We start from the raw sequence: 55,161 nt of genomic DNA, 5'->3' as shown, positions 1-55,161 counted from the left end.
CATGCCGCGCTCGACCATGCGCGGGTCCATGAAGTCATTGAGCGCATCGAAGATCGGCCGCAGATAAGGATCGACCTTCTCGCGCATATCGCCGGGGAGAAACCCGAGCCGTTCGCCGGCCTCGACCGCGGGCCGCGACAGGATCAGCCGTTCGACGATCCCCTGTTCGAGCAGCGAAACGGCATAGCCCACCGCGAGCCAGGTCTTGCCTGTCCCAGCCGGACCTTCGGCAAAGCAGAGTTCCTGGCGCTTCAGGCTGCGGATATAGAGATCCTGCGCCGCGTTGCGGGCGCGCACGATGCCGCGCCGGCGCGTGCTGATCTGTTCGAAATGCGTGCGTGGAATATCCGCATTGGGAAACAGCGAGCCTTGCAGCGCGCGTTCCTCGATGGCGCCATCCACATCGCCCGGGCCGACGGCCTGGCCGAGCTTGACGCGGTCGTAAAGGGTTTCGAGAACCTGCCGCGCCTGCTCGCAAGCTTCCGGCGGCCCCTTGATTGTCACCTGATTGCCGAGCGCATTGGCGACGACGCCGAGTTTGCGTTCGACCTTGGCGAGGTTTTGATCATAAAGGCCAAACAGAACCGAGGCGTGTTTGTTGTCGTCGAAGGCGAGGGTCACTTGTGCCGGCGGTTCGGGTGCCAGAGGCACGGGCGAAGAGTCGCTGCGCAGCGACATCGAACGGTCAGATGGTCTCAAAGCCTCTCTGCCTCCCTAGGTATCAAGCGCCCAAATAACGAATTCGGTCCCACGCCGGTGATTTCGACAGGCGCGACCCGGCCGATCATCGTATCGGACGCATCGACCTGGACCGGCTGCAAGTAAGGCGAGCGGCCCGCAATCTGACCTGCATGTCGTCCGGTCTTCTCGAACAGGACAGCAAGAGTTCTGCCAACAAGGCTTTGGTTGAACGCACGCCGCTGCGTCTCGACCAGATCCTGCAGCTCGATGAGCCGCGCGGCCTTCACGTCTTCCGGAACTTGCGCATCCATGTCGGCGCCGGGCGTGCCGAGACGCGGCGAATATTTGAAGAAGAACGTGCTGGCAAAGCCGATCTCGCGAATGAGATCGAGCGTCGCGGCAAAATCTGCGTCGCTTTCGCCGGGAAAGCCGACGATGAAATCCGACGACAATGCAATATCCGGACGCGCTACGCGCAGCCGCCGCACGATCTCACGATAAGATTCGCGATTGTGCTTGCGGTTCATCGCAGTGAGGATCGTGTCCGAGCCTGATTGTACCGGCAGATGCAAAAACGGCATCAAGGCTGGCAGATCGCGATGCGCGGCGATGAGATCATCATCCATGTCGTTCGGATGGCTTGTCGTATAGCGCAGCCGCGCGATGCCCGGTACTTCTGCAAGCCGGGCGCAAAGCTTCGCGAGCGACCATGTGCGTCCGTCCGGACCTTCGCCGTGATAGGCGTTAACGTTCTGGCCGAGCAGCGTGATCTCGCGCACGCCGGCGTCAGCTAAATCCTCGATTTCGGCGACGATCTTCTCGACCGGGCGGGAAACTTCGGTGCCGCGCGTGTAAGGCACGACGCAGAAGGTACAGAACTTGTCGCAGCCTTCCTGCACCGTGACGAACGCGGTGACGCCGCGCGCCTGCGTGATGCGGCGGGGTGCCTTCACCAGGAAATCGAATTTGTCTTCGACCGGGAACTCCGTGTCGATTACCGGCGCAGTTTCGGCGCGACGTAGCAGATCGGGCAGGCGATGATAGTTCTGCGGCCCGACGACGAGATCGACGGCCTTCTGCCGGCGTAGGATTTCGCTGCCTTCGGCCTGGGCGACGCAGCCGGCGACGACAATCTGCGTCGCGAGACCGTCGGCGCGACGCGCGAGTTTGACTTCGCGCACTTTGCCAAGTTCGGAAAAAGTCTTTTCCGAAGCCCGTTCGCGGATGTGACAGGTGTTCAGAATGACGAGGTCCGCGTCGTCCAAGCTTTGGGTTTCGTCGAAGCCCGCAGGCGCCAGCAAATCGCTCATCTTCTGCGCATCGTAAGCATTCATCTGACAGCCATATGACTTGATGAACAGCTTGCGGCGCGGCGCTGTGCTTTGCGGCGTTTCGGCCGCGGTCGCATCGGCAGGCAAATCGAGAATTTCGGTCATGGTCCTCGCTGGCAACCGCCTTTCGCGGCGCCGATTGCTCCTTTTAGCCTGAATCCGGCTTGCCCGCCACGGCAGTAGCCTCAAATCCTGCTGGGAATTAAGGCTTTATTGCTTCGCATCGGTGGTCCGAAAACCGCTTCACACTTTTCGGGCCGATGCTCTAGCCAAGATCCCTGCGTAAAACCAAAGCAGTGGCCCGGCTGCCATCGGCGGCGCGGTAATAGGCTTTGCGTTCGCCGACCTGGCGAAACCCAAAACTTTCGTAAAGCCGGATGGCGGCTTTATTGCCGGCTTCGACCTCTAAAAACAAGGATTTAACGCGTAACGCCGCCAGCGTCGGCAAATGCACCGCCAGAAGTGCCGCGCCGAGGCCTTTGCCGCGGGCCTTGGGCGTCACGGCAATGGTCAAAATCTCTGCCTGATCCGCCGCCTGCCGGGACAGGACGAACCCCGACGGCTCGCGGTTCGGCCGCCAAAAACTGGATGGGAAACTCACCGCATGGGCGATGACGTCGCGACCGGCAAGCAGGCTTTCGAATTCCTCGGCGCTCCAGGGATGCGGAAAGGACTGCGCGTGGATGTGGGCGCAGAGCTTGCCGAATCGGGGGCCGAGGCGGCGAACCGCCGGCGTGGCGGCATGGCCAAACCAGGGGCGCATCAGGCAGGCATGAGCGGCAGGTGGCCCTGATCCTGAGGTTTGGCGTCTGGCGGCTTCAGATAAAGCGGTTTGGGCGGCGCCCCACGCGGATCGGCGAGGAGCCCAAGCCGGGCGACATAGCTGATGTCGGGCGCGCCGGTTTCGCCGACGACTTCCGCCGCGAGCCGTGTCGCCCAGGCTTCGATGGCCAGCATCGGCGCGCCGGAGCCTGCCATGCGAACCGGTCCGGTGCCGAGGAGCCGCACGGCCTCGCGTACACTCGCGACCCGCGGCGCCACCAGCGCCCGCCCGTCAGGTCCGAATACGGCGAAATAGACGCTGCCATGTTTTGCGTCGATGGCCGGGACGATGAGGCCCGGCTCGCCCGCGAGAATCAGTGGCGCCGCCAGAGCCGCGAGGGTCGAAACCCCGACGACGGGCACGCGGCAGGCGATGCCGATCGCCCGCGCAGCGGCGATGCCGACGCGCAGGCCGGTGAAGGAGCCGGGGCCAACCGTGACGCCGACACGGTCAAGTGCATTGAAGCCACCCGAGTCCGATACCACGCGATCGAGCAGCGGCATCAAAGCCTCGGCCTGGCCGCGTTGCATCACGATCGTCTCGAACACGAAATTATCGACGGCGCTGTCGTCGTAAACGCAGGCAGAAACGGCATCGAGCGCCGTATCGATCGCGAGGATGCGTGTCATTCGGCCGCGTTCAATCTCCAAAGTCTCGCATCGGATTGATCCGACGTCTAGACCGCCTCAACCATTTGTACCGACGGGACGTAATGGCGCAACAGATTCTCGATGCCGTGGCGCAGCGTCGCTGTCGAAGATGGGCAGCCCGAGCATGAGCCCTTCATCGCCAGATAGACCGTGCCGTCGCGGAAACCGCGGAATTTGATGTCGCCGCCGTCACCCGCAACCGAAGGGCGCACGCGCGTCTCGATCAATTCCTTGATCGTTTCGACCGTCTCGGAATCCTCAGTGGCGAAGAATTCATCCGGCTCGTCATCCGGATCACCGGAAACGCCTTCGGCGAGCAGCGGCGCGCCGGAGGTGAAATGCTCCATGACGACGCCGAGGATCGCCGGCTTGAGCTGCGGCCACTCGCTCGCGTTCTTGGTGACGGTGATGAAGTCGCTGCCGAAATAGACGCCGGCGACGCCGGGAATTTCGAACAGGGCTTCGGCCAGCGGCGATTGCGCCGCGCCAGACGCGTCCGGGATGTCGAGCGTGCCGTCGGGCATCACGGCACGGCCGGGCAGGAATTTCAATGTCGCCGGATTCGGCGTGAGTTCGGTTTCGATAAACATGCTTTTTTGCTCCCAATGTCCGGTTCAAGGCCGGACGTGGCATCAACACCTTATATGGGCGAGGAATTTTGCTTGGGCAAGCCGTGAATTGGGAGGCCAGAACCCTGCAATATTACCGAGCTCCTGCTTCCTTTGGAAACGGCCTATAGGCTTTCGCCAAGCTTGATTACGATTGCCTGCCGATCTGGAGAATCATTTAGAATCAAAGTACAGCGGGAATGAAACCTGGCCGACGGAATAGAAGATGAGCGGAAGGATCTTTCTCCATTTCAATCCACCGGAGCAGGCCGTTCTGCCACCGTCCGGATTCAGGGGGCCTCCAGAGTCCGAGGTCACCCGGCGGGCTGAAATCCTGAAATTGATCCCGAAAGCCTCCATCGGCGCGGAGCTGGGCGTCTTTTGCGGTAATTTGTCTGCCGCTCTCATTGCACAAGCCCGCCCGACGCGACTCCATCTGATCGATCCTTGGTGGAAGGCCAATGGTGATTTTTACGCGGACTGGGGGACTTATACTGATTTCGGCAGGCTCGGGACCGCGCAGGCTTATGCACTAACAATCGACAATCTCGTGCGCGGTCTCGGCGAAGGCGATGTGCATATTCACAACGAATTCTCAACCGACTGGCTGAATTCGATTCCGGATAATTACCTCGATTGGGCTTATATCGACAGCAGTCATGCATTCGAACAGACGTTACAGGAACTCTATCTGCTGGAAAGAAAGGTGAAGAAAACCGGGATTGTTTTCGGCGATGACTTCTATCCCAACGAAAATCACCAGCACCATGGCGTCTATCAAGCCGTCCAGAAATTCACCCGGGAAGCAGCTTATGATCTCGTCTACGCGGACGCCAATATGCAATGGGCTATAAAGCCCGCTCCACACAACGCGCCGTACGGGACGTCGCGTTTGACGACGATTTGAGTCACGCAACCTGATTTTTGCAAGAGAGATCGCAAAAAAGATCTGCAAATTGCGTAAGCGATCCCTAGGGCCGATTGGCGGAAGAAAATGGTGGGCCGGGCAGGACTTGAACCTGCAACCAGACCGTTATGAGCGGCCGGCTCTAACCAATTGAGCTACCGGCCCGGCAGCATAAGGCAAGGCTGCGGGCATTACACCGAACCGGGCGGCACGCGCAAGCAAGCGCTCAACGAAGGATTTCGATCAACAGAACCCAGGCGATCATCACGCCGGAAATAAGACTCAAAATGGCACCGGCGGCGATCCAGTAAAGCCCGCTTGCCTGGCCGATCAGCAGGAGGATGCCGGCGATCAAGATCGCAAGGCCCGGCGCCCCGTTCATGATTGCGCGAATGATGGTCCGCCGCGGCGGCATTGGCTCGATCTTCCATGAGCGGACCTGGATGAACAGCGGCACGAGCAGCATGGTGAGAGCGATCAGGAAAGTTTCGAGGCCGAAGACAAATATCGGCTGATGCGGGATCAGCGCCGCGCTGGTGAGGACGAGGACGCTGCTGAGCAGGATCAATGCGGAGCCAGCCAATCCCGGCAGTGTTTTGAAGGCAAGAATGCGCTCGAGATTGATTGAGATCGCAACGGCAACAAGGCCGGTGAGGGCCGCCGACGCGCCGACCTCCGCGACGAAAAAATTGCTCCAATCGGCCGTCTGAATTTCGTTCACGCGCGCCGTCTTTATTTTTCCGTCAGCTTCAATTCGATGCGGCGGTTCTTGGCGTAGGCGTCATCGCTGTCGCCCGGATCGATCGGCTGGAATTCGCCGAAGCCCGCGGCGACGAGCCGATCGGCCGGCACGCCCTTGCTGACGAGATATTCCACGACGGCGATGGCGCGTGATGCCGACAGATCCCAGTTCGAATGGAATTCGGTCGATTGGATTGGCCGTCTGTCGGTGTGCCCGTCGACGCGCAAAACCCACGGAATTTCAGGCGGGATTTCCTTATTCAGCTCGACGACGGCGTCGGCAAGCTTGTCGAGATCGGTCCTGCCTTCGGGATTGAGCTCGGCTTTGCCGGAGTCGAACAGGACTTCCGATTGGAAGACGAAACGATCTCCGACGGTGCGGATATCCGGCCGATCGCCAAGAATTTGACGTAAGCGCCCGAAGAAGTCGGAGCGATAGCGCGCGAGCTCCTGCACCTTCTGGGCGAGCGCGATGTTGAGCCGCGAGCCGAGGTCGGCGATCTTCGCCTGCGATTCCTTATCGCGAGATTCCGAGGCCGCGAGCGCATCCTCGATCGCCGCGAGTTGGCGGCGCAACGCGCCAATCTGTTGATTGAGAATTTCGACTTGCGCTAAGGCCTGGGCCGAGACGTCCTTTTCGGCCTTCAGAGCCTGTTCGGCGGCGGTGACACGCGCATCGGCGCTGCCATTCCCGGCGCTGGCCGCAGCGATCTCGCCTTGCAGCGCGGCGCTTTTCTTCCGTTCGCTGTCCAGGGTCGCGCTCAGCACATTGATCTGGTTGTCGGCGTCGGACTTGTTCATCTGCGACAAGGCAAGTTGCGCCGTCAGTTCGGCGATCTGCTTGTTGAGCTTGGTCAGCACCGTATCCTTGCCCGAGACTTCGCGAGCGAGAAAAAACTGCGCCAGCATGAAGACGGACAGCAGGAAGGTGATGACGAGCAGCATCGTCGTCAGGGCATCGACGAAGCCGGGCCAATAATCGACCGGCCGCTGCGGGCGCCGGGCGCGCGCCAGCGGCATCAGCCGTGCTCCGCTTCGCGGGCGATCTGTTTGAGAACCTTCTTCATCTCTTCGTTCTGCGTCGCTTGCGCCTCGACCCAATCACGAATCATCTGCTGCTCGTTGCGCATGTGCTGCACAAGGCTTTGGATGCCGTCGGCAAGATTGGCCATGGCGATCGATGTGGCGCGGACATGAGTCTGGTCTGCCGTCGCGGCGATCTTCTCGATCGCGCTTCGCAGGTCGCGCGGCACACTGCCGTCGCCGGACGCCGGTTCGATCGGCAGATCGACCGCGGTCTTGGCCGTCAAATTATCTTCGAGCTCGTTATAGAAGCGGTTTTGCGCCTGCCCGGCCTGCAGGTCGAGAAAGCCCAGCACGAGCGAGCCGGCGAGGCCGAAGAGCGACGAGGTGAACGAAATGCTCATGCCCGAAAGCGGCCGGGCGAGGTTGCTCTTGAGATTGTCGAACATCACAGCGGCATCGCCGTTCGACTGCATGGAATTGAGAATGTCGCCGATCGAGCCAACTGTGGTTAAGAGGCCCCAGAACGTGCCGAGCAGGCCGAGGAAGATCAGCAGGCCGGTGAGATACCGCGACGTGTCGCGCGCCTCGTCGAGCCGTGTGCCGATCGAATCGAGCACGGCGCGCAAGGTCAGCGTCGGCAGCGCCACTTCGCTCACCGGGCGGCCGCCAATGAGCATCGCGATCGGCCCCAGCAGAATCGGCTGGCGCACCTCGTTTTCGAGCCCGCGCGGCAGCGCATTCACCCAGCGCACCTCGCGGAACAGCCGGATGACCTGCCGCAACGCCAGCACGATACCGATGAAGAGGACGAAGAAGATCAGGCTATTGAGGCCCGGATTGCGCGAAAAGGCGAGGGCGATCTGTTTGTAGAGGATCAACGCGGCAAAGCCGACGAGGATCAGAAAGACCACCATGCGAACGAGATAGATGCGCGGGGACGATAATTTATAAGGGTCAATCTCGACCGCCATTGACTGCGCTCCGCCTTCGCTTCCCCGCCAAATCTTGGCCCGTGTTTACCACAGATCGCGCACGAGCGGGATGGCCAAAAAATGGCCGGGCCTGCGCCGTTATTTGGCGGCGCGGATCAGCGTCAGCAATTGCGAATGGATCGCCTCGTTTCCGGCGCAGATCGAGCCCGTCGTCAGCATGTCCGGATTGCCGTCGGCATCGGTGACATAGCCGCCGGCTTCCTTGATGATCAAAATGCCGGCTGCAATGTCCCAGGGTTGCAGTTCGCGCTCCCAGAACCCGTCGTAAGAGCCTTGCGCGACATAACAGAGGTCGATCGCTGCGGCGCCGAGGCGGCGCAGATTGGAGGCCCGCGCCATGACGGCGGCAAATTCGGCGCGGAAGCCGACGTGGCCTTTCTTGCCCGGATGCGGCACGCCGCAACCGATCAAGGCATCGCCGAAATTGCGTCGCGCCGCGACGCGCAGGCGGCGATTGTTGTGATAGGCGCCCTGGCCTTTTTCGGCGATATACATGTCCTCGGTCGCAGGATTGTAGACGAGGCCAGCGACGATCTGGCCTTCACGCGCCAGACCAATCGAGATCGCGAAGATCGGCAGGCCGTGCAGAAAATTCGTCGTGCCGTCGAGCGGGTCGATATACCAGGTGTGCGACTTGTCGGTGCCTTCGACGATGCCGGATTCTTCGAGCACGAAACCATAGCCCGGCCGTGCCTTGGAGAGTTCCTCGAACAGGGTTTTCTCGGATTTCCGGTCTGCCGCGGTGACGAAATCGCCTGGGCCTTTCACCGAGACTTGCAGATTTTCGACTTCGCCGAAATCGCGCTTCAGCCCGCGCCCCGCCTTCAATGCGGCGGCGGTCATGACATTCATCAGGGCGGAACGGATCATTATTTACTCTGCAGCGGGTGTGGGATGAGACAGCATCTGCCCGTTCGCAGCCTTGGACGTCAAGCTAAACCCCACCCATCTTGCAGATGAGTTTCCATTCGGCGTCCGTCACCGGCTGCACGGAAAGCCGCGAATTGTTGACCAGCACCATGTCTTTCAGATGCGGCTCGGCCTTGATCGCCTCTAACGTCACCGGATGTTTCAGCGGCTTGTCGGCACGGACATCGACCATGCCGAACTTTCCGCTCTCGTCGCTCGGATCGGGATAATAGGGCTTGATGATCGTTACGATGCCGACGATCTCCTTGCCTTCGTTCGAATGATAGAAGAAGGCGTGCTCGCCGACCTTCATCGCCATCAGATGCAGCTTGGCGCTGTGGTTGCGCACGCCATTCCAGAACGTGCCTTTGGCGCCAGCTTCAACCTGTTGCTGCCAGGACCAGCTTGTCGGTTCGCTCTTCAACAGCCAATGCGCCATCTGTCACCTTTCGTCTGAACGCGCGCCGATGAATTCCGCCTTGCGCGGGCGTGCCAGCAGCGCCTCGATCGCTGCATCGATGCTGATGCGCTCGGCAAGCACCGCATCGACGGCTTCGCAAATCGGCATGTCGATATTCTTTTGATGTGCGAGATCGACCAGCACGCCGCTGGTGAAGACGCCTTCCGTCAGCTTGCCGTCGCTGGTTGCCGTCGCGACATCGGCGCCGCGTCCAAGCGCAAGGCCGAGCGCGAAATTGCGTGATTGGCCCGAGCTGCACGTAAGTACCAAGTCGCCGAGGCCGGAGAGGCCGGCAAGCGTCGCGATATCGGCGCCGAAGGCCCGGCCGAAGCGCGAAAGTTCGGCGAAGCCGCGTGCGATCAACGCCGCACCCGCACTGGCGCCGAGGCCGCGACCTGCGGCGATGCCGCTTGCGATGGCGAGGACGTTTTTCGCCGCACCGCCGATTTCGACGCCACGAATATCGCGTGAATGATAAAGCCGGAACCACGGCGCCGCGAGCGTCGCGGCAAGCGCCTCGGCGGTGGCGTCATCGGCTGCGGCAAGCGTCACCGCCGTCGGCAAGGTTTTCGCGACATCTTCGGCGAAGCTTGGCCCGGAGAGCACGGCCTGCGGATGCGCTGGCAGGACTTCCGCCATTACGTCGCTGAGAAACAGGCCGGTCGCGCGTTCGATTCCCTTCGCGCAGACGATCAACGGAACGCCCGGCGCGACGATCTCGATCAGCGCATTTGCCGTCTCGCGAACCGCCTGCGCCGGAACGGCGAGAAGAATCACGTCGGCATTCGCGACATCTTCAAGCGACGCCGTCGGCACGATATTGAACGCGAGCGGCACCCCCGGCAGGCGCCGCGCATTGACGCCGGTCGCGGCCATTTCAGCAACATGGGTCGCATCATGCGCCCAAAGGTGAACCTTGGCCGCATTGCGGGCAGCGAGATTGGCGAGCGCCGTGCCCCAGGCGCCTGCGCCCAGCACGGCGATATGCGTCCGTTCCGGCATTCAGGCCTTGCCGTGATGGAGAGTTTCGGCGTCGCTATCGAGCGGCCAGCGCGGCCGCGCGGCGAAGGTCATGTCGTCGCTGAGCCCGAGCCGCAGGCGTTCGATTCCCGCCCACGCGATCATCGCGCCATTGTCGGTGCAAAGCGCGACCGGCGGCACGATGAGCCGCAGGCCGCTCTCGCCGCAAAAGCGCATCAGCGCGCGGCGGATCGCCGAATTGGCAGCGACGCCTCCGGCGACGACCATCGCCTGACACGGCCCGACGCGCTCGCCGAAGACGCGGATGCCGGCGCGCAGCCGGTCCACCAGCGTATCGACCACGGCGGCCTGGAACGAGGCGCAGAGATCGGCGACGGCGGCAGGATTGAGCGGCGCGATTTTCTCGGCTTCGAGCCGCACGGCGGTTTTCAGTCCCGAGAAAGAAAAATCGGGTTTCGGTCGACCGAGCATCGGGCGCGGGAAGTCGAAACGCGTCGGGTCGCCTTTCAGAGCTTCGCGCTCCACCTGCGGGCCGCCGGGATAGGGCAGGCCGAGCATTTTCGCGACCTTGTCGAAAGCTTCGCCGACAGCGTCGTCAACCGTCGCGCCGAGCCGCAGATAATCGCCGACGCCACGCACCGCGACGAGCTGGGTGTGGCCGCCCGAGACGAGCAGCAGCAGATAGGGAAAATCCAGACCGCCGGCGAGCCGCGCGGTGAGCGCGTGGGCTTCGAGATGGTTGACGGCGACGAAGGGTTTGCGCGCGGCCAACGCCAATGCTTTTCCCGTCGTGAGCCCGATGATCACGCCACCGATGAGGCCGGGGCCGGCGGCGGCAGCAATTCCGTCGAGGTCGGCAAGCTCGAGCTTGGCATCTTCAAGTGCCCGCACAATCAACCGGTCGAGCACTTCGATATGGGCGCGCGCCGCGATCTCCGGAACGACGCCGCCATAGGCCTGATGTTCGGCGATCTGGCTGAACACCTCGTTCGAGAGGATTTCGCCGCCGCCCTCCGGTCTAAGGGCGACGACGGCGGCTGCCGTCTCGTCGCAGGTGGTTTCGATCCCGAGAAAACGCATGAATGATCTCAATAGCTTGGAGAAACAGCCGATGCCACCGCCTCGCCGCAAAGGGATAGTATCGATCTCGTCCAACCTAAAGCCCTCAGGCTGGTTTAGGGCTGGCTTTTGGTGCAAAAGACACCCCGTCCTTCACATCTACCCCAAAATACGAGGAAATTGACAATTCCCGATTCTCTTGCGGCAGGCGCCCCCCCGGCGCGACTGAGAATAGGTACGCGCGGCAGTCCTCTGGCGCTGACGCAGGCCAACCAGGTCAAGCAAAGCCTCGCGGCGGCGCTGGGCGCCCAGGCGCCTCTGATGGAAATCATCGTCATCCGCACGACCGGCGATCAGATTCAGGATCGCGCGCTCGGCGAATCGGGCGGCAAAGGGCTCTTCACCAAAGAGCTGGATAGCGCGCTTATGCATGGCGACATCGACATCGCCGTCCATTCCGCCAAAGATTTGCCGACCTATTTGCCGCAAGGCATCGACATTGCCGGCTATCTGCCCCGCGAAGATGCGCGCGATGCCTGGATTTCCAACAAGGCGAAGGACCCACGTGCGTTGCCGTCGGGCAGCGTCGTCGGCACGGCGTCGTTGCGGCGGAGCGCGATGCTTCTACGGCTGCGGTCCGATCTCGCGATTACGCTTTTGCGCGGCAATGTCGAAACGCGGCTTGCCAAGATCGAGCGCGGAGAGATCGACGCGACGATCCTGGCGCTTGCAGGGCTGAAGCGTCTGAACCTGACCGACAAGGCGACGGCATTGCTCGACACGCATGATTTCGTTCCTGCCGTCGGGCAGGGCGCAATCGCCATTACGGCTCGCAGCGGCGATGCGACGGTCGCGGCCGCCCTCAAACCGATTCTCGATGCAGAGACGGCCGTTGCGCTTGCCTGCGAACGCGCGTTGCTTCAGGTTCTCGACGGCTCCTGCCGCACGCCAATCGGCGGTCACGCCTGGCTCGAAAACGACGTGCTGCATCTGCGCGCGATCATCTTGCGGCCGGATGGCTCACAGCATTTCGCGACGCAGGTTCAAGGCTCGCTCGCTGATCCGCAGCATCTTGGCGAGAGCGCAGCTCGCGAGCTTCTCGCACAAGCACCGCCCGGCTTTTTGGCTCTATGACGGGACTGGCGACCCATGCAAGTTCTCATCACCCGGCCTGCTGAGCAAGCTCATGAGACAGCCGCTGTGCTGTCCGTCCTTGGGCACGAGGCATTGTTGTCGCCGGTCGTTGAAGTCGTCCCAACGGATAATCTGTGGCCGCGCGGAACGATCGATCTTGTCGTGGCGACGAGCGCCCGCGCTTTTGAGGCTTTGCTGGCGCAGCCGGATTTCCCGACGGCCGAAGCGCGCCGGCTGATACCGCTCTATCTCGTCGGCGAGAAGACGTGTGAGGCCGCGCGTCTCACGGGCTTTGCGGGTCCTGCTGTGATGGCCGACACGGCGAAGGACCTGGCGCCGAAGCTCATCGCGCAATTGCGTTCATACACGCGGGCGCTCTATCTCGCCGGGCGCGAGCGCAAGCCGAAGCTTGAAAGAATGTGCGTCGATGCAGGTTTCACACTCGACGTTCTCGAAACCTACGCGGCAGCCGCCGCCTCACGCCTGAGCGATGCGGCGCTTGCGGCCCTGGACGAGGGCACGGTCAGCGCAGTTTTGCATTATTCTCAACGCAGCACGGCTATTTTTCTGGAATTGCTCGAAGCCGAGGGTTTCGATCCTGCCGCCCTGCACCACATTGCGATTTCCGAGGACGCGGCAATTCCGTTGCGCGAACTCAATCTGCCGCATATCGACGTGGCGGCGCAGCCGGACGAGGATTCAATGCTCGCTCTACTGCCCGCCGGCGAGCGCGACTGAACAAATATCTTACAAGCCCGCTGGTATGTGGGATGACGTATCGGTGATAGATGTTTCCCAATATCGCGTGATAAAAGCCGCGCGGAATTACCATTTATTCCCGGTCGTCAGTGCATAATACGAATGGTAAGAATGTCAGTTCAGAGGGAAGAAGCGTTGCAGAACGAGGCCGGAGTGCTGACGCAGACGTCTGCGAGCCCTCCCGCGCTCGAAGTCCAGAACGTCACGCATTTTTACGGCAAACGCAAAGCTCTCGACGATGTGTCGTTCAATGTTGCGCCGGGCACGTTCACGGTGCTCCTCGGATTGAACGGCGCCGGCAAGAGCACGCTCTTTTCGCTGATCACCCGGCTTTACGTCACGCGCACCGGCACGATCAAAATCTTCGGCTATGACGTCGACCGCCAAAGCGGTGAAGCTTTGCGCCGGCTCGGCGTCGTATTCCAGGCGCGCACGCTCGATCTCGAACTGAGTGTTACGCAAAATCTGATCTACCACGCCGCGCTGCATGGCATCGGCCCATTCGAAGCCAAGCGCCGCATGGCCGAAGTCCTGACGCGCGCCGGGCTTTCCGATCGCGCCAAGGAAAAAGTGCGCAATCTTTCCGGCGGCTTGATCCGCCGCGTCGAAATCGCGCGTGCCTTTCTGCATCAGCCGCAATTGCTGCTGCTCGACGAGCCGACGGTCGGTCTCGACATCAAGGCCCGGGCCGACATCATCTCGCAGGTCCGCAGTCTCATCAATGTCGAGGGCGTCGGCGTTTTGTGGACCACGCACCTGATCGACGAAATCGCGCTGACCGATTCCGTCGTCGTGCTGCATCAAGGCAAAGTGCTCGATCAAGGCATCGCAAGCGACATTATCGCGCGCACCTGCAGCACGGATATGCGCAGCGCCTTCGTCAAGATCACGGGTGCCGACATCAGCCAGGGAGTTGCGCCGTGACAAGTGTGACGACGCAGCCGCGGCGCGGTTTCACGTTCGCACAATATCTGATCTGCATGGGCGGCATCATCTGGCGTGAAGCGTTGCGCTTCGTTCATCAACGCGGGCGCTTTGTCTCAGCGCTGGTGCGGCCGCTTGTCTGGCTCTTCATTTTCGCCGCCGGTTTTCGTTCGGTGCTCGGCGTCTCGATCATTCCGCCATACCAGACCTATATTCTCTACGACGTCTATATCACGCCTGGTTTGATGGCGATGATCCAGCTCTTCAACGGCATGCAATCGTCGCTGTCGATGGTCTACGATCGCGAGACTGGCAACATGCGCACGCTGCTCGTGAGCCCGTTGCCGCGCTGGTATCTCTTGACCTCGAAACTGCTCGCAGGCACGGCGGTCTCGATCCTTCAGGTCTATGCGTATCTGCTCATCGCCTATTTCTGGGGGATCGAGCCGGATTCGCTCTGGGGCTATGTGGCGGTGCTGCCGGCGCTGCTGCTCTCCGGCCTGATGCTCGGTGCGCTCGGCATGGCGCTTTCGTCGATGGTGCGCCAACTCGAGAACTTCGCCGGCGTGATGAATTTCGTCATCTTCCCGATGTTCTTCGCCTCGAGCGCGCTCTATCCGATCTGGAAGGTGCAGGAAGGCTCGCCCTGGCTCGCGACGGTCTGCCAGTTCAACCCGTTTACCTACGCGGTCGAGCTGATCCGCTTCGCGTTTTATCTGCAAGTCGATTGGTTGTCGCTCGGCGTCGTCGCCGGCTGTCTGGTGGTCTTCCTGGGCGCGGCGATCCTGGCTTACGATCCCTCGCGCGGGATGCTCATCCGCCGCGGCGGAGCTGCCGAATGAGCGCGGCCCCAAAACAAAAACGCTCCGGCAAGGACCGGAGCGTTTGGCATCTTGTGCAGCGTATCGCGGCTTTACTTGGAGCCGTCCGCCTTGAACTGAGAAATATAGGCCCAGATGTTATCGCGCTGGCTGTGCTTGGTGAGGCCAGCGAAGATCATCTTCACGCCCGGAATGTCGGCCTGCGGATTGGTGATGTATTTCTTGAACGAATCTTCGCCCCACGTGACGCCGGACTTCTTCATTGCGTCGGAATAATCGTAACCGGCTACCGTACCGGCCTTGCGGCCGTTGAGGCCGTTCAACTCAGGACCGACGAAATTCTTCGCGCCGGGGCCGATCTGATGGCAAAGATTGCACGTGTGGCCGAAAAGCTGTTCGCCGGCTGCGACATCACCCGCGGCATAGGCGGGATGCGCCAAGCCAGCCATCGCAAACAATCCGGCCGCAGCAAAGACGATAATGTTCTGCTTCATCGTTTCCTTCCCCTAGTCCAGGCGCCTCTCGCCAGCGGGCGCCAATTTAGAGCGCTTCCAACAAATGTGGTAGCCCGATCTGTCGCGGGATGGCAATGCGCAACTTAATTGTGAATGAGCGAGTGACACAACGATGAACGATCTTTCCCGCGTTTGGTTCGCCGGCTCGAACCATTCTCTTCGCTCCTTCCGTAAGATTGCGGCTTTTTGCCTCGGTTTTCTGCTCGCTGGCGTCGGCGTCGCGCAGGCTGCTGACACTCTGCGGATCGCGGCACAAAAGGCAGGTACTTTTTCCTGGGAACTGGACGTCATCAAAGATCACGGCCTCGACAAAAAGGCCGGTATCGATCTGGATGTCACGGAACTTGCGACGACCGAAGCCGGCAAGGTCGCGATCATGGGCGGCTCGGCCGACGTGATCCTCTCCGATTGGCTGTGGGTGTCGCGCGAGCGCAGCCTTGGCGGCAAACTCAAATTCTATCCCTATTCGAGCACGCTCGGCGCTGTGATGGTGCCGCCGGGTTCGCCGATCAAGACGCTCGCCGATCTCAAGGACAAGAAGCTCGGCGTTGCCGGTGGGCCGCTCGACAAGAGCTGGCTGCTGCTTCAGGCCTATGCTAAAAATTCCGATGTCGATCTCGACTCGGATGCGACAATTCTCTACGGGGCGCCGCCGCTGCTTTTGCAGGAAAGCCTGCAGCGCAAGGACGATGCGACGCTCAATTTCTGGAATTTCTGTGCGGCGCTTGAAACCAAGGGCTTTAAGCGACTGATCGGTATTGAGGATGTCGAAAAGGCGCTCGGCGCCAGCGGCCGGGTTGCCATGGTCGGCTATGTGTTCGACGAGACTTATGCCGCGAGCCATGCGGACCTTTTGCGTCGCTTCTTTGCGATGACGGCGCAGGCGCAGGATATTCTGGCGCATTCGACGGAGGATTGGAAAAAGATCGGCGAAAAGATCGGCGTCACCGATCCCGCGGCGCTTGAGATCTACCGCAAGCGTTATCTGGAGGGCGCCGCGCATCGTTCGGTCGCGGATGAAGAGGCGGACGCGCGCAAGCTTTATCTGGTGCTCGCCGGGATTGGCGGCGCCAAGCTTGTCGGCCCGGCTGCGGACCTTGACGCCGGGACGTTCTATAAAGACGCAGCGGGCAAATGACGTGCTGCTGAGGCTTCTGTCGCTTCTCGTGCTGATTGGGTTGTGGCAGGCGGCCTCGATGGTAGCCGACACGCGGCTTTTGCCGCCGCCGCTCACTGTTCTCGCCGTTATGGGTCGCGAAGCGCATACGCACGCGCTTTATTTCAACCTCGCCACGACGCTCGCGCGCGTTATCGCTGCCTTCACGCTTGCGATGGTACTTGGCACGATTTTCGGCATCTTGATGGGGCGGAACAGGACGTTCGACCGGCTCGGCGATCCATGGCTCGTCATTCTCCTGAACCTTCCGGCGCTGGTGATCATCGTCCTCGCCTATGTCTGGCTGGGATTGACCGATGTTGCCGCGGTGCTTGCGGTGGCGTTGAATAAATTTCCCAATACGGTGGTGACCATTCGCGAGGGCGCCCGCGCGCTCGACCCAGGCCTCGAAGAAATGGCGACGGTCTTTGCGATGCCTTGGCAGACACGCATCCGGCATGTCGTGCTGCCGCAACTTGCGCCCTATATCGCGGCGGCGACGCGCGCCGGCCTCTCTCTCGTCTGGAAGATCGTGCTCGTCGTCGAGCTGATGGGCCGCTCGAACGGCGTCGGCTTCGAGATCGGCAGCGCCTTCCAGCTTTTCGATGTCGCGCTATTGCTTGCCTATGCGCTGCCCTTCGTCGCGATCATGCTGGCGATTGAAACTTTCCTCGTGCAACCTCTCGAGAATCATGTCTCTCGCTGGCGACTCAAAGCAGCTTGAAGTCTTCATCAAGCGCAAGGCTTTCCGCGCCGCGACGGGCGAGGTGCGCGAAGTGCTGCGCGATTTCACGCTGACGCTCGATGTCGGCAAAATCTACGCACTTGTCGGCCCTTCGGGTTATGGCAAGACGACGCTCTTGCGCATCATCATCGGCCTTGATCGCGATTTCGAAGGCCGCGTGACGCTGCCGCCCGAAACGAAGATCGGCATGGTGTTTCAGGAGCCGCGCCTCCTGCCCTGGCGCTCGGTGCTCGACAATCTAAAGCTTGCCGCGCCGCAGGCGAACGAGGTTGATCTTGTGAAAATCGCCGACGATCTCGGCGTCGGCGATCATTTGCGCAACTTCCCCGGCGAATTGTCGCTTGGTCAGGCCCGCCGCGTCGCGCTGGCGCGGGCCTTCGCCATCAAACCCAATCTGCTTGTGCTCGATGAGCCGTTTGTTTCGCTCGATGCCGTGCTTGCGCGACGGCTCGCGGACGAGCTTGTCGCGCTCGTCGAGCAGACTCAAGTCACGACGCTGCTCGTTACACACGATATCGATGAAGCCGTGCGCCTCGCCGACCATATCATCCTGCTCGGGCATCGCCCGGCGGAGATCGTCGGCAATATCGATGTGACCTTGCCGCGCCGGGCGATGACCGCGGATTACGCCGCCAAGACCAAAGGCGAGATCGGCGCTATTCTGGCGGAGAACGCGGTATGACGTTGCTCATCTTTGATTGCGACGGCGTGCTCGTCGATTCGGAAGTCATCGCCTTCGATGTCTTGCGGCAGATGCTGGCGACACTTGGCAAACCAATGTCGCTGGCGGAATGCCGTCAACGCTTCATGGGACGCCGCACGCCGGACGTTCTAGCCGAGATCGAAACGGAACTTGGTCATCCCATTCCTGCCGACATGGGTGCGCGCATGAAGGTGCTGCTGTTCGAGCGGTTTCGCCGCGAGCTGCGGCCTGTTGCTGGCGTGAAAGACGCGATCGCGCATTTGGAAAAGCCGATCTGTGTCGCCTCGTCCTCGCCGCCGGAGCGGATCGCGCTCTCGCTTGAGGTGACCGGGCTCGCGCCCTTGTTTGACGATCATGTCTTCAGCGCCGAACAGGTGGCCGAAGGCAAGCCTGCACCTGATCTTTTCCTCTTTGCCGCGAAATCGATGGGCGTTGCACCACGCGAGACGATCGTCATCGAAGATTCCACGCCGGGCGTTCTCGCGGCACGCCGGGCCGGAATGTCTGTCGTCGGCTTTGCCGGGGCAAGTCACGCCGATGATACACTCGTGGCAGCCTTGCACGCGGCGGGCGCGGACGCGGTGTTGACAAGCATGGCGGATTTGCCTGGTACGATTGAAAAGCTGCGCGCTAGTCAGGCGGTCGCATGAGGTTGCTGCTTGTCGTCGCTGCCGCGCTCATCGATGCCGACAGCCGCGTGCTGATCGCCCAGCGCCCGGAAGGCAAGCAGCTTGCGGGCCTCTGGGAATTTCCCGGCGGGAAGCTGCATGAGGGCGAGCGCCCGGAAGCCGCGTTGATCCGCGAACTCCATGAAGAACTTGGAATCGAGGTTGAGGAAGCCTGTCTCGCGCCGCTCACCTTCGCGAGCCACGCTTATCCGGATTTCCATCTGCTGATGCCACTCTATGTCTGCCGGCGCTGGCGCGGGCAACTCATGTCGCGCGAGGCTCAGGCGCTCAAATGGGTCAGGCCGCACAATCTGCGCGATTATCCGATGCCGCCGGCCGATGCGCCGCTCATTCCGGCGCTGCTCGATCTATTGACCTGATGCGCGGCTACTGGTCTTCGCCATAATAGTAATTTTGCTCTTGGCCATACGGGCTCTCGTCCCATTGCGGCCGTTGCGGCGCGTAACCCCAGCCGCCGCTATAGCCCGGCGCCTGCGCGCCCCAAGCGCGCGGGGCAGCGGCATAAATACGATGGCGGTGCTGGACCGAGCCATAATGCGTTTCCGGCGGCTGGCCGGTGATATGGATCATCGCGCCTTCTTCCTTCACCATTTCGAAAAGTGTCGCCGCGTTCTGCGGCGAAATCCGTACGCAGCCATGCGACGCCGGCCGCCCGAGCCACGCGGTCTCGTAAGTGCCGTGAATTGCGTAGCCTCCGTCGAAGAAGATCGAATGCGGCATGGGTGAGTGATAATATTTTTTTGAATAATGGATCGTCTGGAGGCTCTGCACCGAGAAGGTACCATCGGGCGTCGCATAACCGTCACGGGCCGATGAGATCGGCCAATCATACGTACCGCCCGAGCCTTCGACATGCATCGTCTGGGCGCTCAGATCGATGTCGATCATGACTTTGGCCTGCGCGGGCGACAATAGAAACACGCCGGCCAGCGCAAGAAAAAACCCGGCAGACTTACGCATTACGCATCCCCAAGCGGTGCATGGCACCGCGTTACCACAGGAATGCTGTATTCGTGTCACACTGTCTTCGCTGCGTAAACTCCTGTGTGCAAGTAAGGTTGACGGGGCACCACATTAACGCGGCGGAGGACGCGGTGAATTCTCTCGTCGTAAATAGTTAGCGTTAAGCAGAGTCGCGCAAACATTCCGCCGGCGGATTACATGCCGGCGTGGAGGGGCAGGCACATGCGCAGGTTTCTGGTTCTCGCTCTCGGAGTTTTGAGTGTCACTGGCCTCGCAACCATCGAGGGCAGCGCGCAGGATCTCGGAACGCTGCACGCGAGAAAACTGCCTCCCCTCACGCATGCCGGGCCTTCGACGCCCGCCAAGCAGCTCTTCGGCCGTGTTCTCTCGCCAAGTGAGGCGGCAACGCGCAGCATCGGGTTTTATTCGCGCGGCTGTCTTGCCGGCGGTATCGCGCTGCCCGTCAATGGGCCGGACTGGCAGGTCATGCGGCTGTCACGCAATCGCAATTGGGGCACGCCGCAGCTCATCTCATTCCTTGAACGTTTTTCGCGCGAGGTGCCGCGCGTCAGCGGCTGGCCGGGCATTCTTGTCGGCGACATGTCGCAGCCGCGCGGCGGCCCGATGATCACCGGCCATGCCTCGCATCAGATCGGCCTCGACGTCGATATCTGGCTGAAGCCGATGCCACCTTACACACTCTCGCGGGAGCAGCGCGAGGAGATGATGTCCACCAACGTCGTGCGGGCAGACCGGCTGGATGTCGATCCGCGCTATTGGACGCCGGGCCACCTCGAAGTGATCAAGGCCGCCGCCGAAGACCCGGAGGTCCAGCGCATCTTCGTCAACGCAGCGATCAAGAAAGCGCTCTGTCGCGAGGCTGGGCCGGATCGCGCTTGGCTGCATAAGGTGCGCCCATTCTTCGGTCACGATTACCATTTCCATGTCCGGCTTGTCTGTCCGGCTGGCGAAGCGTCCTGCGAGGGGCAGGATCCGGTGCCACCGGGCGACGGGTGCGACCATGCATCGCTCGCCTATTGGTTTTCGGAGGGCATATTGCATCCGCGTCCACAGCTTGGCCCAGTGCGGCCGCGGCCGGCGTTGACGCTGGCTGATCTCCCCGCCGCCTGCCGGACGGTTCTCACGCAGAGATAGCGGGATACGAAAAAGCGGACGCCGGTTTTTCGTAAGAAATCCCGCGCTGATTGAGAAGAGGTAGCGCGGCGACGTCCGGTCGCCCATATTCATCGGATCAATCAATTTGGATGACCGATGACGCACGACACGCAAAATCCCCTGCTCGAAAACTGGACTGGCCCGTTTGGCCTGGCGCCTTTCGCGGCGATCAAGCCGGATGATTTTCCGCCCGCTTTCGCGCAGGCTTTCGCCGCGCATAAAGCCGAGATTGCCGCGATCACCGATGATCCGGCGAACCCGACATTCGAGAACACGATCGTGGCGCTGGAGCGCTCGGGTCAGCTTCTCAGCCGGATCGCGAGTGTCTTCTTCAATCTCACTGGCGCTGATACGAACGATGACATCGAAGCGGTTGAGCGCGATGTCGCGCCTCTCTTTGCCGCGCATGAGTCCGAAATTCATCTCAACGATGCGCTGTTCGCGCGGATCGATACGTTGTGGCAGCAACGAGACACGCTTGGCCTCGACACAGAGGAATTGCGCGCGCTGGAGCGTCATCACATTGGCTTCCGTCGCGCCGGGGCCGGGCAATCGCCAGACGCGAAAGCGCGGCTCGCCGAGATTGGCGAAAGACTTGCGACGCTCGGCACGCAATTTTCGCAGAACGTGCTCGCCGATGAGAATGCTTTCGCGTTGATCCTCGACGAAGCCGATCTCGAGGGCCTGCCGGATTGGCAGCGCGCTGCCGCCGCCGAGACAGCGACGCAACGCGGCCACGAAGGCAAATATGTCGTCACGCTGGCGCGCTCGTCGATCGAGCCGTTCCTGCAAATGTCATCACGGCGTGATCTGCGCGAACAGGTGTTTCGCGCCTGGGTCGCGCGCGGCGAGAATGATGGCCCGAGCGACAATCGCGCCATCGCGGCCGAGATGGTGAAATTGCGCGCCGAAAAAGCGCGGCGCCTTGGCCATGCCAGCTATGCCGATTATCGCCTTGCCGACATGATGGCCGCACGTCCGGCCGCGGCGCAAAGCTTGCTCGATGAAGTCTGGACACGCGGCCGCGCGCGCGCTTTGCGCGAACAGGCGGCGCTGCAAGACCTCGTCACGGCGGAAGGCGGCAATTTCACGCTTCGGCCGTGGGACTGGCGTTATTATGCCGAGAAGCGCCGCAAGGCGGCGTTCGATCTCGACGAGGCGGCGTTCAAACCATACCTGCCGCTCGAACAGATGATTGCCGCGGTCTTCTTCACCGCGCAAAAGCTTTTCGGCCTGAGCTTCGAGGAACGCAAAGATATCGCGCTCTATCATCCCGACGCGCGCGTCTGGACCGTGCGCGATGTTGCGGGGCGCACCATCGGCCTTTTCATTGGCGATTATTTTGCGCGGGCCTCGAAACATGGCGGCGCCTGGATGGGCGCCTATCGCGATCAGCAGAAGCTCGACGGCGAGATCCTGCCGATCATCGTCAATGTGTTGAATTTCGTGAAGCCGGCGCCCGGCGAGGCTTGTCTCTTAAGCTTCGATGACGCGCGCACACTTTTCCACGAATTTGGCCACGCGTTGCATGGGCTGTTGTCGGACGTGACGTTCCCATCGCTCGCCGGCACCAATGTCGCGTCGGATTTCGTCGAATTCCCCTCGCAGCTTTACGAGCACTGGTTCGAGCAAAGCGAAATCCTGCGCCACTTCGCGCGCCATTATCAGACAGGCGAGCCGATGCCCGAAGCTCTGATTCAGAGGGTCATCGCGGCGCGGCAGTTCAATCAGGGTTTTCTTACTGTTGAATATACCGCCTCGGCGCTCGTCGATCTAGCGCTGCATAGCACGCCAGATTTGGACAATCTCGACATTGTTGCGTTCGAGCAGGCCAAGCTCGCAGAACTCGGGATGACGGCGGCGATCGCGATGCGTCACCGTCTGCCGCATTTCACCCACGTCTTCGCCGGCGACGGCTATTCGTCGGGCTATTACTCTTACCTGTGGTCGGAAGTTCTCGATGCGGATGGCTTTGCTGCCTTCGCGGAAGCGGGCGATATTTTCGATCCCGCCGTGGCGACGCGTCTGAAACAATATGTCTATTCTGCCGGCAATCGTGCCGATCCGGAGGCGGCCTATGTGGCGTTCCGTGGCCGTCCGGCCGCGACAGAGCCGTTGCTCAAGAAGCGCGGGCTAATCGAGGTTTAGGCGCGATAGGCTGCCGTAATCCGCTCGAAACATCCTTCCGCCACCGCGCGGCGCGTCAACGGGGCTGTGAGCACAATTGGATTGCAGAAGATCAGTTCGCAGGTGAGAGGCGGATTTTTCATCAGCGTGATGACGTGCGGCAGCAGCGCGTCATCGCCGATCCAGGGCGCATAGGGCGCCGAATAGCGGATCGCGATAGGCTGGATAGCGTAAGCTTGCCCGCTTTTCTCCAAGTCCTCGACGATTGCGAAATGCGCGGAATGAAACAGGTGCGGCCCATCCGCATGAGTCGTCGCCTCGGGAAACAGGACGACATGCACGCCCTTCGCGATCGCCGCCAGCATGGCGGCATTCGTCGCTGGGATCGTCCGCCGCGCGGTTCGATCGACAAAGATCGTATTCACGAGCCGCGCGAACGTGCGGATGATCGGCCAGCGCCCGACCTCACTTTTGGCGACGAAGGCGGCCGGGAATAGCGCGCCGAGTGCTGGAATATCCGTCCACGAGACATGATTGGTAACCACCAGGGCAGCGATCTCGCCGGGTTTCCGACCGCTCACCTTCACCCGCACGTTCACCAGCCAGAGGACCGTCCCGTAGAAAAGCCGCGGCAAGACCTGACTGTGGCGCGGCGCGGCCATGAGCAGCACCCATTGAATGGGCGCGAACAGCAAAAATGAGCTGAAAATTGTCAGGAACAGCGCTGCCGCCCTCAGGCAAACCCCGGCCCATAAAAGGCTGCGTGAAATCAGGTACGAAATGGGATAAGACCTTGGCGGATGGGCGCGGAACCCCGCGTCATCAAAGTTTCGTTCGGGCTGGTTAGCTTGGCCGGATCATATCTGAGCGGATGATTCGATAAAACATGTGGCCGATAGAGCCGTCCTTCGGCGCCGTCATCCCCTTCTCACCGACGCGGCGCCTGATGCGCGCCAAGCGCGCGGCGCCCGGCGATGTGCCGCGGGTGTTGGGCCGGTTCGGCAATTTCGAAATCCGCATCGCCCGCCGCAAGGAAATCCGCAAGGCGCAGCGGCTGCGCTACAAGGTCTTTTATGAAGAAGGCGGCGCCATCGCCCACGGTCCGGGGGCACTGGTGCGGCGCGATATCTGCCCCTTCGACAAATTCTGCGATCATCTGCTGATCGTCGATCTCGCCGCCCGCAATGCTTTTGGCCGGGTCAAGCCGAAGATCGTCGGCACCTATCGGCTGCTGCGGAGCGAGGTCGCGGCGGAACATGGCGGCTTCTACAGCGAGGGCGAGTTCGACATCGCGCCGCTGCTGGCCCGCCATTCCGGCAAGAGATTCCTGGAACTCGGCCGCTCCTGCGTTCATGCCAAATACCGCTCGAAGCGCGTGATCGAGCTTTTGTGGCGCGGCCTCTGGACCTACATCAAGCACTACCACGTCGATGTGATGTTCGGTTGCGCCAGCCTGCCCGGTATCAACCCGCTTGCCCTGGCGCTGCCCTTGAGCTTCCTGCATCATCACGCCTCCGCCGAGAACGAATGGCAGGTGCGTCCGCGCGCTGGCCGCGCGGTGCCGATGGATGTGCTCGACAAGGGCGCGATCGACCAGCGCCGGGGGTTGGCCGCGTTGCCGCCGCTCATCAAGGGCTATCTGCGCGTCGGCGCGAAATTCGGCGAAGGCGCGGTGATCGATCCGCAATTCGGCACGATCGATGTGTTCACGGTGATGCCGATCGCTGAAATCGAGCAGCGCTACATCGCCTATTACGGCGGCGACGCCGGCGAGAGCGCCGCGGCGTGATTACGAGCGATAGTCGCCGTTGATCTCGACATATTCCTTTGTCAGATCGCACGTATAAACCGTGGCCTCGCCCGGGCCGACGCCGAGATCGACGCGGACGGCGATCTCCGGCAGGCGCATCAGCGCTGCAACTTTCTGTTCGTCATAAGCTGGATCGCGCAGCCCTTTGTGCGCGACGCGAATGTCACCGAACCAGATCGCAAGTTGATCGCGTTCGGCTGGTTCGCCGGCCTTGCCGACGGCCATCACGACGCGACCCCAATTGGCGTCTTCGCCGGCAATCGCCGTCTTGACCAGCGGCGAATTGGCGATCGAGCGGGCGATGATCTTCGCCGATTTTCGATTTGCCGCGCCCTTAACCGTGATGCTGACAAATTTGCGCGCGCCCCTCGCCATCACGCACAACCTGGAAGGCGAGATCGCGCAGCACATTGTCGAGCGCCTCGCGAAAATCCTTCAGCCACCGGTCGCTCGCTTTGTCGATCCGCGGGGCACCATGCTTTGCCGCCGCGCCCGTCGCGAAAATGAGCAGTGTGTCGGACGTCGATGTATCGCCATCGACGGTGACGGCGTTGAACGTCGGCTCGACGCCTTTATCGAGAAGCTTTTGCAGCACGTTGGCGGCGATCGGTGCATCGGTGAAGATGAAGGAGAGCATGGTCGCCATGTCCGGCGCGATCATGCCGGCGCCCTTGGCCATGCCGGCGATCGTCACTTCGACGCCGCCGATCGATGCCTTGGCCGTCGCAACCTTGGGGAACGTGTCCGTGGTCATGATCGCATTGGCGGCGCCGAAGAGCCCATCGGGCGCGGCTTCGCTCACCAGCGTCTCGAACACGCCGACAAATTTCTCGGCGTCGAGCGGTTCGCCGATGACGCCTGTCGAGGCAATGAAGACTTCGTTCGCGCGCAGGCCGGCGGCAGTGGCGGCGAGGTCTGCCGTGCGTTTCACCGCTTTGGCGCCGGTCTTGCCGGTGAAAGCATTGGCATTGCCGGAATTGACGACGAGCGCGCGGGCTTTGCCGCGGCCGAGCTGCGCGCGGCACCAATCGACCGGCGCCGATGCGCATTTGGATTTGGTGAAGACGCCCGCGACTTCCGTGCCCTTATCGAGCAGCGCGAGCATCACATCGGTGCGGCCCTTGTAGCGGATGCCGGCAGCGCCCGTCGCGAATCGCACGCCATCAACCGGCGGGATGTCGGGAAAGCTTGTCGGAGCGAGCGGGGAAACTTTGGATTGATCGGACATGCAAGGGCCATCTGAGTGAGGCCCGTGCATAGCCGATCATCTGTAACGGGTCGATGAAATTTCGGCGCCGAAACCGCGCTTACTTTTTGTCAGGAATCGAAGCCGGCGGGACGGGCGCGGCGGATTGCGTCAAGCGGACGATCTTGCCCTCTTTGCGCAGGTTCTCGACATATTCCGTCTGCGCCTTCTGGACGACGTAAGACGTCACCTGATTCTTGACCTGATCGAAGGGCGGGAACTGGGTATCCCGGATCGCCAGCACCTGAATGACATGCCAGCCGAATTCACTCTTAATGGGCGGCGAGATTTCGCCCGGCTTCAGCTTGAAAGCCGCGTCGGCAAAAGCCGGCACCACCTTCTCGCGTGTAAACCAGCCGAGGTCGCCACCGTCGGAACCGGTATCCTTCGACAATTCCTTGGCAATCTTGGCGAAGTCCTCGCCGGCCTTCAGCCGTTTCTCGATCGCGTCGGCCTCGGCCTCCGTCGCGACGAGAATGTGACGGGCGTGCACTTCCTGTTCGGGTTTTTGCGCTTTGGCCGCCTGCTCATAGGTTTTCTGCAGATTATCCGGGGTCACCGCCTCGCGGGCGATCTTGGTCAGCAGCGCTTCCATGAGAATCTTAGAGTGATAATAGGCGAGCTGCTTGGCGAAGTCCGGACCCTGATCGAGCTTTTCCTGCTGCGCCTTTTGCGCCACGAGCGTGCCGTCGATCAGGTAGTCGAGCAGATATTGCTGACGCCCCTTGGCATCGAGTTGACGCGGCACGCTATCGCCGAGGTCTTCCGCTGCGATGCGCAGATCGTCATCGGTGATGTTGACGCCGTTGACTGTCGCCAGCACCTGCGCCGCCTCGGCCTGCGCGATCGGGGCGAATGTCGCCAGCATCAAGCCGACGCTAAGGGCGCCCACGTGCAATTTTTTCGGAAAATTCATGCGGAGGCTCCTCACCATAGGTCGCTTGGCTGCCAGTTACTTGGCTAGTTGGGCCGCTCGTGAACGGCAATTCGGGCTTAAATGTGCCGCGATCATCCGCCAAGCCCGAAACTGGAAAAATGGCAAAATAGCCTCGCGAACGGGCTTGATTGACAAGGCGGACCCCCCCTCTTATCTCTCCAGCAGCCCAGCGTCGGGGTCGCGGCAATGCGCCGCCGTCAGGTTGGCGCCTTTCGATTTCGCCGCGTTGGAACAGACGCAGTTAAGTCTGAAGTTAGCGTCGGCTCGGTTGCATGGGCCCCGCGTGCGCAGGGGCGCACCGCATCCGTTATATCAAGGGTTTGAACGTCGCGTCGTCCGCGAAAGGGCTTTGAATGTTTAGCTCGGTAGCTAAGAAAATCTTTGGGTCGTCGAACGAACGGCGTCTGAAGACATATCGCGCGAAGGTCGCGGCGATCAACGCGCTCGAGCCGGAAATTCAGAAACTTACCGATGAAGAATTGCGGGCGCAGACGGAAAAGTTCCGCGCCGAACTCGCAGCGGGTAAAAGCCTTGACGATTTGATCGTGCCAGCCTTCGCGACGGTGCGTGAGGCCGGACGGCGCGTGCTTGGCCAGCGCCATTTCGATGTCCAGCTCATTGGCGGCATGGTCCTCAATGAGGGTGCGATCGCCGAGATGCGCACCGGCGAAGGCAAGACCCTGGTCGCGACGCTCGCCGCCTATCTCAACGCGCTGCCGGGCACCGGCGTCCATGTCATCACCGTCAACGATTACCTCGCCACGCGCGATGCCGAGTGGATGGGGCGCATCTACAAGTTCCTCGGCATGACCGTCGGCACGATCGTTCACGGCAAGGACGATAACGAGCGCCGCGAATCCTATGCCGCCGACATCACCTACGGCACCAACAACGAATTCGGCTTCGACTATCTGCGCGACAACATGAAATATGAGCTGAACCAGATGGTTCAGCGTGGCCATGCCTTCGCGGTGGTCGACGAGGTCGATTCCATTCTGGTCGACGAGGCGCGCACGCCGCTCATCATCTCCGGCCCGTCGGACGATAAGTCGGAGCTTTATAACTCGATCGACAAATTGCTCCCGCGTCTCACCGCGGAGGATTTCGACCTCGACGAGAAACAGCGGACCGTCAATCTCACCGAGGCTGGCAACGAGCATATCGAGCAATTGTTGCGCGAAAGCGGTGCGATGAGCGAGGAAAACGGCTCGCTCTATGATGCGGGCAACGTCACCATCGTCCATCATGTCAATCAGGCCTTGCGCGCGCATAAGCTCTTCCAGCGCGACAAGGATTACATCGTCCGCAACGGCGAAGTCGTCATCATCGACGAATTCACCGGCCGCATGATGCCCGGCCGACGTTATTCGGAAGGTCTGCATCAGGCGCTCGAAGCCAAAGAGCGCGTGCAGGTTCAGCCGGAGAACGTGACCCTCGCGTCGATCACCTTCCAGAACTATTTCCGGCTTTATAAAAAGCTCTCCGGCATGACCGGCACGGCCTCGACCGAGGCCAATGAATTCGCCGAAATCTACAATCTCGACGTGGTCGAAATTCCGACCAACAGAGCGGTGAGCCGCTTCGACGAGGATGACGAGGTCTATCGCTCCGCCGAAGAGAAATTGCGCGCCATCGTCGCCGAGATCGATGCTGCCAATCAAAAGATGCAGCCCATGCTCGTCGGCACGACCTCGATCGAGAAGTCCGAGGCGCTGGCCGAATTTCTGAAGACCAAAGGCTATAAGCAGATCGACTTTGCCGCTCCGGCCGCGTTGCAGCCGCTCTATGCCGCGGCACGCGCTGGCAAGCCGGCGAAACTTTTTGCCGTGTTGAACGCGCGCTTCCACGAACAGGAAGCCTATATCGTTGCCGAGGCCGGCGTGCCGGGCGCGGTCACCGTTGCGACCAATATGGCGGGCCGTGGCACCGACATTCAGCTCGGTGGCAACGTCGAAATGCGCGTTTCGCAGGAATGCGCCGGTCTGCCGGAAGGCCCGGAACGCGACGCGAAGGAAGCTGAGATCCGCGCCGAAGTCGCGAGTTTCAAGGAAAAGGCGCTCGAAGCCGGCGGTCTCTACATCATCGGCACCGAGCGCCACGAGAGCCGCCGCATCGACAATCAGTTGCGCGGCCGCTCCGGCCGTCAGGGTGACCCAGGCCGCTCGAAATTCTTCCTGGCGCTGACCGATGATCTCATGCGCATCTTCGGTTCGGATCGAATGGATTCGATGCTGGTGCGGCTTGGCCTCAAGGAGGACGAGGCTATCGTCCATCCCTGGATCAACAAGGCGCTCGAGAAGGCACAGCAAAAGGTCGAAGGTCGCAACTTCGACATGCGCAAGAACATTCTCAAATACGACAACGTCATGAACGACCAGCGCAAGGTGGTCTTCGAGCAGCGCCGCGACATCATGGGGCAGGACACGCTCGAAGAAATGGTCACCGACATGCGCCACGGTGTCGTTGACGATCTCGTGGGCAAACATGCGCCCGCCGACGCTTATCCCGAGACCTGGAACATCGAGGAGATGGGGAAGGCCGTCGAAGCCGAGCTCAACATCACGCCGCCGCTTGCCGATTGGGCGAAGGAAGAAGGCATTACCGACGAAATTTTGCGCGAGCGTCTGGAACAGGCGTCCGACGAGGCTTATGCGGCGCGCATCGAGAAGAATGGCGCCGGCCTCATGCGCTATGTCGAGAAGCAGATCTTTCTGCAATCGCTCGATCATCTCTGGCGCGAACATCTCGTCACGCTCGACCATCTACGCCAGGTGATCGGCTGGCGCGGCTTGGCGCAGCGCGACCCGCTGAACGAATATAAATCGGAGGCTTTCGAGCTTTTCGGCGAATTGATCACGCAACTCCGCGAGACGACGACGGCGCAGTTGAACCACGTCGAGATCGCCTATGAGGCGCCGCCGCTGCAGGCGCAGAGCTTCGATTCGCTGACGACGCCGGCAAATTTCATGGAGGCGCTGACGCCCCCCGCCGCGGCGCTACCGCAGGCGCAGGCGCCGGTCGCGCTGCAACCGCAGGCTCAGCGAAGCGCGGCGCCGGAGCAGCGGGTCGCAACTGACCCTTCGACCTGGGGCAAGGTTGGCCGCAACGAACTCTGCCCGTGTGGTTCGGGCAAGAAATATAAGCACTGCCACGGCCAGATCGGCTAAAGATATGCGCCCTTCGATCTTGATCGAAGGGCGTGGGTGCGGAACTTAAAGCCAAGCCAAGGGTTGTCGCAGACCGGCGTGGGACTTGCTTTGTATCTTTCCAGCCCGGGCTCTCTCGCGCAGGAAAGTCCCATGATCCGCATCAAAGTTGGTTGCGACCTCAGTTTTGAATTATCGCAGCCGACGCCGATGATCGTCGCGCTCAACGTGCATTATTCGCGCGCCTCCGATCTCGAACAGCCCGATTATGTCATCACGCGCCCGAGCGTTCCGCTCGAAGGCTATCGCGATAGTTTCGGCAATTGGTGCTATCGCTTCCTCGCGCCGGCCGGTCATTTCGAGATCTTGACTGATGCGATTGTCCGCGACTCCGGCGAATGGGATGCCGTCGCACTCCCGGCGGCCGTTCAGCATCCGGTTGAGGAGCTTCCCGCCGAGACGCTGCAATTCCTCCTTGGCAGCCGCTATTGCGAGACCGATCGGCTGACGGACGAGGCTTGGCGCCTCTTCGGAAATATGGCGCCGGGCTGGGGGCGCGTGCAGGCAGTCTGTGATTACGTCCACGATATCATGAATTTCGGCTACCAATATTCGCGCCCCACGCGGTCGGCGTACGAGGCTTATAACGAGCGCCACGGTGTGTGCCGCGACTTTGCACATCTCGCCACAACGTTTTGCCGCTGCCTCAACGTTCCGACGCGTTATTGCACCGGCTACATCACCGATATCGGCCTGCCGCCGCCGTATGAGGCAATGGATTTTGCCGCCTGGATCGAAGTTTATCTCGGCGGCCGTTGGCATGTCTTCGATCCGCGCAACAATGCGCCGCGCATCGGCCGCATCCTCGTCGCCTACGGCCGCGACGCGTCCGATGTCCCGCTGACGCACAGTTTCGGCCCCAACATTTTGTCGAAATTTTTGGTCTGGGCCGAGGAAGTGCCACCCTTGCCGGCCGCTGCGCTGGCCTGACAGAAAGTCGCCGTGCACCTCTATGGCGCGCGGAAAAAGCCGTGCAACCTGGCCGCAACATGTTTTAAGCCTCGCGCATGAGCGAGCGCACGCCGAGTCGTAAAGGGCCGCGCGTGGCCGAGGTCCTCGTCCCCGTCGCGATCGATCAGACCTATTCCTACCGCGTGCCGGCCGAACTCGACCTTGCCGAGGGCGATTTCGTCGAAGTGCCGCTCGGCACGCGCCAAACCGTCGGCGCTGTCTGGGAGATTACCGACGGCGCGCTTGGCAGCAACCTGAAAGCCCTCTCTGCGCGGTTTGATATTCCGCCGCTCGGGGCTCGGCTCCGCGGCTTCGTCGATTGGGTCGCACGCTGGACGCTCAGTCCGCGCGGCATGGTGCTGCGCATGTGTGCGCGCGCGCCGTTTTATGCCGTCGAGGAAAAACCGCGCATCGGTCTGCGTCGCGCCGGGCCGGAGCCCAAACGCATGACGCCCGCGCGGGCGCGTGTTCTCGCCGCAATCGAAGGCGATCTCGCCATCGGCAAAAGTGATCTCGCCGAACGCGCCGCGTGCTCGACAAGCGTGATCGATTCACTCGTCGATGAAGGCACACTGGAAGTCGTCGCGTTGCCGCAGGAGCCGGTTGCAGCACCGTGCGATCCGGATTTCGCACCGCCGCGGCTTGAGACAGCGCAAGCTCAGGCCGCCGCGTCACTTGTGGATGAAGTCAAAGCGCATGGCTTCTCCGTGACGCTCCTCGAAGGCGTCACCGGCTCCGGCAAAACCGAGGTTTATTTCGAGGCCGTTGCGCAAGCTTTGCGAGAAGGGCGACAGACCCTGATCCTGATGCCGGAGATCGCGCTGACGGCACAATTCCTCGACCGTTTCGCCGCCCGTTTCGGGGCGCGTCCCGCCGAATGGCATTCGGGCATCAGTCCGCGCAAGCGCGCCCGTATCTGGACCGGCGTCGCCAAGGGCGAGGTGAAAGTTGTCGCCGGTGCGCGTTCAGCGTTGTTTCTTCCCTTCGACGATCTCGCACTCATCGTCGTCGATGAAGAGCATGAAGCCGCCTACAAGCAGGATGATGGCGTCTCCTATCATGCGCGTGACATGGCGGTGGTGCGCGGGCAGATCGACAAGGCGGCGGTGATCCTTGCCTCGGCCACGCCGTCGATTGAATCGCGCGTCAACGCGGAGCAGGGCCGCTACAAACATCTCAAGCTCAATGCGCGTTTCGGCGGCGCCAAACTGCCGTCGATCGAGGCCGTCGATCTGCGTCGCATTTCACCGCCGCGCGGCAAATGGATTTCGCCCCCGCTCGCCACCGCCGTCGGCGAGGCGCTCGCCGCCGGCGAACAGGCTTTGCTTTTTCTCAATCGCCGCGGCTATGCGCCGTTGACACTCTGCCGCGCCTGCGGCCATCGTTTCCAATGTCCGAATTGCACGTCCTGGCTGGTCGAACATCGCTTTCGCCGCGCGCTCGTCTGCCATCAATGCGGTCATATCGAGCGTGTGCCGCAGCATTGTCCGGAATGCGATAATGTCGATACGCTGACGCCGTGCGGTCCCGGCGTCGAGCGGCTCGCGGAAGAAGTCGCCGGGCTTTGGCCGCAGGCCAAGGCGTTGATCCTCTCGTCGGATTTTCCCGGCGGCACGGCGCGGCTGCGCGATGAACTTGATGCCGTCGCCAATGGCGCCTGCGATATCATCATCGGCACGCAACTCGTCGCCAAGGGGCATAACTTTCCGCTGCTCTCGCTCGTCGGCGTGATCGATGCAGATGTCGGGCTCTCGAACGGCGATCCGCGCGCGGCGGAGCGGACGTTCCAGGTCCTGCAACAAGTGACAGGGCGCGCCGGGCGCATGGGGACGCTCGGCAAGGCGCTGGTGCAGACCTGGCAACCGGAGCATCCGGTGATCCGGGCGCTTCTTTCAGGCGATGCCGAACGCTTTTACAGCGAGGAGACGGAGCAGCGCCGCCGCGCCGGCCTGCCGCCTTTCGGGCGGCTCGCGGCACTGATCGTCTCGGCGAAGGACCGCGCCTCGGCGGAAAATCATGCTCGCGCTCTGGTACGTGCGGCACATGCGCTGCCGCCCAACCCGAAATGGAAGCTCGCCGCGCTCGGCGGCCTGCCGCAGGACGACGAAATCACGTTGCTTGGCCCGGCCGAGGCGCCGATCGCTGTCATTCGAGGCCAACATCGTTTCCGCCTGTTGGTGCGGTCGCCAAAGTCAGCCGACATGCAAGGTTTTCTGCGCGCCATGCTGGCGACGGCACCGCCCGCGCGCGGCAGCGTGCGCATTGCCGTCGATGTCGATCCGCAGAATTTTATGTGAGCGACGGACGCTATGCGTCTGTTTCGTTCTTCGTGCCGGGCAGCGGCTCGGTCACCAGCGCGGTGGCAAATTTCCGTATGAGACGGGCAAGCTCGTCGATGTCGTGTGCATCCCAGGTTTCGAAAATTGCGCGGCCGATCCGCTCGCGCGCCGCATCGACGAGATCGGTCATAGCTTTGCCCTTCCGGGTGATGGATGCCATGCGGATGCGGCGGTCCGCAGCGCTTTCTCGACGTTCCACAAGGCCGGCCTCTTCAAGCTTCGCCACCTGGCGGCTGACTGTGGTGTAGTCACGCCCCACCCGGTCCGCCAATTCCACCACGCCGATGGGCCCGAATCGCTCGATCCCGACGAGAAGCGGAAATAGCGCTCGGTCGAGCGGGATGTCAGCTTCCTCGATGAGCAGAGCATCGCGCTGCGGCCGGTTTATCGCGCCGACGATGTCGAGCACTGCGCCGTGGATTTGGCGTAGCTGGGCGCCAATATGTGTATTTTGCACTTTATTTCTTGACGGCATCGCTGGCTCCCATATATGTGTATTATACACATAATACTGAGGGACGTCATTATGAAAGCCGCTTTGGTCTCCGCGCCCGGTCAAACGCCTGCCTATGGAGATTTTGCTGATCCGATGCCTGACGCGAATGAGCGCCGCATCAGCGTCACGGCGGCCGCAATCAGTCATCTTACCCGCGCCCGGGCGGCTGGAACGCATTACAGCGCACCTGGGACATTTCCATTCGTCGTCGGCATCGACGGTGTGGGCCGGTCGGACGATGGGCAGCGCGTTTACTTCGCGTTGCCACGCGCGCCGTATGGCAGCATGGCCGAAACGACCGTTGTAACGCCCGCGCAATGCACGGCCATTCCGAATGATCTCGACGACGTAACAGCTGCTGCAATTGCAAATCCGGGTATGTCGTCATGGGCGGCTTATGCCGAACGTGCACAGCTCCAGGCCGGAGAAACCGTGCTTGTCAACGGCGCCACCGGAACCGCGGGACGTCTTGCCGTGCAAATCGCTAAATATCTTGGAGCAAAAAAAGTTATCGCGACGGGGCGTAATACAGAGACACTGAAATCGCTCGAGGCTCTTGGCGCCGACGTGACCATCGCATTGGCGCAGGATGAGCAGGTTCTCGAAGCAAGCTTTAACGAGCAATTTGCCGAGGGCGTGGATGTCGTTATCGACTATTTATGGGGAAGAAGCGCGGAGCGTCTGCTGATCGCCGGTGCCAAGGCCACGGACGTCTGCGAACCGATCCGCTTCGTTCAAGTCGGTTCGGCAAGCGGGATGGATATCGCACTTCCATCCGCCGTGCTCCGCGCCGCGCCCATCGAACTCATGGGAAGCGGCATCGGCAGCGTACCGCTCAGCCGCCTGATCGATGCTGTCGGCAAATTGCTGCGTGCGACGACGCGTGGCGGCTTCAAGATCGCGACCCGGTCCGTTCCGTTGTCGAAGGTCGCGACGGCCTGGCATGATGACGACAGTACTGGCCGCACCGTTTTCATCCCGGATGCGTAGCCGCTGTTTCAAATATTCGGGTCTTCCGCCGTATGCGCGCGCGTGATCGCCTCGATGAGGCGCGCTTCAAGCTTGTGGCGATCGACGATCACCTTCTGCGCGTGAACGCCTGTGACCGCCGAAGCGTGAATGACGAAATCGCCGGCATTCTCGACGTAGACGATAATGTCCTGGCGGTTGCGCGAGACTTCGCGCACGGCGCCGAACGCCTTTTGGCCGTCGGCCAGAAACACTTCGTATCCTTCGCCAACTTCAAGCGCGGCCATTGTTATCTCTCCTGTTAAAGCGTTTTCAAGCGAAGTGGACACCGGCTCGTATGAAGAAATGCGCCGAAAATCCTAGGAATTCTGCTTCCATTTGATCGAACAACCGATCGAAGGAATCTGATGGTCCGGCGCATGGCCAGTCTTGGCGATCATGCGCATCGCGTCGAGCAGTTCGCGGCGCGCACCGGCAGGTGGTGGGTTCGTGCGGCCTTCGTCGAGCCGTCCACGATACTTCAATTTCAGATGCCGGTCGAAGCCGAAGAAATCTGGCGCACAGACAGCATCATACGCGCGGGCCACATCCTGACTCTCATCGTGCAAGTAAGGGAACGGAAATTTATGCTTCTCCGCGAAAAGGCGCATGTTCTCGAATGAATCTTCGGGATGGCTCTTCGCGTCGTTGGCACAGATCGCGGCGAAGCCGATGCCTTCGGCGAGCAGAAGCCGCGCGTCGGCAATGAGACGGTCGATCACCGCGATCACATAAGGACAATGATTGCAGATGAAGACGATGACGCTCGCCTTTTCGCCCGCGACATCGGCGAGCGAATAAATCTTGCCATCTGTCGCGGGCAGACGAAAATCCGCCGCCGGCGTGTCGAGCGCAATCGAGGTGACTGCAGTGGCCATGATCGCCTCCGAGGTGAGGCCAAAATATAGGCAAAAGGCCAGCCCGCGCCAACCTCACAGCGCAGAGGGAAATTGCCGAACCACTATGCACTCGAGGACGGGTTGCGCACAAAAATGCCATATGTTAGGGACCCTTCGCCTTGGGAGGGGTTGGCGAGTTTTCGTGCCTGACCGGGCTTCTTTGACGCCCGCTCGCCATCGTCGCGAATTGCCGCGCGAGTTTTGGAAGCCGGGGCGTTTCGCCAACGGATTTAAGGGTTATTGTCTTGGCGCAAGACGAGAGCATTGTATCGGGGGTCGGCGGTCGTTACGCCCTGGCGCTCTATGAACTCGCCAAAGAGCAGGGCCTGACCGATCAGGTCGCCAAGGATCTTGAAAATTTCGCCGCGCTGATCGCCGGAAGCAAGGATCTGAAGCGGCTCGTCTCGGCGCCGATCTATTCGGCCCAAGAGCAGTTGCGGGCCCTCAATGACATTCTCGCGGGCGCTGGCATCTCCGGCATCTCCGCCAATTTCGTCAAGCTCGTCGCGCTCAAGCGCCGGCTGACCTATATCGGCGACATGATTGACGGCTTCCACAAGCTCGACGATCAGGACAAGGGCCGCGTCCGCGCCGAAGTGACCGCTGCCGCGCCGCTGAAGGACGCCCATATCGAGGCCCTCAAGACGGCGCTCGTCGATTTTACCGGCGGCAAATCTGTCGCCGTCGATCTGAAGATCGATCCCGAGATCATCGGCGGTCTCGTCGTCAAGCTCGGTTCGCGCATGATCGACGGGTCGCTTAAAACCAAACTCAATTCACTCCGCACACGCTTGAGAGAGGTCGGCTGATGGACATCCGCGCCGCAGAAATTTCGTCGATCCTGAAGAAGGAAATCGCCAGTTTCGGCAATGAAGCCGAAGTCACCGAAGTTGGCCAGGTTCTCTCCGTCGGCGACGGCATTGCCCGCGTCTATGGTCTCGACAACGTCCAGGCCGGCGAAATGGTGGCCTTTGAGTCCGGTGTGCGCGGCATGGCGCTCAATCTCGAGACTGACAATGTCGGTATCGTTATTTTCGGCAGCGACCGCGAAATCATGGAAGGCCAGACGGTCAAGCGCACCGGCGCCATCGTTGACGTGCCGGTCGGCAAGGAGCTTCTCGGCCGTGTCGTTGACGCGCTTGGCAATCCGATCGACGGCAAGGGCCCGATCAATTCGTCGCGTCGCGCCCGCGTTGACGTCAAGGCGCCCGGCATCATTCCCCGCAAGTCCGTGCATGAGCCGATGGCGACGGGCCTCAAGGCCATCGACGCGCTGATCCCGATCGGCCGCGGCCAGCGCGAGCTCATCATCGGCGACCGCCAGACCGGCAAGACGGCGGTGGCGCTCGATTCGATCCTCAATCAGAAGTCGGTCAACCAAAGCACCGACGAGAGCGCCAAGCTCTATTGCGTCTATGTCGCCGTCGGCCAGAAGCGCTCGACTGTCGCGCAATTCGTGAAGGTGCTCGAAGAGCAGGGCGCTCTGGAATATTCGATCGTCGTCGCTGCCACCGCGTCCGATCCGGCGCCGATGCAATTCCTGGCGCCCTTCGCCGGCTGCGCGATGGGCGAATATTTCCGTGACAACGGGATGCACGCTTTGATCGTTTATGACGATCTCTCGAAGCAGGCCGTTGCCTATCGCCAGATGTCGCTGCTTCTGCGCCGCCCGCCGGGCCGCGAAGCCTATCCGGGCGATGTCTTCTATCTGCATTCGCGTTTGCTGGAGCGCGCCGCCAAGCTCAACGACGAGCATGGCGCCGGTTCGCTCACCGCGCTTCCGATCATCGAGACGCAGGCCAATGACGTGTCGGCCTATATCCCGACAAACGTGATTTCGATTACCGATGGCCAGATCTTCCTAGAGACCGATCTTTTCTATCAGGGCATCCGTCCGGCAGTGAACGTCGGCCTTTCGGTGTCGCGCGTCGGCTCCTCGGCGCAGACGAAGTCGATGAAGAAGGTCGCGGGAAAGATCAAAGGCGAGCTCGCGCAATATCGCGAGATGGCGGCCTTCGCGCAGTTCGGCTCCGACCTCGACGCGACGACACAACGGCTTCTTGCCCGCGGCTCGCGCCTGACCGAGCTTTTGAAACAGGCGCAGTTTTCGCCGCTCAAGATCGAAGAGCAGGTTTGCGTGATCTACGCAGGCGTCAACGGCTATCTCGACAAGCTGCCGGTTGAGAAGATCAAGCCGTTCGAGGATGGTTTGCTCGCGCTCCTGCGTGCGAACCACGCCGATCTTCTTGAGACCATCCGCGCATCGAAGGATTTGTCCGACGGTTCGGCGGCGAGCCTCAAATCGATCATCGAAAACTACCTCAAATCTTTCGCCTGAGGCCTGTCCTCGCGCGCCCCGAGCCAAATGAGCTAAAGCGGAACCGACATGCCCTCGTTGAAGGACCTGCGCAACCGTATCGCCTCGGTCAAGGCGACGCAGAAGATCACCAAGGCCATGCAGATGGTCGCGGCGGCGAAACTGCGCCGGGCGCAATTGGCGGCCGAGGCCGCGCGGCCCTTCGCCGAGCGGATGGAAAAAATCCTGACCGCGATTTCCGGCGGCTTTAGCGGGACGAAACCACCGTTGCTTGGCGGCACCGGCGGCGATTCCGTACAACTCCTCGTCGTCTGTACGGCGGAACGCGGGCTCTGCGGCGCTTTCAATTCCTCGATCGCACGCCTGGCGCGCGACAAGGCGGTGGACCTGCAAGCGCAAGGCAAGACCGTCAAGTTCCTCTGCATCGGGCGGAAGGGCTACGATCTTCTGAAGCGCCAATTCGGTTCGCAGATCATCGAAGTGATCGAATTGCGCGGCGTCAAGCAACTTGGCTTCGGCAATGCCGACGAGATCGGCCGCAAGATCATCGATCGCTTCGAAAAGGGCGAGTTTGCCGTCGCGACGTTGTTCTTCTCGCGCTTCCGTTCGGTGATCCAGCAGATCCCGACTGCGTTGCAGATCATTCCCGCCGAATTGCCCGAGGGCGCCGGCGTACACACGCACGTTCATTATGAGACCGAGCCGGAGCCGGACGAACTCCTTTCGGTGCTCCTGCCGCGCAACATCTCCATTCAGGTGTTCCGTGCATTGCTGGAAAACGCAGCTTCGGAACAGGGCGCACGAATGAGCGCGATGGACAGCGCCACGCGCAATGCCGGCGAAATGATCAAGAAGCAGACATTGAAATATAATCGCACCCGTCAGGCGATGATCACGAAGGAACTGATCGAGATCATCTCCGGCGCCGAAGCGCTTTAAAGAGGACGAAGCATGGCCGACGAAACCAAGCCCACTGGCCACATCACGCAGGTGATTGGCGCCGTCATCGACGTCAAGTTCGACGACCATCTGCCGCCGATCCTGAACGCACTCGAGACGAAGAACGGCGAAAACCGCCTCGTGCTCGAAGTCGCGCAGCATCTCGGCGAGAACACCGTCCGCACGATTGCCATGGACGTGTCCGAAGGCCTCGTACGCGGCCAGGCCGTCGTCGATACGGGTGCGCCGATCAGCGTGCCGGTGGGCGAGGAAACGCTCGGCCGCATCATGAACGTCATCGGCCTGCCGGTTGACGAGGCGGGGCCGATCAACACGACGGCACGCCGCTCGATCCATCAGCCGGCACCGTCCTACGCCGACCAATCGACGGAAGCGCAGATTCTCGAAACCGGCATCAAGGTCGTCGATCTGCTCGCGCCCTACGCCAGGGGCGGCAAGATCGGCCTCTTCGGTGGCGCCGGCGTCGGCAAGACCGTGCTGATCATGGAACTCATCAACAATATCGCGAAGGCACACGGCGGCTATTCCGTGTTCGCCGGCGTCGGTGAGCGGACCCGTGAAGGCAACGATCTCTATCACGAGATGATCGAGTCGAAGGTCAATGTCGATCCGCACGAGAACAACGGTTCGGCTGCCGGTTCGAAATGCGCTCTCGTCTATGGCCAGATGAACGAGCCGCCGGGCGCCCGTGCCCGTGTCGCGCTCTCGGGCCTCACGATCGCGGAAGATTTCCGCGACAAGGGCCAGGACGTGCTGTTCTTCGTCGACAACATCTTCCGCTTCACGCAGGCGGGCTCGGAAGTGTCGGCACTCCTGGGCCGCATCCCGTCGGCGGTCGGCTATCAGCCGACGCTTGCGACCGACATGGGCGATCTGCAGGAACGCATCACCACGACGACCAAAGGCTCGATTACGTCCGTGCAGGCGATCTACGTGCCGGCCGACGATTTGACCGATCCGGCGCCCGCGACCTCCTTCGCCCATCTCGATGCAACGACCGTGCTGTCGCGTTCGATCGCGGAAAAGGGCATCTATCCGGCGGTCGATCCGCTCGACTCGACCTCGCGCATGCTGTCGCCGCTCGTCGTCGGCGAGGAACATTACAATGTCGCCCGCCGCGTGCAGCAGATCCTCCAGCGCTATAAGGGCCTGCAGGACATCATCGCCATTCTCGGCATGGATGAACTGTCGGAAGAAGACAAGCTGACCGTTGCGCGCGCACGCAAGATCGAGCGCTTCCTGTCGCAACCTTTCCATGTTGCGGAAGTTTTCACTGGCTCGCCAGGCAAGCTCGTGTCTCTCGCCGATACGATCAAGGGCTTCAAAGGTCTGATCGAAGGCAAATACGACAACCTGCCCGAGGCTGCTTTCTACATGGTTGGGTCCATCGACGAAGCAGTGCAGAAGGCCGAGCGACTCGCCAAAGAGGCTGCTTGATATGAATTCTCGCGTTCTGTTTCTGATCGTCGGATTGGTACTGGGCGCGGTCGTCGGCTATCTCACGCGGCCGCAGGAGGCCGAAGTCAACTTCGGCCCCTTACATATCCAGGTCCAGGGCGATCACGCCGCTGGCGTGCGTGACGAAGGTGGTCTGACGAACGGCCAGATCACGCATATCGCTATTTATACAGCGGGCGGCGCCGTGCTTGGTGCGCTCGCTGGTTTGCTGGCCGCACGGCGCGCCTAAAGGGGTAAGGAAACTATGCCGGCTTTTCCCTTTGAACTCGTCTCGCCCGAGAAGATCGTATTTTCGGGCGAAGTCGAAGCCGTTGTCGTCCCCGGCGTCGAGGGCGAATTCACCGTGCTCAAGGATCATGCGCCGACGCTGGCGCTGATAAAGCCGGGCATTCTCGAATACGATCTTTCGACGACGCAGAAGACCCGGTTGTTCGTGCGCGGCGGCTTCGCGCAGATCGCGCCGGAAGGCCTGACCATCCTTGCCGAGCAGACGATCGCGCTTGAAGAGCTCGATGCCGCGAAGCTCGATGCCGATCTCAAGGATGCGGAAGAAGACGTCGCCGATGCGAAGACGGACGAAACACGCCGTCTCGCCACCGAGCGCCGCGATCAGATCAATGAGCTGAAGGCCGCGTTGAAGCTTTAAGCTCCGGCCTTATTCCGAAGCGGTCGCACCCACCAGTTTCGCCTGCGGCCGGTAGAGCGCCGGAAAGAATTGGCGCAGCGCCGCGATCTTCGGCATATCGTTCGTGGCGATATATCCGTCGTCAGGATGCAGCGTCGCGAAATCCTGATGATAGCCTTCCGCCGGATAGAAGGCTTTGAACGGCTCGATTGTCGTGACAACCGGCGCGTCGAAAGCATGCGCCTTATCGAGTTGGGAGATATAGGCTGCGGCAACTTTCCGCTGCTCGGGATTGGCTGCGAAAATCGTCGAGCGATATTGCGTGCCGGTATCCGCGCCCTGATGGTTGAGTTCGGTCGGATCGGTCGCGACCGAAAAATAGATCTGCAAAATTTTGCCATAGCTCACGACGCGCGGATCGAAGGTGATACGCACCGATTCCGCATGGCCCGTCTGGCCCGTGCCGACGATCTCGTAATGCGCGTTCGCTTTGCTGCCGCCGGAATAGCCGGAGATCGCTTCGCTGACGCCCTTCACATGCTGAAAGACTCCTTGCACGCCCCAGAAACAGCCGCCAGCGACGACGGCCGTTTCGAGATGCGGGCGCGGCGCCTCATCCATCATTGGCGCAGGCACCAGCGCTGCGGGTTCGGCAAAGCTGCGTGAACTTACCCAAAACGCCGACGCGCCGAGCGTCGCCGCGACGACACCCAAAATCAGATATCGCGATATATTCGCCTCCTATCCAAAGGTGAACGAGAAAGCCTCGACCCCTGGGTCAAGGAATTGGATTTCAAACGTGCGGTCTTTCACCTCGCCGCTTTGACGCACGAGCTGATAGAGCCGCTGCTCCGTCACTGTGCCGTTGCCAGCCGCATCGATATCGACACCATGGTCGGCGCCTGGCGCCTGGCCGTTGACCAGAACACGGAAATGGATCGGCTTACCGTCCTTGTCCGGCCCGAGCACGAGATGCAGATCGCGGGCGTGGAAATGAAAGGTGATCTTCCCGCCGGCGGTGTCGAGCGAAGCGCGTTCACCGCCCACCGCCCAATTGCCCGTCAGTCCCCATTGATTGAGGTGTAACGTCGGCGCCAACGCATAGACATGCGGGGCGTCATGCACGGCATCCTCGGTTGACGCGAAATGTTCGGCGCGGTCGTAGCCGATGTATGTTTCGGGTGACTGAACATCTCCGGCATTCGATTCCGCTTCCGCGCCGCCGGCCGAGACTTTCACGATATCAGACGCAACACCTGTGTGCCCGGCTTCGGCGAGCAATTGCTGAATGACCTTTTCCGACTGGTCATATTCGCCTTCGCCGAAATGATGATGACGAATGTGCCCCTGTGCGTCGATGAAATAATGCGCCGGCCAGAACTCGTTGTTGAAGCCCTGCCAGATCGCATAATCGTTGTCGATCGCCACAGGATAGGTGACGCCGAGTTCGCGCACCGCGCGCTTCACATTGTCGATGTTCTTCTCGAAAGCGAATTCGGGCGCATGCACGCCGATGACGACGAGACCCTTGTCCTTATACTTGTCGGCCCACGCGCGAACGTAAGGCAGCGCGCGCAGGCAGTTGATACAGGAATAGGTCCAGAAATCGACGAGCACGACTTTGCCGCGCAGGCTCTCACGGGTGAGCGGTGGCGAATTCAGCCATTGCGTCGCGCCGGCAAGCGACGGCATGTCGCCTTCGACGGGGAGGGCCGTCGCGTTGGCGGGATGATGATGCGCCGACATCATCATCATGGCGCCGCCGCTGTCATTCATCACGACGGAGGTCGCAGGTTTCTGCGCCCGTGTCTTATCGATCAAAACCTGTTCGAGTGCGTTCGTCGGCGCTGCGGAGACGCGGGTGAGAAAGCCCGTGTCGAAGCCAAGCGCGATGGCGGCGACGCCCGCCAGCACAGCGGCACCCAACGCGCGCCGAATCCACTCGCCCGCACCAAGCGAGCGTTTCATCGCCGCAAAGACGCGGCCGCCGATGAGAAGAGCGGCGGCGAGCGAGGTTGCCGCGCCTGCGGCATAGGCCAGCAGCAAAAGCGAGGTTTTGGCATTGGCGCCCTGCAATGCCGCGCCGGTGAGGACGAGGCCGAGGATCGGTCCGGCGCAAGGCGCCCAGAGCAGGCCGGTGGCGATGCCGAGCACGAATGACGAGAAGATTTTCTGCCCGCTGCTCGCTTCATTTGTCGAGGATTGCGAGAGTCGATTGCCGAGACTAACGATCGGACGTGTCAGCCGGTCGGCGATCGACGGAACGAGCAGCGTCACGCCAAAAATGGCCAGAAGCACGAGTGCGGCGTCGCGGCCGATCTCATTGGCGCGTACCGCCCAGCCGCCGCCGAGCGCCGCCAGCGTGGCGACGGCGGCGAAGGTCAGCGCCATCCCGGCAAGCAGCGGCAGGCCCGTCTTGACGAAGGGCTCGTCGGCGCGCGCGAAGACAAAGGGCAGCACCGGCAGAATGCACGGGCTGAGAATCGTCAGGACGCCGCCGAGATAAGCTATAATTACGAGAAGCATGTTGTTACCTTAGGCCGTGGCGCCGGGGATGAATTTCATGGCGACGCCATCCATGCAGTAGCGCAGGCCCGTCGGCTTCGGGCCGTCATCGAAGACGTGGCCGAGATGGCCGCCGCAGCGGTGGCAGGAAATCTCGGTCCGCACCATGCCCAGAGTATGGTCGTCCGCCTCGTTGACGCCATTGTGTAGCGGCGCCCAGAAGCTCGGCCAGCCGGTGCCGCTGTCGAACTTGGTCGTCGACGAGAAGAGGTGATTGTCGCAGCCGGCGCAGGCGAAGATCCCGGCGCGGTGCTCATCCAGCAGCGGGCTGGTCAACGGCCGCTCCGTGCCCTGCTGGCGCAGCACATCATACTGATCCGGCGTCAGAAGCTGGCGCCATTCAGCGTCGGTATGGGTGACTTCGTAGGTCCGTTTCGCCTTGGCGGCGTCGCCGCGGGCAAATTGACTTAAGCCGAGGGCGGCAAGTCCGGCCGCGCCGGCGATGGAAAATCCTCTGCGGGTGAGCATCTTAGTTTCCTCAACTCCGAAAGTGGCGGCTCGCGATTTCGGCCGTCATTCGCTAGGAGATACGGTCGGAACCGGCGCGACGTTACGCCCAATGCCGGCTCTCACAGACAGTTGAAAGATTAAATCGCGTTCATGGCCTCCCCCCTTCTCACCCTCCAATCGATCCGCTTGAGCTTCGGCAATACGCCGCTGCTGAGCGAGGCTGAACTCTCGGTTACAGCCGGTGACCGGCTGTGCCTTGTCGGCCGCAATGGCTCCGGCAAATCGACCCTGCTCAAGATCGCTGCCGGGCTCATCGAGCCGGACGCCGGAAGGCGTTTCCTGCAGCCCGGGGCGAGCCTGCGTTATCTGCCGCAGGAGCCGGAGTTTTCCGGCTTCGCGACGGCGCTCGATTACGTCGTCGAGGGGCTGAGCCCGGTGGACGGGCCACACCTTGGCCGCGCGCTGTTGAACGAGCTTGGGCTGAGCGGCGACGAGAACCCCGCGAAGCTTTCCGGTGGCCAGGCCCGGCGGGTGGCCTTGGCCCGCGTCATGGCGCCCGAGCCGGACATTCTGCTCCTCGACGAGCCGACGAACCATCTCGACCTGCCGACGATCGAATGGCTGGAGGATAAGCTCGCGAGGCTGCGCTCGGCGCTGGTCCTCATCAGCCATGACCGCCGCTTCCTGCAAAATCTGACCCGCAAAACCCTCTGGCTCGATCGCGGCATCACTTTCCATCGCGACCGCGGCTTTGCCGAATTCGAGGCCTGGCGCGACCAGATGCTCGAAGAGGAAGAGCTGAAACACCACAAGCTGGCGCGCAAAATCGCCGCAGAAGAGGATTGGCTGCGCTATGGCGTCACCGCGCGGCGCAAGCGCAACCAGAAGCGCCTCGCCGATCTTCATGGTTTGCGCAAGACGCACCGCGAGCATCGCGGCGCCTTGGGCGATGTGAAATTCGCGGCGACCGAAACCGCGAACGCGCCTTCGATGGTGATCGAGGCCCGCGACATCACAAAATCCTACGGCGAGCGGGTGATAGTCCGGGAGTTTACGGCGCGTATCCTGCGCGGCGGCCGGCTGGGCCTTGTCGGTGCCAATGGTGCGGGAAAGACGACGCTCATCAATCTTTTGACTGGCGGCCTCGCGCCCGAAACCGGCGAAGTGAAGCGCGGCGCGGGCCTCGCCATGGCGACCCTCGACCAGAACCGCGCTTCGCTCGACCCGCAAACGAGCCTCAAGGACGCGTTGACCGGCGGCGGCAGCGATTTCGTCGAGGTCGCGGGCGCCCGCAAACATGTCATCGGCTATATGCGCGATTTTCTCTTCGGCCCCGAACAGGCCGGAACGCCGATCGGCCGCCTCTCGGGCGGCGAGCGCGGCCGGCTGATGCTGGCCCGGGCGCTGGCGCAGCCGACCAACCTTCTCGTCCTCGACGAACCGACCAACGACCTCGACCTCGAAACGCTCGATCTGCTGCAGGAATTGCTGGCCGATTACAAAGGCACCGTGATCCTGGCGAGCCACGATCGCGACTTTCTCGACCGCATCGCATCTTCGGTTCTGGTTGCTGAGGGCGACGGGCGTTGGCGCGAATATGCCGGCGGCTATTCCGACATGGTGACGCAGCGCGGGCAGGGGCTTTCAACGGCGCCGATCCTGAAGTCACGGCGCGACAAAGCCGATCCGAAGGCGCAGACCGATGCGCCGAAGGCGAAGCGCAAACTCTCCTTCAAGGAAAAGCATGCGCTTGAGACCCTGCCGGCCCGGATCGTGACGCTTCAGGCCGAAGCGGCGCGGCACAAGGCGGTGCTCGCCGATTCCGAGCTTTATGCGCGCGACCGCGGAAAGTTCACCGTGGCGACGGAGGCACTCGCCAATGCGACGGCCGAAATCGCCAGGGCCGAGGAAGATTGGCTGGCGCTCGAAATCCTTCGTGAAGAAATCGAGGGATAGGCTCTTGCCGAGTCTGCCTTGTATCGACGCCGCGCGAAACTTGCTACCAGCATTGGCGGACCGGATCGACGATGTTCAAAAAGCTCTACCAATGGACACTTTCCCTGGCGGAGAGCCCCCACGCCCCCTGGGCGCTGGGGATCATCGCCTTCGCCGAGAGCTCGTTCTTTCCGATCCCGCCGGATACGATTCTCGTGCCGATGTCTCTGGCGCGCCCGAACCGCGCCTTTTTCTATGCGCTGATTTGTACTTTGGCGTCGGTTGCGGGCGGTATTCTTGGCTATGCGATCGGCGCGTTGCTGTATGCGACTTTGGGCAGATGGCTCATCCATCTCTACGGCTATGGGGCGCGGGTCGATGACTTGCGTGCGCTTTACGCGCATTGGGGCTGGGCATTTATTCTCATCAAGGGCCTGACGCCGATCCCGTTCAAGATCGTGACGATTACCAGCGGGCTTCTGGCCTATAGCCTGCCGCTCTTCATCCTCCTCTGCCTGATCACGCGCGGCGCAAGGTTCTTCCTGCTTGCTGCGCTACTCAATCGTTACGGTGCGCCGATCAACGGCTTGTTAGAGAAGTACTTCGGCTATTTCCTGCTCATTCTTGCTGCTGCCGTAATTCTTGGCTTTGTCATCGCCGCGCATTTGGCGTGAGGGACACGTGGCCGAGACTTATTTTCGAGATGTGCATGCTTCGCGCGCCGCGGGGCTGATCCTGCTGATCGCTGCGGCGACAATCGCCGGGGCGTGGATTTTCCAGGCATTTGGCATCGCGCCCTGCGAATTATGTCTGAGCGAGCGCATTCCCTATTATGTCGGCGTTCCCGTGGCGGCGCTGACGCTTATCTTCGCCTTACGAGAATCGAAGGCGCTGATGCTGTTGGGCTTCATCGCCTTGTTTCTGATCTTCGCTTTCAGCGCGGGGTTTGGCGTTTATCACGCCGGTGTCGAATGGCATTTCTGGGATGGGCCGACCGCCTGCACGGGTAGCACGATGACCAAGGCTGCGACGATGCAGGATTTCATGAATCAATTGCGCACCGTCAAAGTCGTACGCTGCGATGCGGTGGCGATCCGCATCCTGGGCCTGTCGCTCGCCGGCTGGAATGCTGTGATCTCCGCCGTGCTTGCCGTTATCGCCGTCTGGGGCGCGCGCAAAGTCGGCTAGACGGATATTTTAGGTGCCGCGCAATAGCGACCGCACTGAAATTTTGCGGTGACCGTGCAGCACGCGCAAAATGATCACAAGATCGTCCGCTTCGATATATTCGTAGATGATTACAAAGGGCGCGACGACGCTTATGCGCACCTGCGATCCCAAGGTCGCGCGTGGCGCGCCGCTCTGGGGATAGATTGCCAGGCGATCATAGACATCTTCGAAGGCGGCGACGTACCTAGCCGCTACGTCGCGGCCGGCTTTGGCGTCGAGGTAGGAAATAATTTCGGCGGTATCGGAGTCGGCCGTCGCGGTAACGCTGATCTGCGCCACCAGCTTAGCGAGATTTCAGGCGCGCTGCGTTCCGCGCCTTGTGCTCGGCAAGCGACATGACATCGCCACGGGCGATCGCGCCGCGAGCCTCTTCGACATAAGCCTTTGCCCAGTCGAAGTCGTCGCCTTCTTCGGCCACGCGCTCGGCGATTCGCTCGTCAATCAATTGTCGCGCTGCTTCCTCGATCGACTTAAAATCGCCACGCTCAACATGGGCTTTAAGCCAGGCTTCCTGCTCACTCGTGAGAATGACTGGCATCATTCCGCCTCTACCGCCAACCGCGCCCGTGCGCGCAGCTTTTCCGTCTCGCTCTTCAATTGGCCGCAGGCGGCGAGAATGTCGCGGCCGCGCGGCGTGCGCACCGGGCTCGCATAGCCGGCGTTGAAGACGATGTCGGAAAAGGCTTCGATCTTATCCCAGTCCGAGCACTCATATTGCGTGCCGGGCCACGGATTGAACGGGATCAGATTGATCTTGGCCGGAATGCCCTTGAGCAGGCGCACCAATTCGCGCGCCTCGGCGGGCGAATCGTTGACGCCCTTCAGCATCACATATTCGAAGGTGATGCGCCGCGCGTTCGAGGCGCCGGGATAGTCGCGGCAGGCGGCGAGCAAATCCTTGATCGGATATTTCTTGTTGAGGGGCACCAACGTGTCGCGCAGAGCATCGCGCACCGCGTGGAGCGAAATAGCGAGCATCGGGCCGGCCTCGGCACCAAGCTTTTCGATCTGCGGCACGACGCCGGCGGTCGAGACAGTGATGCGCCGTTTCGAAACCGACAACCCGTCACCGTCCGCCAGCACGCCGATCGCATCGCGCACGTTATCAAAATTATAGAGGGGCTCGCCCATGCCCATGAAGACGATATTGGTGATCGGCCGTCCCTCGCCCTGTGGCAGTAGGCCGTCGGTCGGCGGCGTCAGCCCGGGGAAATCGCCGAGCCGTTCCCGTGCGACCACGATTTGCGCGACGATCTCGCGCGAGGTGAGATTGCGGACGAGTTTCTGCGTGCCGGTATGGCAGAAGCTGCACGTCAGCGTGCAGCCGACCTGACTCGAAATGCAAAGCGTGCCGCGGTCGCTTTCCGGGATGTAGACGCACTCGACTTCGGCACCTTTATCGGTTGCGTTCGCAGGCGCCAGCCTGAGCAGCCATTTGCGGGTGCCGTCCTGAGAGACTTGCTCGGTGACGACCTCGGGCCGGGTTAGATGCTCGTGCTCGGCGAGTGCGCCGCGCAGGCTTTTGCCGATATTGAGCATGGCGCCGAAGTCGCGGGCGCCTTGGAAATAGAGCCAGTGCCAGAGCTGCGCGACGCGCATCTTGATTTCGCGCTCCGGCACGCCGAGGGCGCGCAACGTCTCGGCCAGTTCGGCGCGGGTCGCGCCCAACAGCGAGGCTTTTGGCGTCAGCTTGGCGTCATCTTCTCGCCGTACAGGCGAAGATGATGAAAGGGTCTCGGTGTGCAAATCCATTGCCGCTATGTAGCATCTGGCAGCCGTTTTCTCCACCAGCCCTCGCCAAGGAGCAGATTCATGGTTTTTGTGCGTCTCGTCGCTTTGATTTGCGGCTGCTTTGCTTCCGGTGCGGCCCTGGCGCAGGTGGCGCTCACGGACTCGGTGCCCACTATCACCGTCGTCGGCCACGCGCGGACGGAAGTTGTGCCGGATTTTGTGACCCTGTCGCTGGCGGTCGTGTCCGAAAAGCCGACGGCGTCGGCCGCCGCAGCCGCCAACGCCCAGGCTGCACAAGCGGTCGTTCAAGAGCTTGAGGATCAGGGGATTGATCCCAAGGATGTCCAGACGAGCGAAGTCTCATTGATGCCTGTTTATGACAATGTATCCGACGCCGTCGGCCATACGTCGAGCCAGAAACTGCGCGGCTATCAGGCGCGAAACGGCGTGAAGATCCGGGTTAGCGACATCAGCAAGGCGGGGGCGCTGGCGGGGCGTTTAATCGACCGCGGCGCCAATGAATTTCAAGGTCTGAGTTTCGGTGCGACCCATGAGCCCGAAATTCGCGACAAGCTGAACGACGAGGCGATGCGCGATGCCGTGCGCAAGGCCAAGGCCTTTTTGCCGGCGGCCGGGGTCGGCCTGGGCCAGGTGCTCCAAATCGCCCCGGATGACCGGGGTGGCCTCCAGCCGGGCGTCTTCGCCAAGGCGATGGCGCCGTCGGTCGATTATTCCCCGACGATCGAGCCCGGCACCTTGATCTACGAAGCGCAAGTGCGCGTGACGTGGGCGCTGACGCAGCACTAATTCCAACCGCATCGGATTATCCGAAAACCGCTTCGCACTTTTCGGTCTGATGCTAAGGCTTGCGAAGAACGTCGGCGAGCGAGACCTGCGCGCTGCCGGGCTTTAGCGGCTTCTGCTGGCTTTCGTGCGGTGCCCATCCGGACAGAAAGATGAGTTCAAAGGTCGCGGGCAGCCGGCCATCGGAATCGGCATTGTCGCGCGTATAGATCTCCGCGGCGCGGAGAAAGAGCGCGCGGCGCGTCGGCCTGCGCAGCCGTCCGACAAGCGTGTTCGTCGCGCCCATTGCGCGCAGATCGGCGAGCAGCGCGAAAAAATGCGGGTAACGCACGGTCAGCGTCTCGACATCGGTGACCGGCAGCGCGAAGCCCGCACGTTGCAGAAGGCCCCCCATGTCGCGCACGTCGGCGAAGGGTGCGACGCGTGGCGAGACGCCGCCGGATATTTCGGTTTCCGCTTCCGCCAGCGACGCGCGCAATTCGCGCAAGGTCGAACCGCCGACAAGGCAGCCAAGAAACAGGCCGTCCGGTTTCAACGTCCGCCGGATTTGCGCGAGAGTGCCCGGCAGATCATTGACGTCATGCAGCGCGAGCGCCGAGACCGCCAGATCGAATGCGTTGCGCTCGAAGGGCAGAAGGTCGACATCGCCGATGACATCCGGGCGTCCCAAAGGTGCGATGCGCGTCACCCGCGCCGCCGGAAAGGTTTCGACAAGGCGCTCGGTTAGGAGTGGCAGCGGCGTCCCGAAATCAGCAATGGCGGTGAAGCGCCGCCTGACGGCGCCGAGCCGGTCCACGATTTCATTCGTCGCTTGCGCGAGCAGAAAATCGGCGGCCTCGGCCGCCAGCGCGCGAGCATGGCGCCGCCGCTGCAAATTGCGATCGAAGATCAGAATTTCGTTTGCTGCCACGCGAACCTTTTAGCGCATCGGAGTTTGCCGCGAACCCGGCAAATTTTCTGGCGGCCCTCGCAACGTCATTTATGCTGGTCCGATGACGTTTGATGACCCCGCACGTGCCGATCTGCCGCCGGCTGATTGGGCCACCATCTTCCGCGCCGTTCTGCGGCATGGGCGAGGTGTCGCTGGGTGCGCACTCGATATTGTTTTTCCACCATCATGCCTCGCCTGCCGCAAGGCGGTGGCGGTGCATGGCGCGCTATGTCCGGTGTGCTGGCGGCAGGTCGGTTTCATCGAGAAGCCGTATTGCGAGCGGCTCGGCACGCCGTTCGCCTATGATCTCGGCGTTCCGGGCCTGCAATCGCCGGAGGCGATGGCCAATCCACCCGTTTATCAACGCGCTCGCGCCGTCGCGCGTTTCGAGGACGGTCCGGTTCGCGCGCTGATCCATCGGTTGAAATACGGCGACCGGATGGAACTCGCCAAACCGCTCGGCCTCTGGATGGCGCGTGCCGGCGCGGAGCTGCTTGCCGAAGCGGTTCTGCTGATCCCGGTGCCGTTGCATCGGCGACGCCTTATTTGGCGGCAATTCAATCAGGCGAACGCTTTGGCCGAGGTCGTCGGCAGGGCGAGCGGCAAGAAAGTCGATCCGTTCGCGCTGGCGCGAGTCAAACGGACCGTGCCGCAGGTCGGCCTGACGCGCAGCCAGCGTGCCGATAATGTGCAAGGCGCGTTCAAGGTGCCCGAGGGCGGCTCGCTCGCCATCATGGGCCGCAAGGTGTTGCTCATCGACGATGTGCTGACCTCCGGTGCGACACTGAATGCCGCGGCGCGCGCCTTGCTACGTGGCGGCGCCGCGCGCGTCGATGTCCTGGTTTTCGCCAGGGTTGTGAGCGCCGGCTAAAATCCCATATGTAGAAGAATTCAAAAGGTCCAATCGATGCCGCAGCCGCATATCGTTATTTACACCACAGCCTCCTGCCCCTATTGCCATCGCGCCAAGGCGCTGCTCAATGAGCGCGGTCTGGCGTTCGAGGAGATTTCCGCCGATGGCGATCCGGCGGCGCGTGCGGCGATGACGGCACGGGCCAACGGCCGTTACACCGTGCCGCAGATTTTCTTCGGCGACCGCCATATCGGCGGCAGTGACGATCTGCACGATCTCGATGCACGCGGCGAACTTCAGGCGATTTTGGCCGACGCGGCGCAATGATCAAATATGCCCTGAAGTGCGCCAACGGCCATGAGTTTGATTCGTGGTTTCCAAGCGCGGCAAGCTTTGACGAACAGGTTGCGCGAGGCCAAGTGGTATGTCCGGTCTGCGGCGTGGCCGAGGTCGGCAAGGCAATCATGGCGCCGGCTGTCAGCCATGGCGACAAGATCGAATCGCCGCTCGCGCAGGGGGACGAAGCCAAGCGCCGCGCCGAACTACGCGCTCTGCGACACTACGTGATGGGCGTCACCGAAGATGTCGGAACGCGCTTTCCGGACGAGGCGCGCAAGATCGCCGAGGGATCGAGCGAGGAGCGACCGATTCGTGGTGAGGCGACGCGCGAAGAGGCCAGGGCGCTTCTCGACGAAGGTATTCAGATCCTGCCGCTGCCGTTCGCGTCGGAAGATATGAATTAATTCTTTATCGCGACGCCTACGTAAGTCTGGCGCAAGCCGGTGTGCCGACACTGCCGCCTTTACTGGGCGGAGCTTCCCATGCCTCAGACCTTCAATGCAGCACGCGCGCCGGATGCACCGGCGTTTGCTCCGGTGCCGAGTTTTGGCCTCGATGCGACGCTGAACGATGCCGCGAATTTGCTGCGACAGGGGCGTAAGGCCGAAGTTCTTTCAGCCCTCGCGACACTCGATCCGAACATGATCAGCAGCCCGGATCGTTGTCATCTCGCCGGTCTCATTCATGTCGGGGCCGAGGCCTGGGCTGGCGCCGTGCCGTGGTTTGCGCAGGCGCGCAAGCTGCGCCCGGACTTTGTCGATGCAATTGTGCGCCTTGCGCGCGTGTTGCAAAGATTGGGACGCTTTGAAGAAGCCGCCGCCGCGTTCGACGAGGCGGAAAAGTTCGGCGTCAGCGATCCGAGCGTCTATTACAACAAAGGCCTGGTCCTGCACGCGCTCGGACGCAATGGCCAGGCGATCACGGCTTTTGATCATGCGCTCCGGTTGCAGCCGGCTTATCCCGAAGCTTTACGTGCCGGCGCGATTATCCTTTCGCAGAGCGGCAATTTCGACGGCGCGTTGAAATTCCTCGAGGAGGCCCTGCGCCTCAAGCCGGATTATTTCGAGGCGCTGCTGGATCGCGCCAATATCCTCAATGCGTTGAAGCGCGTTGATGCGGCTTGCGAGGCTTATAGGACGGCGCTCGCGCGTTTCCCCGGTAATCCCGACCTTCTCAACAATCTTGGCGTGGCCTTGATCGAGACTGGTGATCTCAAGGGCGCGTTGGAGGCACTCGATCAGGCCGTTGCGATAAAGCCTGAGTTGGTTGAAGCGTGGCTCAACCGCGCCACGGTGTTGATGAAAACGGTCGGTCCGGATGCGGCCCTTCAATCCTTCGACCGCGCGTTGGCGCTTCGCCCGGATTATCAGGCGGCCCTGGTCGGGCGCGGCGTCGCGCTGAAAGAATTGGAAGAATTCGACGCGGCGGAGGTAGCCTTCGATGCTGCCCTCGCGCTCGATCCCGAAAGCGCCCATGCCCGCAACAACAAGGGCGTGCTGCAATTATTGCGCGGCAATTTCCGCGATGGCTTGGAAAACTACGAATATCGCTGGGGCTGCGGCCTCACGCCCCACAACCAGCTCAAATTCCCGATTCCGCAATGGCAGGGCAACAGCCATCCGGGCGAGAAGCTGATCGTCTACGGCGGCGAGGGTCTCGGCGACGCGCTGCAGTTCTGTCGCTATCTGCCGCTGCTCGCCAAAGCTGGCATTGATGTCACCTTCTTCTGCCGCAGCAAGCTGCTCAGGCTGATGCGCGGCTTGATTCCGCAGGTGCGCTGTGTCGACGATCTCGGCCCGTACGAACGATTTGACAGCCAGATCGCACTTTCAAGTCTGCCGTTCGCATTCCGCACCGATCTTACGACTATCCCGAGCTGTACGCCCTATCTGGCGGCCGAACCCGCACTCGTGTCGAAATGGGCGGAGCGGCTGATGAGCCGTGGCAATTCCGCCGCCTTCAAGATCGGCTTGTGCTGGCAAGGCAATCTTGACCCCAAGGCGGACCCCTCGCGGTCGATTCCGCTCGCGCATTTCGCGCCGCTTGCGGGCACGAAGAATTTTCGCCTCATCAGCCTTCAAAAAGGTGAGGGCGCCGCGGCCTTGGCCGCAGTACCGGAGCTTGCCATCGAGATGCTTGGCGCCGATTTCGATGCCGGGCCGGATGCATTTATCGATACGGCCGCGGTGATGCAGACGCTCGATCTCATTATCACCTGCGACACGTCCGTGGCGCATCTCGCCGGCGCCTTGGGGCGTCCGACCTTTCTCCTGCTCAGGAAGGTGCCGGATTGGCGCTGGATGCTCGACCGCGAAGATACGCCCTGGTATGCGACCATGCGGCTCTTCCGTCAGCGCACGCGCGGCGATTGGGACGAGACGATGCTGCGCGTCGTGGACGTCGCCAAAGCCTTGCATGATTATAACTCGGGGCTTCAGACCTTGCGCTCAGCCGCGATGATGTAATTCACGTCCATATCCGCGCTGCGTGTCCAGGTGTCGGTGAGCGGGTGATAGACGACGCCGGTTTCGTCGAGAATTTTCAGGCCGCCGCTGCGTAACGCGAGACGCAATTCGCGTGGCGTCACGAAATGCTGCCAGTCGTGCGTGCCGCGCGGCAGCCAGCGCAAAATATATTCGGCGCCGACGATCGCGAGCGCGTAGCTCTTCAGCGTCCGGTTGAGCGTTGCGGCAACCATGACACCGCCCGGCCGCACCAGTGATGCCGCTGTCGCGACAAAGGCTTTGACGTCACGGACGTGCTCGACGACCTCCATCGCGAGCACAACGTCGTAGCGCAGGTTCTTTTCCGCCAACGCCTCGGCCGTCGTTTCAAGATAATCGATTCTTAAGCCCGATTGCTCGGCATGATGTCGCGCAACCTCGATATTGGTCGGTGCTGGATCGACCCCGGTGACTTCAGCGCCAAGACGCGCCAGGGCTTCGCTGAGAACGCCCGCGCCGCAGCCGATATCAAGGATTTCGAGCCCGTCGAGCGGGCGGCCGGGGTTGGCCGTCGGCCGGCTGTCACGGCGCGGCCGATCGACGAGAAGTTGCTTAAGATAGTCGACCCGCACGGGATTGAACCGGTGGAGGGGCTTCATCGGCCCCTTCAAATCCCACCAGGTCGCCGCCAAACGGTCAAAACGCGCGACTTCCTCCGGATTGACGCTGGCTCCGTCTTGCGGTGTC

General features: G+C 61.7%; 58 protein-coding genes, 1 tRNA gene and 1 pseudogene (2 of these 60 running past the window's edge). 31 read left to right on the top strand and 29 right to left on the bottom strand.

The window, feature by feature from the left end; genetic code table 11:
• The 5 genes from WDN02_RS04565 to WDN02_RS04545 all read right to left on the bottom strand — a co-directional run.
• Positions 1–678, bottom strand: partial view of a PhoH family protein gene (locus tag WDN02_RS04565; protein WP_337294863.1) — the 5' portion only. 360 nt of this gene lie to the left of the window's left edge; the window shows 678 of its 1,038 coding nt (coding positions 1–678); it begins with the start codon at positions 676–678; its stop codon lies off the left edge, out of view.
• A gap of 17 nt (positions 679–695) precedes the next feature.
• Positions 696–2,117 carry a tRNA (N6-isopentenyl adenosine(37)-C2)-methylthiotransferase MiaB gene (gene miaB / locus WDN02_RS04560; RefSeq protein ID WP_337292375.1) on the bottom strand — a complete coding sequence of 474 codons (1,422 nt, stop codon included), beginning with the start codon at positions 2,115–2,117 and terminating at the stop codon, positions 696–698.
• Between the two features lie 160 nt (positions 2,118–2,277).
• Complete coding sequence (locus WDN02_RS04555; protein ID WP_337292374.1) at positions 2,278–2,775, bottom strand: GNAT family N-acetyltransferase; 498 nt, start codon at positions 2,773–2,775, stop codon at positions 2,278–2,280.
• Positions 2,775–3,464 carry a tRNA (adenosine(37)-N6)-threonylcarbamoyltransferase complex dimerization subunit type 1 TsaB gene (gene tsaB, locus WDN02_RS04550; protein ID WP_337292373.1) on the bottom strand — a complete coding sequence of 230 codons (690 nt, stop codon included), beginning with the start codon at positions 3,462–3,464 and terminating at the stop codon, positions 2,775–2,777. Before tsaB ends, WDN02_RS04555 begins: the two co-directional genes overlap by 1 nt.
• Positions 3,465–3,511: 47 nt before the next feature.
• Positions 3,512–4,075 (bottom strand): NifU family protein, encoded by a 564-nt coding sequence (locus WDN02_RS04545; RefSeq protein ID WP_337292372.1) that lies wholly within the window; start codon positions 4,073–4,075, stop codon positions 3,512–3,514.
• Between the two features lie 244 nt (positions 4,076–4,319).
• Between WDN02_RS04545 and WDN02_RS04540 the strand changes: the two genes are divergently transcribed.
• Entirely contained in the window at positions 4,320–5,000 is a 681-nt protein-coding gene (locus WDN02_RS04540) for a class I SAM-dependent methyltransferase (protein ID WP_337292371.1), read from the top strand.
• An 88-nt stretch (positions 5,001–5,088) separates the two neighbouring features.
• On the opposite strand, the gene WDN02_RS04535 is transcribed toward WDN02_RS04540, so the two are convergent.
• The 8 genes from WDN02_RS04535 to tsaD form a co-directional block, all read right to left on the bottom strand.
• Positions 5,089–5,165, bottom strand: a tRNA-Ile gene (locus tag WDN02_RS04535).
• 61 nt (positions 5,166–5,226) lie between these two features.
• A complete protein-coding gene (locus WDN02_RS04530) occupies positions 5,227–5,721 on the bottom strand; it encodes a hypothetical protein (RefSeq protein ID WP_337292370.1) in 495 nt (164 codons plus the stop codon).
• A gap of 11 nt (positions 5,722–5,732) precedes the next feature.
• The gene (locus WDN02_RS04525; protein ID WP_337292369.1) at positions 5,733–6,761 is read right to left on the bottom strand and encodes a peptidoglycan -binding protein; all 1,029 of its coding nucleotides are present in this window, start codon (positions 6,759–6,761) and stop codon (positions 5,733–5,735) included.
• A complete protein-coding gene (locus tag WDN02_RS04520; RefSeq protein ID WP_337292368.1) occupies positions 6,761–7,738 on the bottom strand; it encodes a flagellar motor protein MotA in 978 nt (325 codons plus the stop codon). The genes WDN02_RS04525 and WDN02_RS04520 overlap by 1 nt, the downstream gene beginning before the upstream one ends.
• Before the next feature lie 99 nt (positions 7,739–7,837).
• On the bottom strand, positions 7,838–8,629 hold the full coding sequence (locus WDN02_RS04515; RefSeq protein WP_337292367.1) for an inositol monophosphatase family protein: 792 nt from the start codon (positions 8,627–8,629) through the stop codon (positions 7,838–7,840).
• Between the two features lie 64 nt (positions 8,630–8,693).
• Positions 8,694–9,107 carry an EVE domain-containing protein gene (locus tag WDN02_RS04510; RefSeq protein WP_337292366.1) on the bottom strand — a complete coding sequence of 138 codons (414 nt, stop codon included), beginning with the start codon at positions 9,105–9,107 and terminating at the stop codon, positions 8,694–8,696.
• Positions 9,108–9,110: 3 nt separating this feature from the next.
• On the bottom strand, positions 9,111–10,130 hold the full coding sequence (locus WDN02_RS04505) for an NAD(P)H-dependent glycerol-3-phosphate dehydrogenase (RefSeq protein ID WP_337292365.1): 1,020 nt from the start codon (positions 10,128–10,130) through the stop codon (positions 9,111–9,113).
• Positions 10,131–11,189 (bottom strand): tRNA (adenosine(37)-N6)-threonylcarbamoyltransferase complex transferase subunit TsaD, encoded by a 1,059-nt coding sequence (gene tsaD / locus WDN02_RS04500; RefSeq protein WP_337292364.1) that lies wholly within the window; start codon positions 11,187–11,189, stop codon positions 10,131–10,133.
• A 159-nt stretch (positions 11,190–11,348) separates the two neighbouring features.
• On the opposite strand from tsaD, the gene hemC reads away from it, so the two are divergent.
• The 4 genes from hemC to WDN02_RS04480 all read left to right on the top strand — a co-directional run bounded on the left by hemC (position 11,349) and on the right by WDN02_RS04480 (position 14,827).
• On the top strand, positions 11,349–12,302 hold the full coding sequence (gene hemC, locus WDN02_RS04495; RefSeq protein WP_337292363.1) for a hydroxymethylbilane synthase: 954 nt from the start codon (positions 11,349–11,351) through the stop codon (positions 12,300–12,302).
• 15 nt (positions 12,303–12,317) lie between these two features.
• Positions 12,318–13,040, top strand: a complete 723-nt coding sequence (locus WDN02_RS04490; protein ID WP_337292362.1) for a uroporphyrinogen-III synthase — start codon at positions 12,318–12,320, stop codon at positions 13,038–13,040.
• Positions 13,041–13,172: 132 nt separating this feature from the next.
• Positions 13,173–13,985: an ABC transporter ATP-binding protein gene (locus tag WDN02_RS04485; RefSeq protein ID WP_337292361.1), complete on the top strand. Its 813-nt coding sequence runs from the start codon at positions 13,173–13,175 to the stop codon at positions 13,983–13,985.
• Positions 13,982–14,827 (top strand): ABC transporter permease, encoded by an 846-nt coding sequence (locus WDN02_RS04480; protein ID WP_337292360.1) that lies wholly within the window; start codon positions 13,982–13,984, stop codon positions 14,825–14,827. Before WDN02_RS04485 ends, WDN02_RS04480 begins: the two co-directional genes overlap by 4 nt.
• A gap of 71 nt (positions 14,828–14,898) precedes the next feature.
• Here the strand turns inward: WDN02_RS04480 and WDN02_RS04475 are convergent, their stop codons facing one another.
• Entirely contained in the window at positions 14,899–15,300 is a 402-nt protein-coding gene (locus tag WDN02_RS04475; protein ID WP_337292359.1) for a c-type cytochrome, read from the bottom strand.
• Between the two features lie 133 nt (positions 15,301–15,433).
• On the opposite strand from WDN02_RS04475, the gene WDN02_RS04470 reads away from it, so the two are divergent.
• The 5 genes from WDN02_RS04470 to mutT are packed head-to-tail and all read left to right on the top strand — an operon-like array spanning position 15,434 to position 18,973.
• Positions 15,434–16,459 carry an ABC transporter substrate-binding protein gene (locus WDN02_RS04470; protein WP_337292358.1) on the top strand — a complete coding sequence of 342 codons (1,026 nt, stop codon included), beginning with the start codon at positions 15,434–15,436 and terminating at the stop codon, positions 16,457–16,459.
• A gap of 4 nt (positions 16,460–16,463) precedes the next feature.
• A complete protein-coding gene (locus WDN02_RS04465) occupies positions 16,464–17,201 on the top strand; it encodes an ABC transporter permease subunit (RefSeq protein WP_337294862.1) in 738 nt (245 codons plus the stop codon).
• Positions 17,170–17,904: an ATP-binding cassette domain-containing protein gene (locus WDN02_RS04460; RefSeq protein ID WP_337292357.1), complete on the top strand. Its 735-nt coding sequence runs from the start codon at positions 17,170–17,172 to the stop codon at positions 17,902–17,904. The genes WDN02_RS04465 and WDN02_RS04460 overlap by 32 nt, the downstream gene beginning before the upstream one ends.
• A complete protein-coding gene (locus tag WDN02_RS04455; protein ID WP_337292356.1) occupies positions 17,901–18,575 on the top strand; it encodes an HAD-IA family hydrolase in 675 nt (224 codons plus the stop codon). Before WDN02_RS04460 ends, WDN02_RS04455 begins: the two co-directional genes overlap by 4 nt.
• Positions 18,572–18,973, top strand: coding sequence for an 8-oxo-dGTP diphosphatase MutT (mutT, locus tag WDN02_RS04450; protein ID WP_337292355.1), 402 nt, complete (start codon positions 18,572–18,574; stop codon positions 18,971–18,973). Before WDN02_RS04455 ends, mutT begins: the two co-directional genes overlap by 4 nt.
• A gap of 7 nt (positions 18,974–18,980) precedes the next feature.
• On the opposite strand, the gene WDN02_RS04445 is transcribed toward mutT, so the two are convergent.
• Complete coding sequence (locus WDN02_RS04445) at positions 18,981–19,574, bottom strand: L,D-transpeptidase (RefSeq protein WP_337292354.1); 594 nt, start codon at positions 19,572–19,574, stop codon at positions 18,981–18,983.
• A gap of 225 nt (positions 19,575–19,799) precedes the next feature.
• Here WDN02_RS04445 and mepA point away from each other — a divergent pair, with 225 nt between their 5' ends.
• Positions 19,800–20,732: a penicillin-insensitive murein endopeptidase gene (gene mepA, locus WDN02_RS04440; protein WP_337292353.1), complete on the top strand. Its 933-nt coding sequence runs from the start codon at positions 19,800–19,802 to the stop codon at positions 20,730–20,732.
• 117 nt (positions 20,733–20,849) lie between these two features.
• Positions 20,850–22,901 carry a M3 family metallopeptidase gene (locus WDN02_RS04435; protein ID WP_337292352.1) on the top strand — a complete coding sequence of 684 codons (2,052 nt, stop codon included), beginning with the start codon at positions 20,850–20,852 and terminating at the stop codon, positions 22,899–22,901.
• On the opposite strand, the gene WDN02_RS04430 is transcribed toward WDN02_RS04435, so the two are convergent.
• Positions 22,898–23,542: a lysophospholipid acyltransferase family protein gene (locus WDN02_RS04430; protein WP_337292351.1), complete on the bottom strand. Its 645-nt coding sequence runs from the start codon at positions 23,540–23,542 to the stop codon at positions 22,898–22,900. The two genes, WDN02_RS04435 and WDN02_RS04430, sit on opposite strands and share 4 nt — an antisense overlap.
• Positions 23,543–23,766: 224 nt before the next feature.
• On the opposite strand from WDN02_RS04430, the gene WDN02_RS04425 reads away from it, so the two are divergent.
• A complete protein-coding gene (locus WDN02_RS04425; protein WP_337292350.1) occupies positions 23,767–24,669 on the top strand; it encodes a GNAT family N-acyltransferase in 903 nt (300 codons plus the stop codon).
• Here the strand turns inward: WDN02_RS04425 and argJ are convergent.
• Together argJ and WDN02_RS04415 are read right to left on the bottom strand one after the other, a co-directional pair.
• Positions 24,670–25,918, bottom strand: a pseudogene (argJ, locus tag WDN02_RS04420) (bifunctional glutamate N-acetyltransferase/amino-acid acetyltransferase ArgJ).
• A 79-nt stretch (positions 25,919–25,997) separates the two neighbouring features.
• Positions 25,998–26,852, bottom strand: a complete 855-nt coding sequence (locus tag WDN02_RS04415; protein ID WP_337292349.1) for a peptidylprolyl isomerase — start codon at positions 26,850–26,852, stop codon at positions 25,998–26,000.
• Between the two features lie 374 nt (positions 26,853–27,226).
• Between WDN02_RS04415 and secA the strand changes: the two genes are divergently transcribed.
• The 3 genes from secA to WDN02_RS04400 all read left to right on the top strand — a co-directional run bounded on the left by secA (position 27,227) and on the right by WDN02_RS04400 (position 33,327).
• Entirely contained in the window at positions 27,227–30,040 is a 2,814-nt protein-coding gene (gene secA, locus WDN02_RS04410) for a preprotein translocase subunit SecA (protein WP_337292348.1), read from the top strand.
• A gap of 135 nt (positions 30,041–30,175) precedes the next feature.
• Complete coding sequence (locus WDN02_RS04405) at positions 30,176–31,009, top strand: transglutaminase family protein (RefSeq protein WP_337294861.1); 834 nt, start codon at positions 30,176–30,178, stop codon at positions 31,007–31,009.
• Positions 31,010–31,086: 77 nt separating this feature from the next.
• Positions 31,087–33,327, top strand: a complete 2,241-nt coding sequence (locus tag WDN02_RS04400) for a primosomal protein N' (protein ID WP_337292347.1) — start codon at positions 31,087–31,089, stop codon at positions 33,325–33,327.
• Positions 33,328–33,337: 10 nt separating this feature from the next.
• Here WDN02_RS04400 and WDN02_RS04395 read toward each other — a convergent pair whose 3' ends face one another.
• On the bottom strand, positions 33,338–33,844 hold the full coding sequence (locus WDN02_RS04395; protein WP_337292346.1) for a MarR family winged helix-turn-helix transcriptional regulator: 507 nt from the start codon (positions 33,842–33,844) through the stop codon (positions 33,338–33,340).
• A 51-nt stretch (positions 33,845–33,895) separates the two neighbouring features.
• On the opposite strand from WDN02_RS04395, the gene WDN02_RS04390 reads away from it, so the two are divergent.
• Complete coding sequence (locus WDN02_RS04390; protein WP_337292345.1) at positions 33,896–34,855, top strand: zinc-binding alcohol dehydrogenase family protein; 960 nt, start codon at positions 33,896–33,898, stop codon at positions 34,853–34,855.
• An 8-nt stretch (positions 34,856–34,863) separates the two neighbouring features.
• On the opposite strand, the gene WDN02_RS04385 is transcribed toward WDN02_RS04390, so the two are convergent.
• Positions 34,864–35,121, bottom strand: coding sequence for a hypothetical protein (locus tag WDN02_RS04385; RefSeq protein ID WP_337292344.1), 258 nt, complete (start codon positions 35,119–35,121; stop codon positions 34,864–34,866).
• A gap of 72 nt (positions 35,122–35,193) precedes the next feature.
• Positions 35,194–35,751, bottom strand: a complete 558-nt coding sequence (locus tag WDN02_RS04380) for a thioredoxin family protein (RefSeq protein ID WP_337292343.1) — start codon at positions 35,749–35,751, stop codon at positions 35,194–35,196.
• A 266-nt stretch (positions 35,752–36,017) separates the two neighbouring features.
• Here WDN02_RS04380 and WDN02_RS04375 point away from each other — a divergent pair, with 266 nt between their 5' ends.
• Genes WDN02_RS04375 through WDN02_RS04350 form a run of 6 tightly spaced genes read left to right on the top strand, consistent with a single transcriptional unit; the run spans position 36,018 to position 41,153 of the window.
• The gene (locus WDN02_RS04375; protein ID WP_337292342.1) at positions 36,018–36,581 is read left to right on the top strand and encodes a F0F1 ATP synthase subunit delta; all 564 of its coding nucleotides are present in this window, start codon (positions 36,018–36,020) and stop codon (positions 36,579–36,581) included.
• Positions 36,581–38,110, top strand: coding sequence for a F0F1 ATP synthase subunit alpha (gene atpA, locus WDN02_RS04370; protein ID WP_337292341.1), 1,530 nt, complete (start codon positions 36,581–36,583; stop codon positions 38,108–38,110). The genes WDN02_RS04375 and atpA overlap by 1 nt, the downstream gene beginning before the upstream one ends.
• 48 nt (positions 38,111–38,158) lie before the next feature.
• Positions 38,159–39,028, top strand: coding sequence for a F0F1 ATP synthase subunit gamma (locus tag WDN02_RS04365; RefSeq protein ID WP_337292340.1), 870 nt, complete (start codon positions 38,159–38,161; stop codon positions 39,026–39,028).
• Between the two features lie 12 nt (positions 39,029–39,040).
• Positions 39,041–40,486, top strand: a complete 1,446-nt coding sequence (atpD, locus tag WDN02_RS04360) for a F0F1 ATP synthase subunit beta (protein WP_337292339.1) — start codon at positions 39,041–39,043, stop codon at positions 40,484–40,486.
• Position 40,487: 1 nt separating this feature from the next.
• Positions 40,488–40,736: a hypothetical protein gene (locus WDN02_RS04355; protein WP_337292338.1), complete on the top strand. Its 249-nt coding sequence runs from the start codon at positions 40,488–40,490 to the stop codon at positions 40,734–40,736.
• Between the two features lie 15 nt (positions 40,737–40,751).
• Complete coding sequence (locus tag WDN02_RS04350; RefSeq protein WP_337292337.1) at positions 40,752–41,153, top strand: F0F1 ATP synthase subunit epsilon; 402 nt, start codon at positions 40,752–40,754, stop codon at positions 41,151–41,153.
• 9 nt (positions 41,154–41,162) lie between these two features.
• Here the strand turns inward: WDN02_RS04350 and msrA are convergent, their stop codons facing one another.
• Genes msrA through msrB form a run of 3 tightly spaced genes read right to left on the bottom strand, consistent with a single transcriptional unit; the run spans position 41,163 to position 44,165 of the window.
• Entirely contained in the window at positions 41,163–41,846 is a 684-nt protein-coding gene (msrA, locus tag WDN02_RS04345; protein ID WP_337292336.1) for a peptide-methionine (S)-S-oxide reductase MsrA, read from the bottom strand.
• Between the two features lie 27 nt (positions 41,847–41,873).
• On the bottom strand, positions 41,874–43,658 hold the full coding sequence (locus tag WDN02_RS04340; RefSeq protein WP_337292335.1) for a cytochrome c biogenesis protein DipZ: 1,785 nt from the start codon (positions 43,656–43,658) through the stop codon (positions 41,874–41,876).
• Positions 43,659–43,667: 9 nt separating this feature from the next.
• Positions 43,668–44,165 (bottom strand): peptide-methionine (R)-S-oxide reductase MsrB, encoded by a 498-nt coding sequence (msrB, locus tag WDN02_RS04335; RefSeq protein WP_337292334.1) that lies wholly within the window; start codon positions 44,163–44,165, stop codon positions 43,668–43,670.
• A gap of 132 nt (positions 44,166–44,297) precedes the next feature.
• Here msrB and WDN02_RS04330 point away from each other — a divergent pair, with 132 nt between their 5' ends.
• From WDN02_RS04330 to WDN02_RS04320, 3 genes are all read left to right on the top strand, one after another.
• Positions 44,298–46,103 carry an ABC-F family ATP-binding cassette domain-containing protein gene (locus WDN02_RS04330; RefSeq protein ID WP_337292333.1) on the top strand — a complete coding sequence of 602 codons (1,806 nt, stop codon included), beginning with the start codon at positions 44,298–44,300 and terminating at the stop codon, positions 46,101–46,103.
• Positions 46,104–46,174: 71 nt separating this feature from the next.
• A complete protein-coding gene (locus WDN02_RS04325; protein WP_337292332.1) occupies positions 46,175–46,756 on the top strand; it encodes a YqaA family protein in 582 nt (193 codons plus the stop codon).
• A gap of 7 nt (positions 46,757–46,763) precedes the next feature.
• The gene (locus tag WDN02_RS04320) at positions 46,764–47,270 is read left to right on the top strand and encodes a disulfide bond formation protein B (protein ID WP_337292331.1); all 507 of its coding nucleotides are present in this window, start codon (positions 46,764–46,766) and stop codon (positions 47,268–47,270) included.
• A 9-nt stretch (positions 47,271–47,279) separates the two neighbouring features.
• On the opposite strand, the gene WDN02_RS04315 is transcribed toward WDN02_RS04320, so the two are convergent.
• Genes WDN02_RS04315 through rlmN form a run of 3 tightly spaced genes read right to left on the bottom strand, consistent with a single transcriptional unit; the run spans position 47,280 to position 49,064 of the window.
• Positions 47,280–47,591 (bottom strand): type II toxin-antitoxin system RelE/ParE family toxin, encoded by a 312-nt coding sequence (locus WDN02_RS04315; RefSeq protein WP_337292330.1) that lies wholly within the window; start codon positions 47,589–47,591, stop codon positions 47,280–47,282.
• 4 nt (positions 47,592–47,595) lie between these two features.
• On the bottom strand, positions 47,596–47,853 hold the full coding sequence (locus WDN02_RS04310) for a hypothetical protein (protein ID WP_337292329.1): 258 nt from the start codon (positions 47,851–47,853) through the stop codon (positions 47,596–47,598).
• Entirely contained in the window at positions 47,850–49,064 is a 1,215-nt protein-coding gene (gene rlmN, locus WDN02_RS04305; protein WP_337292328.1) for a 23S rRNA (adenine(2503)-C(2))-methyltransferase RlmN, read from the bottom strand. Before rlmN ends, WDN02_RS04310 begins: the two co-directional genes overlap by 4 nt.
• Before the next feature lie 60 nt (positions 49,065–49,124).
• Here rlmN and WDN02_RS04300 point away from each other — a divergent pair, with 60 nt between their 5' ends.
• Positions 49,125–49,850: an SIMPL domain-containing protein gene (locus WDN02_RS04300; RefSeq protein WP_337292327.1), complete on the top strand. Its 726-nt coding sequence runs from the start codon at positions 49,125–49,127 to the stop codon at positions 49,848–49,850.
• A gap of 52 nt (positions 49,851–49,902) precedes the next feature.
• On the opposite strand, the gene WDN02_RS04295 is transcribed toward WDN02_RS04300, so the two are convergent.
• On the bottom strand, positions 49,903–50,757 hold the full coding sequence (locus WDN02_RS04295; RefSeq protein WP_337292326.1) for a methyltransferase domain-containing protein: 855 nt from the start codon (positions 50,755–50,757) through the stop codon (positions 49,903–49,905).
• A gap of 82 nt (positions 50,758–50,839) precedes the next feature.
• On the opposite strand from WDN02_RS04295, the gene WDN02_RS04290 reads away from it, so the two are divergent.
• From WDN02_RS04290 to WDN02_RS04275, 4 genes are all read left to right on the top strand, one after another.
• Positions 50,840–51,649 (top strand): ComF family protein, encoded by an 810-nt coding sequence (locus WDN02_RS04290; protein WP_337292325.1) that lies wholly within the window; start codon positions 50,840–50,842, stop codon positions 51,647–51,649.
• A 36-nt stretch (positions 51,650–51,685) separates the two neighbouring features.
• Entirely contained in the window at positions 51,686–51,958 is a 273-nt protein-coding gene (grxC, locus tag WDN02_RS04285; protein WP_337292324.1) for a glutaredoxin 3, read from the top strand.
• Positions 51,955–52,374 (top strand): DUF1178 family protein, encoded by a 420-nt coding sequence (locus tag WDN02_RS04280; RefSeq protein WP_337292323.1) that lies wholly within the window; start codon positions 51,955–51,957, stop codon positions 52,372–52,374. The genes grxC and WDN02_RS04280 overlap by 4 nt, the downstream gene beginning before the upstream one ends.
• 78 nt (positions 52,375–52,452) lie before the next feature.
• Complete coding sequence (locus WDN02_RS04275) at positions 52,453–54,435, top strand: tetratricopeptide repeat protein (protein WP_337292322.1); 1,983 nt, start codon at positions 52,453–52,455, stop codon at positions 54,433–54,435.
• Here WDN02_RS04275 and ubiG read toward each other — a convergent pair.
• A protein-coding gene (gene ubiG, locus WDN02_RS04270; RefSeq protein WP_337292321.1) for a bifunctional 2-polyprenyl-6-hydroxyphenol methylase/3-demethylubiquinol 3-O-methyltransferase UbiG crosses the window boundary here: on the bottom strand, positions 54,405–55,161 show its 3' portion. The gene runs 11 nt beyond the window's last position; the window shows 757 of its 768 coding nt (coding positions 12–768); the start codon falls outside the window, past its right edge; the stop codon is at positions 54,405–54,407. The genes WDN02_RS04275 and ubiG overlap by 31 nt on opposite strands.

Source organism: Methylovirgula sp., from assembly GCF_037200945.1.
Classification (GTDB): domain Bacteria; phylum Pseudomonadota; class Alphaproteobacteria; order Rhizobiales; family Beijerinckiaceae; genus Methylovirgula.
This window is presented reverse-complemented; position numbering and strand designations above follow the sequence as displayed.

Excerpts from the sequence above, each read along its gene's own strand:
- WDN02_RS04505 (WP_337292365.1), bottom strand. The coding sequence starts at position 10,130 with ATGCCGGAACGGACGCATATCGCCGTGCTGGGCGCAGGCGCCTGGGGC.
- WDN02_RS04380 (WP_337292343.1), bottom strand. The coding sequence starts at position 35,751 with ATGGCCACTGCAGTCACCTCGATTGCGCTCGACACGCCGGCGGCGGAT.
- WDN02_RS04515 (WP_337292367.1), bottom strand. The coding sequence starts at position 8,629 with ATGATCCGTTCCGCCCTGATGAATGTCATGACCGCCGCCGCATTGAAG.
- WDN02_RS04460 (WP_337292357.1), top strand. The coding sequence starts at position 17,170 with ATGTCTCTCGCTGGCGACTCAAAGCAGCTTGAAGTCTTCATCAAGCGC.
- grxC (WP_337292324.1), top strand. The coding sequence starts at position 51,686 with ATGCCGCAGCCGCATATCGTTATTTACACCACAGCCTCCTGCCCCTAT.
- rlmN (WP_337292328.1), bottom strand. The coding sequence starts at position 49,064 with ATGGATTTGCACACCGAGACCCTTTCATCATCTTCGCCTGTACGGCGA.
- WDN02_RS04430 (WP_337292351.1), bottom strand. The coding sequence starts at position 23,542 with ATGGCCGCGCCGCGCCACAGTCAGGTCTTGCCGCGGCTTTTCTACGGG.
- WDN02_RS04310 (WP_337292329.1), bottom strand. The coding sequence starts at position 47,853 with ATGATGCCAGTCATTCTCACGAGTGAGCAGGAAGCCTGGCTTAAAGCC.
- secA (WP_337292348.1), top strand. The coding sequence starts at position 27,227 with ATGTTTAGCTCGGTAGCTAAGAAAATCTTTGGGTCGTCGAACGAACGG.
- WDN02_RS04395 (WP_337292346.1), bottom strand. The coding sequence starts at position 33,844 with ATGCCGTCAAGAAATAAAGTGCAAAATACACATATTGGCGCCCAGCTA.
- WDN02_RS04400 (WP_337292347.1), top strand. The coding sequence starts at position 31,087 with ATGAGCGAGCGCACGCCGAGTCGTAAAGGGCCGCGCGTGGCCGAGGTC.
- WDN02_RS04325 (WP_337292332.1), top strand. The coding sequence starts at position 46,175 with ATGTTCAAAAAGCTCTACCAATGGACACTTTCCCTGGCGGAGAGCCCC.
- WDN02_RS04555 (WP_337292374.1), bottom strand. The coding sequence starts at position 2,775 with ATGCGCCCCTGGTTTGGCCATGCCGCCACGCCGGCGGTTCGCCGCCTC.
- WDN02_RS04340 (WP_337292335.1), bottom strand. The coding sequence starts at position 43,658 with ATGCTTCTCGTAATTATAGCTTATCTCGGCGGCGTCCTGACGATTCTC.
- WDN02_RS04510 (WP_337292366.1), bottom strand. The coding sequence starts at position 9,107 with ATGGCGCATTGGCTGTTGAAGAGCGAACCGACAAGCTGGTCCTGGCAG.
- mepA (WP_337292353.1), top strand. The coding sequence starts at position 19,800 with ATGCGCAGGTTTCTGGTTCTCGCTCTCGGAGTTTTGAGTGTCACTGGC.
- WDN02_RS04390 (WP_337292345.1), top strand. The coding sequence starts at position 33,896 with ATGAAAGCCGCTTTGGTCTCCGCGCCCGGTCAAACGCCTGCCTATGGA.
- WDN02_RS04275 (WP_337292322.1), top strand. The coding sequence starts at position 52,453 with ATGCCTCAGACCTTCAATGCAGCACGCGCGCCGGATGCACCGGCGTTT.
- miaB (WP_337292375.1), bottom strand. The coding sequence starts at position 2,117 with ATGACCGAAATTCTCGATTTGCCTGCCGATGCGACCGCGGCCGAAACG.
- WDN02_RS04475 (WP_337292359.1), bottom strand. The coding sequence starts at position 15,300 with ATGAAGCAGAACATTATCGTCTTTGCTGCGGCCGGATTGTTTGCGATG.
- tsaB (WP_337292373.1), bottom strand. The coding sequence starts at position 3,464 with ATGACACGCATCCTCGCGATCGATACGGCGCTCGATGCCGTTTCTGCC.
- WDN02_RS04355 (WP_337292338.1), top strand. The coding sequence starts at position 40,488 with ATGAATTCTCGCGTTCTGTTTCTGATCGTCGGATTGGTACTGGGCGCG.
- WDN02_RS04300 (WP_337292327.1), top strand. The coding sequence starts at position 49,125 with ATGGTTTTTGTGCGTCTCGTCGCTTTGATTTGCGGCTGCTTTGCTTCC.
- WDN02_RS04290 (WP_337292325.1), top strand. The coding sequence starts at position 50,840 with ATGACGTTTGATGACCCCGCACGTGCCGATCTGCCGCCGGCTGATTGG.
- WDN02_RS04425 (WP_337292350.1), top strand. The coding sequence starts at position 23,767 with ATGTGGCCGATAGAGCCGTCCTTCGGCGCCGTCATCCCCTTCTCACCG.
- atpD (WP_337292339.1), top strand. The coding sequence starts at position 39,041 with ATGGCCGACGAAACCAAGCCCACTGGCCACATCACGCAGGTGATTGGC.
- WDN02_RS04540 (WP_337292371.1), top strand. The coding sequence starts at position 4,320 with ATGAGCGGAAGGATCTTTCTCCATTTCAATCCACCGGAGCAGGCCGTT.
- WDN02_RS04545 (WP_337292372.1), bottom strand. The coding sequence starts at position 4,075 with ATGTTTATCGAAACCGAACTCACGCCGAATCCGGCGACATTGAAATTC.
- WDN02_RS04435 (WP_337292352.1), top strand. The coding sequence starts at position 20,850 with ATGACGCACGACACGCAAAATCCCCTGCTCGAAAACTGGACTGGCCCG.
- WDN02_RS04525 (WP_337292369.1), bottom strand. The coding sequence starts at position 6,761 with ATGCCGCTGGCGCGCGCCCGGCGCCCGCAGCGGCCGGTCGATTATTGG.
- tsaD (WP_337292364.1), bottom strand. The coding sequence starts at position 11,189 with ATGCGTTTTCTCGGGATCGAAACCACCTGCGACGAGACGGCAGCCGCC.
- WDN02_RS04385 (WP_337292344.1), bottom strand. The coding sequence starts at position 35,121 with ATGGCCGCGCTTGAAGTTGGCGAAGGATACGAAGTGTTTCTGGCCGAC.
- WDN02_RS04330 (WP_337292333.1), top strand. The coding sequence starts at position 44,298 with ATGGCCTCCCCCCTTCTCACCCTCCAATCGATCCGCTTGAGCTTCGGC.
- atpA (WP_337292341.1), top strand. The coding sequence starts at position 36,581 with ATGGACATCCGCGCCGCAGAAATTTCGTCGATCCTGAAGAAGGAAATC.
- WDN02_RS04485 (WP_337292361.1), top strand. The coding sequence starts at position 13,173 with ATGTCAGTTCAGAGGGAAGAAGCGTTGCAGAACGAGGCCGGAGTGCTG.
- WDN02_RS04470 (WP_337292358.1), top strand. The coding sequence starts at position 15,434 with ATGAACGATCTTTCCCGCGTTTGGTTCGCCGGCTCGAACCATTCTCTT.
- WDN02_RS04455 (WP_337292356.1), top strand. The coding sequence starts at position 17,901 with ATGACGTTGCTCATCTTTGATTGCGACGGCGTGCTCGTCGATTCGGAA.
- WDN02_RS04445 (WP_337292354.1), bottom strand. The coding sequence starts at position 19,574 with ATGCGTAAGTCTGCCGGGTTTTTTCTTGCGCTGGCCGGCGTGTTTCTA.
- WDN02_RS04350 (WP_337292337.1), top strand. The coding sequence starts at position 40,752 with ATGCCGGCTTTTCCCTTTGAACTCGTCTCGCCCGAGAAGATCGTATTT.
- WDN02_RS04280 (WP_337292323.1), top strand. The coding sequence starts at position 51,955 with ATGATCAAATATGCCCTGAAGTGCGCCAACGGCCATGAGTTTGATTCG.
- WDN02_RS04520 (WP_337292368.1), bottom strand. The coding sequence starts at position 7,738 with ATGGCGGTCGAGATTGACCCTTATAAATTATCGTCCCCGCGCATCTAT.
- mutT (WP_337292355.1), top strand. The coding sequence starts at position 18,572 with ATGAGGTTGCTGCTTGTCGTCGCTGCCGCGCTCATCGATGCCGACAGC.
- msrB (WP_337292334.1), bottom strand. The coding sequence starts at position 44,165 with ATGCTCACCCGCAGAGGATTTTCCATCGCCGGCGCGGCCGGACTTGCC.
- WDN02_RS04490 (WP_337292362.1), top strand. The coding sequence starts at position 12,318 with ATGCAAGTTCTCATCACCCGGCCTGCTGAGCAAGCTCATGAGACAGCC.
- WDN02_RS04365 (WP_337292340.1), top strand. The coding sequence starts at position 38,159 with ATGCCCTCGTTGAAGGACCTGCGCAACCGTATCGCCTCGGTCAAGGCG.
- WDN02_RS04415 (WP_337292349.1), bottom strand. The coding sequence starts at position 26,852 with ATGAATTTTCCGAAAAAATTGCACGTGGGCGCCCTTAGCGTCGGCTTG.